Source organism: Nocardioides sp. GCM10028917 (assembly GCF_042666175.1).
GTDB lineage: Bacteria > Actinomycetota > Actinomycetes > Propionibacteriales > Nocardioidaceae > Nocardioides.
The window spans coordinates 115,344-171,204 of the sequence record NZ_JBHTFL010000003.1 but is presented as its reverse complement, the minus strand read 5'-3'; the positions used below and the strand labels follow the sequence as shown (position 1 = coordinate 171,204).

Genomic DNA, 55,861 nt, shown 5'->3' with positions numbered 1-55,861 from the left:
GGGTCGGGGGCCCGGGGTCAGCCGGTCTGCCGTGCGGCGCGGCGGGCGGCGAGCTCGTCGCTGGGCGACGGCGCGGCCTGCTCGGCGGTCCGCTCGGACGGCAGCTCGGCGAGGGTGCCCTCGATCTCGCGCCACACACCGCCGATGGCGATGCCGAAGACGCCCTGGCCGCCCTGGAGGAGGTCGATGACCTCGTCGTTGCTGGTGCACTCGTAGACCGAGGCGCCGTCGCTCATCAGCGTCACGCGCGTCAGGTCGTCGGTGCCGCGCTCGCGGAGGTGCGCGGTGGCGGTGCGGATCTGCTGCAGCGAGATGCCGGCGTCGAGCAGGCGCTTGACGACCTTGAGTATCAGGATGTCGCGGAAGGAGTAGAGCCGCTGCGACCCGGAGCCGGCGGCCCCGCGGACGCTCGGCTCCACCAGGCCGGTGCGGGCCCAGTAGTCGAGCTGGCGGTAGGTGATGCCGGCGGCGTTGCAGGCTGTCGGGCCGCGGTAGCCGGTGTCGCTCGGCAGCGGCGAGACATCGTCGGCGAAGAGCAGGCCCTGCTCCTCGGCGAGATCAGTGGCCTCGGCCTCGGCCTTGATGCGCGCGGCGTCGGCGCCCTTCTCGTTCTCGTTGCTCACCACAGCGACCCTCCAGGTCAGTTCCTCCGCTACGCGGTAACTCCTGGGGGAAGGGCCCGCCCGGCTGCCGGAGGACCGACAACCACAACGGTGGAGTTACAACAGAGACAGTTCAAACTAAGCCCGATCCCCCGGGTTGTCCATCCACGAGGCGGCGTGTCGCAACCCTCAACCTCAACTTGAGGGTGAGGCTTTGCGCCTGCTCAGTGGGCTTCGAAGTCGTCGGGTGAGACGTGGTCGAGGAACTCGCGGAACCGCTCGACCTCGTCCTCCTGCTCGGCGGGCACCGCCAGGCCGGCCTCGTCCAGCACCGCCTCGGCGCACACGATCCGCGAGCCGGTGCGCAGCGCCAGCGCGATGGAGTCCGAGGGACGGGCACCGACCTCGGCCCCGCCGTCGAATACCAGCTGTGCGAAGAACACGCCGTCCCTCATGTCGACGATGCGGACCTCGTCGAGGCGCTGCCCGGTGGCCTCGAGCACGTCGCGCATCAGGTCGTGGGTGAGCGGGCGCGGCGGCGTGACGCCCTGCTGCGCAAAGGCGATCGCCGTCGCCTCGACCGCGCCGATCCAGATCGGCAGGTAGCGCTCCCCGGTCACCTCTCGCAGGAGCACGATCGGCTGGTTGGAGGGCATCTCGACGCGGACTCCGACGACGTCCATTTCGCGCATGCGTCCACCCTACTCATGTGCCCTGATGGCACCACGGTGGCGGGTCGGGTGCGTCAGCCGCGGTCGAGACCGACCTTGACGAGGGTCGCGTGCAGGCGGACCGACAGTGCCGCGATCTCGGACGTGGCGTCCTCGGCGCGTCCCCGGGCGGCGGCGTCGCGGCCCCGCGCGAGGGGTGCGACCACCTGCTGGACGAGGCCCACCTCCCGGTCGGCGGCCGTCTTGAAGGCACGCAGGTGCCGGGGCTCGAAGCCGAAGTCGGCGAGCTCGCGCGCGGTCTGCGCGACGACGAGGGCGTCGCTGTCGAAGTGGCCGGTGCCGCTGCGCGCGCTGAGCAGGCCGTACTGCTCGAGCTCGACCAGCAGCTCCTCGGTGATGTCGGCGACCTTGAGCAGCTCGCGGCGCGAGAGGCGCAGGTCGCTGGTGCGCCGGAACGACTCGGGGCTCGGCAGCCCGTCCGCGCTCAGCGCCACCTTGGGAACTGTGGGCACGACGGAGTCGATCGCGGGCGGCTCGAGGCCTCGGTCGATGGCGTCGAGGTGGTCGCCGATCACCTTCAGCGGCAGGTAGTGGTCACGCTGCATCGTCAGGATGTAGCGCAGGCGCGAGACGTCGTCGGCGGAGAACTTGCGGTAGCCGGCTGCGGTCCGCTCGGGCTTGACGAGGCCCTGGTCCTCGAGGAAGCGGATCTTGGGGATGGTCACCCCGGGGAAGTCCGCGCGCAGCTGGTCGAGCACCTGCCCGATGTTGTAGCGGGCGCCGCGACTCGAGCCCGCGGCTGTCGAGGCACTCACGGATCAGCTGTTCGGGTGGGAGGAGAAGAACACCAGGCGATACTTGCCGATCTGGACCTCGTCGCCGTCGTTGAGCTCGACGGAGTCGATCCGGTCGCGGTTGACGTAGGTGCCGTTGAGGCTGCCCACGTCGCTGACGGTGTAGCCGACGCCCGACCGGCGGAACTCCGCGTGGCGGCGCGACACGGTGACGTCGTCGAGGAAGATCTCGCTGTCGGGGTGGCGCCCGGCGCCCACGACGTCGGTGTCGAGGAGGAAGCGGCTGCCCGCGCTCGGCCCGCGCTGCACGACGAGCAGGGCGTGGCCCTCGGGGAGGGCGTCCACCGCTGCGGCGTCGACGGGGCTGAGCTGGCGGTCCGAGGACTCGCGCTGGTCCGGGGCCCCGAAGGTGATGGTCGCAGTGGACTCGACCGGGCTCGCGCCCGTGTCCTCCCCAGCGAGCAGCTTGGTGCCGCACTGGGCACAGAAGCGCGCATCGTCTGGGTTCTGCTTGCCACAGGCGGTGCAGAACGGCATGGAAAGCTCCTCGACGGATCGACGCCCAACCCTCAGCCGAGGGTTGAGGTTGACGGTTTCCCCGAACCTACCAGCCCGCTGGAGGCGACGCCGGGCGGTCGGGGAACACCGAACGACAGGTGGTGCGGCTCAGCCGTCCAGGCCGGCCTGGTACGCCGAGGCGTCCATCAGGCCGTCGACCTGCGAGCTGTCGGCGACGGAGACCTCGAACAGCCAGCCGGCCTCGTAGGGGTCGCTGTTGACGAGCTCGGGGGTGGAGTCGAGGGCGGCGTTGGTGGCGACGATCTCGCCGGTCACCGGCGCGTAGATGTCGCTGACCGACTTGGTCGACTCCAGCTCGCCGCACGTGTCCCCCGCCGTCACCTGGTCGCCGACCTGCGGCAGGGAGACGTACACGATGTCGCCGAGCGCGTCCTGCGCGAAGTCGGTGATCCCGACCCGGACCGAGCCCTCGGTGTCACCGGGGCTGCGGACCCACTCGTGCTCGCTGGTGTACTTGAGGTTCTCCGGATACACGGGGACTCCTAGTGCGTGAGGCGTCGGTTGAGGTGGGGTACGGCGTGATGACGAGGTGACGTCGGGGAGGCTGCGGGGGTGTCCGGCAGGCTACTGGCCGCTGCCGGGCTCCGCATACTCAGGTCGCGCGGGTTCGCGGACGCTCGTGATGTCGACGGACTCGAGCTCCTCGACCTCGACCGAGGCTCCGTCGTAGGTCTCGAGCGTCTCGATGGGCCCGGTCGAGAAGGTGAGCGCCGTGTGCAGCACGTGCGGGTCGCCGATCACCTCGAGGACGTAGGGCGGCTCGAGGAGCTGGCCGTCGAGCTCGATGCCGCCGACGGCGTTGTCGAACGAGCTGTCCGCACCGACCCGGATCGAGTCGTTGAACTCCATCGCCTCGGCGCCGGCCGTGCGCAGCTCCTGCACGGTGTCGAGCAGCGAGCCGACGTTGACCCGGCTGGACGACTCGTTGATGGTCATCCGCAGGCCGGGGCCGGTGACGGGCACCAGGCCGGCGACGATGTTGAGGGTCCTGACCCGCTGCTCGGCCTCGTCCAGGGCCGCGGACCGGGCCCGGCTCTCGTTGGTCAGCTCGTCACGGCGCGCCTCCAGCCGGCCGACCTCGCGCCGGGCGCGCTCAGCCGTGCCGGTCAGGCCGTCGAGGACCTCGATCAGCTCGCTCTCGCGCAGCCCGGAGTAGGTGTCGTTGGCCTTCGTGTCGCGCACCTGCACGACGAACGCGAAGCCGAGGACGGCGAGCAGCACGGCAACGACCACCTGGCGCCGCGACGGCCGTACGACGGCGTGGCGCAGGCGCTCGCGACCGGGCTCGGGGTCGCGGTCGGTGCGGTGCGCAGGGTGCGCCTCGTGACCGGGCTCGGGTCCTTGGTCAGGCATGGGATCGGGCGTGGGATCAGGCATGGGCATCAGGCGTGGAAGACGTGCCTGCGGATGGCGGCGACGTTGGAGAAGATGCGGATGCCGAGCACGACGACGACGCCGGTGCTGAGCTGGGACCCGACGCCGAGCTGGTCGCCGAGGTAGACGATCGCCGCCGCGACGACGACGTTGCTCACGAAGGAGACGACGAAGACCTTGTCGTCGAAGATGCCGTCGAGGTAGGCACGCAGCCCCCCGAAGACCGCGTCGAGGGCGGCCACCACCGCGATCGGCAGGTAGTTCTGCAGGCTGAGCGGCACATCGGGCGCGAAGACCAGCCCGACGATGATGCCCAGGAGCAGGCCAAGGGCGGCGATCACGGCGAGCTCCCCTCCTGTGCTGGTCCGCCGTAGGGTTCGGCGTCGAGGCCGATCACATCACGAAGGACACGTTCGGGCGCAGCCGGCAAGCGGATGTCGTCGACATTCTCGGCCTCGTACACGAACCCGAAGTTGCTGACTCGGTTGAACCACTGCTGGCCCTGGTAGGTCTCGACGAGTCGGGCCTGCAGCGTGCGCGGATCGCCGATCGCCGAGACGACGTAGGGGGCGTTGACGGGGCGGCCGTTGACGTGGACGGCCCGGTTGGTGTTCCGGATGCCGCCGAGCGCGTTGATCCGCTGGTCGTTGATCGCGACGGCCTCGGCGCCCGCTGCGAACAACCCGTCGACCAGGGTGGCGAGGTCCTCGTCGAGCACCTCGCCGTCCACCTCGTCACCGGGACGGTCGTCGACCGTGATGCGCACGCCCGGACCGTGCACGGCCGAGAAGCCGGTGATGAGCTCGGCGCGGCGCACCCGCGTCTCCACCTCGCCCAGGTCCGTCTGGGTCCTCGTGCTGTTGCTGGCGACGGCGGCGTTGAAGCGGGTCAGCCTCGCGACGTCGGCCTGCAGGGCACGGACGTCGTCGCTGCGGGTGTCGATCTGCTCGACCAGCGCGGCTCGGCTGAGCTCGTTGGCCGGTGCCTCCCGGTCGGTCTGCACGGCGACGACCGCCGCCATCACGCCGAGCGCCGCGATGGCGAGGAAGCTCGACCAGTGCGGCCGCGCCGCGCGCGGACCTGCGTCGCCCGCCTCGGCCCGCTTCTGGGCGACGTGGGCGTAGTCCTCGTCCATGGACCGGGTGGTGATCAGCGTCAGCAGCGGAGTCGTGACGTGCTCGGGGAGCCGGCGGCCGGCATCGGGCTCGCCCGACGCCGCCGGGGTGCCCGCCGTCGTGTCAGCCATGGTCGGTCGCCGGTGACGTACGACGTGGGGTGTCGCGCAGCAGCGTGCGCACCTGCCAGGCGTAGAGGACACCCGCCCACCAGTAGAGCCCGATCCCCCACCACGCGAAGGCCCACCCGAAGTTGCGCGCGAGGGTGGCGACGATGCCGTCGCCCTCGCCGAGGAGCAGCAGCGGGAAGGCGTAGAGCAGGTTGAACGTGGCGGCCTTGCCGAGGAAGTGCACCGGCAGCGCCGAGTAGCCGCGGGTGCGCAGGATCGGCACGAGGCCCCACAGGAGGAGGTCGCGCAGCGGGAGGGCGATCGCGACCCACCACGGGATGATGTCGCGCAGGAAGAGGCCGAGGACCACGGCCAGGATGTAGAGCCGGTCGGCCACCGGGTCGAGGATCTCCCCCAGCGTGGAGTACTGGTCGAGCCGGCGCGCGAGCCACCCGTCGAGGAAGTCGGTGAAACCGGCGACCATCAGCACCACGAGGGCGATCGCGTCGGCCTCCGGCCCGAGCACCAACCACAGGAAGAGGGGCACGCCGGCAAGCCGCACCACACTGATGATGTTGGGCACGGTCCAGACGCGAGAGGCTTCCTCGGACACGGTCAGACCCTATCCAGCGCTCAGTACGCCTCGACGCCGGACACGTCGTGGTGCGCAGCGTCGCGGATCTCGCCGACGAGCTCCTCGAGCACGTCCTCGAGCGTGACCAGTCCGATCACGCTCCCGTCACGCTCCACGACCCGCGCCATGTGGGCGCCCTTGACCTGGAGGGTCTCCAGCGCGTCGTGGAGCAGGTCGCCGGGGTGCACCGAGGCGAAGGGACGGATCCACTTGTCCTCGATGACGCGCGAGCGCTTGTCGTCGTCGGACTCGAGGGCGTCCTTGATGTGGAGGTAGCCCAGCAGGGTGCCGTCGTCACCGGCGACCGGGAAGCGGCTGAAGCCGGTGGCCGCGCACACCGCCTCGACGTCGGCGACGGTGGAGCCGGGCGCCACGGTGGCCAGGGTGGCGGGGGCCATGACGATCGAGGCGACCGACTTCTCGGTGAAGCCGAGGGCGCCCGCGAGGCGGTCGTACTCGTCGGCCTCGATGAGTCCCTCGCCGCGCGACTCCTCGACGAGCGCTGCGACCTCCTCGCGGGTGAAGCTCGAGTGCACCTCGTCCTTGGGCTCGATGCGCAGGAGGCGGAGCACCCCGTTGGCGGCCAGGTTCATGACGGCGATCACCGGGCGCAGCACGGTGACGATCGCCATCATCGGCGGGCTGAGGACCAGGGCCGCACGGTCGGCGCCCGCGAGGGCGATGTTCTTGGGCACCATCTCCCCGAGGACGACGTGCAGGTAGACCACGACCGACATCGCGACCACGAACGACACCGGGTGCAGCAGGTTGTCGGGCATCCGGGCGGCATGGAACACCGGCTCCAGCAGGTGGGCGACCGCGGGCTCGCCGATGGCACCGAGCCCCAGCGAGCACACGGTGATCCCGAGCTGGGCGCCGGCCATCACGAGCGAGACGTTCTCCATGGCCCGCAGCGTGGTCCGGGCGGCGCGTGAGCCCTCCTGCGCCCGCGGCTCGATCTGGCTGCGCCGCGCGGCGAGCAGGGCGAACTCGGCGCCCACGAAGAAGGCGTTGAGGGCGAGCAGGACGACGGCCAGGCCGACGCCGAAGAGGTCACTGTTCATGGTCGGCCTCCCCCACCAGGACGAGGTCGATGCGGTCGATGCGCAGGCCGTCCATCCGCTGCACGGTCAGGGTCACGAGACGCTCACGCACCTCGTGGGGGTCGCTGCGGTCGGGCACCGGCAGCTCGACGCGGTCGCCCGGCTCCGGGATCTTGCCCAGCTCACGCATGACGAGGCCGGCCACGGTGTCGTAGTCGTCGTGGTCGGGCAGCTCGATGTCGGTGACGTCCTCGACCTCGTCGGGCCGCAGGAGCCCCGAGAGGGTCCAGCTCCCGTCGCGGCGCTGGCGGATGCGCGCGCCGAGCCGGTCGTGCTCGTCGGAGATGTCGCCGACGATCTCCTCGACGACGTCCTCGAGCGTCACGATGCCCGCGTGGCCGCCGTACTCGTCGAGCACGATGGCCATCTGGAAGCCGTCCTGGCGCAGCAGGGCCAGGAGTGGGTCGAGCCGCAGGCTGTCGGGCACCACGACCGGCTTGACCATGACGTGCTTGATGCGGGTCGTGGTCCGTTCGTGCACCGGCACGGCGACCGCGTGCTTGACGTGCACCGTGCCGACCACGGTGTCCTCGGAGTCGAGGACCGGGAAACGCGAGTGACCGGTCTGGCGCGCCAGGTCGATGACGGAGGAGACCCGGTCGCCGTCCTCGACCGTCGTGGTCCGCACGCGCGGGGTCATGATCTCGCCGGCCGTGCGGGTGCCGAACTCGACCGAGCGCTCGACGAGCTCGGCGGTGTCGGCGTCGAGGGTGCCCTGGTCGGCGGACCGCTGCACGAGCGAGGCGAGCTCCTGCGAGCTCCGGGCGGAGCGGAGCTCCTCCTGCGGCTCGATGCCGAGGCGGCGCACGATCGCGTTGGCCGACCCGTTGAGTGCCCGGATGGGCCCGCGGGTGAGGGCGGTGAAGCCGCGCATGAAGCCCTGGGTCGTGCGGGCGGTCTGCAGCGGCCGGGCGATGGCGATGTTCTTGGGCACCATCTCGCCGAAGATCATCGTCACCACGGTGCCGAGGACCAGGCCGAGTGCCAGCGCGAGGGGCGTGACCGCACCCTCGGGCACGCCGGCCGCCGCCAGGGGCTCGTCGATGAGGTCGGCGATCGCCGGTTCGGCGAGGAATCCGATCGCCAGGTTGGTGACGGTGATGCCGACCTGGGCGCCCGAGAGCTGTGTCGACAGCGAGCGGAGCGCCAGCTGGACGCCGCGGGCTCCCTCGTCACCGGAGGCCGCGGCACGCTCGACGCTGGGACGGTCGACCGTGACCAACGAGAACTCGGCGGCCACGAACAGGCCGCAGGCGGCCACGAGGGCCAACGAGACGAGCAGGAGCAGGAGGGGGGTCACGACGCGCACCGGGCGATCAGTGCGGTCGTGCGGGGACTTTGACTCTCGTCCATGGCGGCTGCTGCGGGTTCCTTCGTCTCGTGCTGTCGGGGCGTCGCCTGCCGCGGTTGCCGGGCCCGGGCGAGTCCACAGGGTATCGGTGGAGACCATTGTCGCCCCAGTCGTCGTGTCGCTTTGGGGAGGCGGGTGGCAGCGCCCTAGTCTTGCGCCGGTACAGGGGCGGGCGACAAGGACCCTCAGGGTCTCGGCGAGGGGCATGATGCGAGCGTGGGCACAGTCGATCACGGCTGCCCTCCTCGTCGTACTCGTCGCCACCCTCGCCACGGTCACCGCGACCAGCGACACCGGTGAGGCGCGCACCCCCGGCTCGGTGCGGATGGTCCAGGGCACCCAGTCCCCCACCGCGGAGGCAGACGGGCCGACCCGTCCCAACCTGGTCTTCGTGCTCACCGACGACATGCGCGACGACGACCTCGACCACATGCCGATCACCCGGCGGCTGCTGGCCGACCAGGGCATGGAGTTCACCGACGCGATCTCGCCGCACCCGCTCTGCTGCCCGGCGCGCGCCCAGCTCGCCACCGGCCAGTACGCCCAGAACAACGGCGTCCAGCACAACCGCGGCGTGCACGGCGGGTTCCAGGCGCTCGACCCGTCCCAGGAGGCGAGCACCTGGTTCCGCAGCAGCGGCTACCGCACCGGCTTCGTCGGCAAGTTCCTCAACGGCTACGGCCCCCGGGACGTACGCCCCGCCGGCTGGTCGCGTTGGGACGCGCTCACCCGGGGCGTCTACGACTACGTCGACTTCTCGATGACCGGCGACGGCGACCCCCGGCGCTACACCGACAGCTACATCACCTCGGTGATCGAGGACCACACCAACGAGGCGGTGCGCGACTTCGCCCGCAGCGGCGACCCGTTCGTCGTCTACGCGTGGCACCTCGCCCCGCACTACCGGATCAGCCCCGAGGGCGGTCGTGGCCTGCCGCCCGCGGAGCCGCAGGACGAGCACCTGTTCCTCGACGAGCGCCCGTCGGCCTTCGACGACCCGGCCTTCGACGAGGAGGACGTGTCCGACCAACCCGCCTACCTGCGTCGGGGCACCCCGGTCTCGCGCGAGGAGGTCGTCGCGGAGAACACCGCCCGGCTGCAGACGCTGCAGTCCGTGGACCGTGCGGTCGGATCCCTGGTCGAGACGCTGGAGGAGGAGGGAGTGCTCGACGACACCTACATCGTCTTCACCTCCGACAACGGCTACTCCCTCGGCGAGCACCGCTTCGTCGGCAAGGACGTGCTGACGGACGAGGCGCTGCAGGTCCCGCTCCTCGTACGGGGCCCGGACGTGGTCGCCGGCGCCACGTCGCAGCTGCCGGTGACGCTGGTCGACCTGCCCGTCACCTTCGCGGCCCTGACCGGGGTGACCCCGCAGTGGCAGGTGGACGGCACGTCCCTGGCCCCGGCGCTGCGCGGCGAGGACCAGCTGTTCCGCGACACGACACTCATCCAGACCGGCCGCACCCTCGGCGACGGCTGGTCGCACCGCGGGGTGCGCACCGAGCGCTACCTCTACGGCACTGACGGTGTCGACACGTTCCTCTACGACCGGCTCCTCGACCCCGACGAGATGGTCAACCTCGTCGATGACCCGGCCTACGCGGCGGTCCGGTCGACGCTGGAGCTGCGGCGTCGCGAGCTGGTCGACTGCGCGGGGTGGACCTGCAACCAGCAGTTCGGCCCCGTCCCCGAGCCGGTGACGACCGCGGCCCGCGCACCGTCCCCGTGACGCCGTGAGGGAGGCGCTGCACCCCGTCCTCTCCCAGTGCTGCCGGCGCGCCGAGCTCGGCGACTGACCGCCCGTCACTGAGCCGGCAGCGCCGGACCGTCGGACGACCACAACTCGAACCCTCCCGTCGGGCGCACGCGTGGTGAAGGCCGGCGACAACCACTTCTGGTCGTCCGACGCGCCGCGCGTCATGGCCGACGCGAACGCCGCCTCGTCGCGGTCCTGGGCTATCTGCGCCGTCGTCGCCGTCGGCGCCGCGACCCTCGCCATCCGCTGACGTCCAGCGAGACGCGGCCCAACGCAGCAGCGGCGTGGCCCCGGAGGGCCACGCCGCTGGTGTGCGCGTTTTCGAGCCGTCCCACTGCCTCTGGGGGGATCCGCGCCTCGGCGGGAGGTCGGGGCACGGGTGAGCAGTGATGGGCTCGGCGGAACGCGGCCGCCTACTTCCACAGCGCCAGTGCGTTCTCGGGTGTTACGGGTTCGTCCGAGAATTTCTGGGACGTGGCGTGGACCGGTCCGGCGGCCCTCAGTCGGCTTCCCAGTAGGGGCCCTTGCGGTAGGGGTCCCGCTCGATCGTCGTGACCGGCCGGCGCACGGTCCTCCAGACCGTGCGGGGCGTGCCGCTCTCGTCGACCACCGTCCGCGCGACGCGGAAGCTGACGTACGTGGTCGTGTAGGCATTGCGCGAGTTGCGCCTGTGCTTCCACTGGTGGTCGAAGTTCTTCACGTACTTCCGCGTGAGCTTCTTGCCGCGGATCGTCATCCAGAGCTCGTCGTTGCCCGGGCTCAGGCTCGCCCAGTTGGAGGAGCCGGTGACGGTCATGTGGGTGTCGGGGTTGCCGTTGTAGGTGCCCTGGATCGCGACGTACTTCTGGTGACTGTAGAAGCTCAGGATGAGGTCGTCCTTGCCGTCCTTGTTCAGGTCGTAGTCGTCGTCGGGGTTGAAGTCCAGGCCGGTGGAGCGCAGTGGGATCCGCCCGCGCGGCGTGGGTGCACCTACGACCCGCTTGGTGTGGAAGCCGATCAGGCCGTACATGACGCGCACCTTGCACCCCTCGATCCACTTCTGCCGGATGGCCGAGGCCAGGTAGTCACCGCGCTTGCCGCGCATGGTGTGCATGGACACCGCGATGCGGCTCCGTCTCTGGCCCCCGGAGCCGTCCGGGGTGAGGCACTGGACCTTTCCGAGCAGGTCGAGGACCAGGTCGTTCCTTGGTCCCGATGGCTTGGGCCAGGCCCAGACCGTGTGCTTGTCGACCGAGTCGTCGCACGCGACACCGTTGGCGGGGGTTCCGCAGAAGAGCTGGGGAGGCTGGCGGGTGGAGTGGTCCCTGCGCATGTCGTTGAACAGCCGGACGAACTCACGGAAGAGCTCGTGGTCGCCGGAGGTGAAGTAGAGGTCGTTCCACTGGTGGATGTCGGCGTTGAGCATCATGTTGGCCGACCCCACGGCGAGCACGTCCGTGGACCTGCCCGCCTGCGAGAACGAGTAGAACTTCGTGTGCATGTTGTTGTACTGGTTCTGCCTGCTCCGGCAACCGGCCGTGCACCGGTAGATGAAGCTCGAGCGGTAGCGCTTCCCCCCGATCTCCCTGCGGACCGCTCGCATCGCCTTGGTGTACTGGTGGTCGTTGAGGATCATCTGCACGTCGACGCCACGTCGGTGCGCGGCGATGAGCGCCTTGGCGACCGGCATCCGGTCGAACGAGTAGACCGCGATCCGGATGGTCGAGCCGCGGGGGGCGTGCTTGATCGTGTCGATGACCTTCCGCTCGATGCGGAACCAGCCCTTCCTGCGGCGCGGGTCGTTGAAGAACGGACCCTGCGGCGCCTTCCACCGCTGGCGATCGGCGGCTTCGACCTTCGCGGCCACAGCCCTCGGTTGCGCCGCCGCCGTCGCCCCTGCGGGGGCTGATGCGACGGGGACCGCCGCCAGTGGAGTGCCCACGACCAGGCACAGGGTGAGCAGGACCAACAACCTCGGCACGAACTCGCCTTCCCGACCGCCACCGTCGGTGGCGTCGTCACGCTCGGGCCCCGGCGCGCGACCCGCTGTCACAGGCGCGGCAGGGCATGTCGACCGGACCCGCGGCGTCCGCTGGTCCGGTCCCGTCCCTGGGGTGACGACGTCCGGTGCGACAAAGTTGTCGGTCCGGGGCGTCTCGTCGTCGAGACGAGGCTCACATCGCGGAGGCCAGTGGCCCGAGGGCCACCGAGTGGTCGGCCCAGACGCCGTCGAAGTGAGCGACATAGGCAGCGTGGATCCCGGCCCGCGGGATCATCACGACGAGCTCGTCGTTGAGGTGCGACACGTCGGACCAGTTCTCCGAGCCGGTCCACACCGCCCGGGTGGCCGAGCCGTCCCAGGTCCCGTCGACCGACATCCACTTCTCGTGGACGAAGTACTCCCACCCGGAGCTCTCGAACCCCGTCGCCACGTTGTCGTCGACGTCGAGCGAGGCACTGCGGACGCGGACGCCCCCCGCGAGGAGGATCTCGACGACCTCCGGTCCGGCGGCGCTGACCAGCGCCTGGACCCGGCACCCCTGCGCCCGCAGCCCGGCGACCCGCCGGGCGAGGTCGGCCCCGCGGGCGCCGCGCCAGCCGTACATGCTGATGCGGAGCACCGTCCGCCCGGCGACGCCGCTGCCGGGCAGCGCCCGGCAGTCGATCCGGGCCAGGCGCTGGGCGACCGCATCGTCGTCCGCGTCGGCGGGCCGCCCGGACGAGACGCTCGTCATCACGTCGCCGTGGGTGAGGTCGAGAGCCGGCGCGTCGACCAGGCGGTCTGCCGACAGCTCGGCGAAGACCCGGCCGTAGTCGTCGTACAGCTGCCGGTCGCCGGTGAAGGTCACCAGGTCGTTCCAGTGCACGCCCGCGGCGTAGCCGGTGAGGTTGGCGGACCCGAGCATCACGACGTCCGCCGTGCCCGCTCCCCCCGAGAACAGGTAGAACTTCATGTGCTGGTTCCCGCGGTCGCCGAGGCGGCAGCTGGCGCGGCACACCTTGACGAAGCTGGGCTCGGTGCTCGTCCGCCCAGACCCGTCGCACACGCCCACGCTCGAGTCCCGGTCTGCGCCCAGCAGCCGCCGCAGGCGCCGGACGGGGGGCGAGACGAAGTTGTCGTTCACGACGACCTGCACGGTGACCTGGCGCCGGGTGCACGCCCGCCGGAGTGCCTCGACGATGTCATGACGGTCGAAGCTGTACGCCGCCATCCGGATCGTGCCGTGGCGCGGAGTGGCGTCGATGGCCCGACGGACGTGGCCGGCGATCCGGTCCTGGTCGGCCACGTCGCCGGTCGGGTCGTTGAACAGCACGCTTGCCGCGGGCGCCGGGACGACGGCGGCCGCCGAGGCGGCCCGCAGACCTGCACCGTCGCCGCCCGCGTGCTGCGCCGAGCCGACTGACGCGCCGCCGAACGCGCGCGCGAACGCGCCCCCGAGCTCGGTGCCGAGCACCGGCGTCGCCACCGCTGCCGCCACGCCGAGGACCACCGTTCCCACCAGCAGGTTGGTTCGCATCTCGACCACCCGATCCGTTGACGGGGGCTTCCTGCCCCGTGGATCGACGGTCTCGCCGAGGATGTTCCCCCGGCACGGGTCTACGGCCTCGCTGGCTGCGGGAAGGTTCGGGCGCACCCGGGTGAGCAGTCTCGATCGACGACCTTGCTTGGCCGTGCCGGGTTCCCGGATCCTGGGGTCCCGGTGCGGACCGGGACTCCCGGCTCAGGGCACCGGGAACGACGGCCGGCCCGGACACGCGCCTCTCGTCGTGACCGCGTGCCGGTGAGCCCCGCGAGCGTTCAGTCGGCGTACGCGGGGTCGTGCGTCCCGACCTTGCGAGCAGCGGCGAGGTGCCCGCCGAGGTAGCCACCGACCGTCGCGACCGCCGCGCCCGTCAGCGAGCGTCGTACGCCGGCAGCGTGGTCGCCGCGGCGGCGAGCCAGCCAGGACGACGCGAAGATCCCGATGGCCACGGCGTTCGTCGCTGCGTGCACGACCCCGACCCGCTTGTCACGATCGGCCGCGCTCGCCCACTCGGCCCAGCCGGTCCAGGCCGTGGGACCGACGGCCAGCAGGCTCACGCCGAGCAGCCGCTGCGCTGCGGGCCGCGACTCCCGACCACCGACGAGGTCGAGGATGGTCGCCGAGGTCCAGGTGCCCAGGACGACGTCGGTCAGCACCGGGTGGACGGCGTGCCCCAGCCAGTCACCACGCAGGATCTCGCCCCGCCTCCCGGTCGCGAATGCGGCGTCGATGTGCGGCTCGAGCGCGCGCACGGCGCCGTCGAGCGCTGCGGTGTCCTCGAGGTGGCGCGTCCAGCGCACCAGCCGTGGCGTGTCCATGGCTCCACCCTCGCCCGGCGGGGACGAGCGGTCAATGCGGCCTGCGGACCTCGCGCCGGCCGTTGGTCAGACCGCGATGCTCACGGGGAAGGTGGCGATCCAGCCCAGCGTGCCGAGGAAGACCGCGCAGCCGGCGAGGGTCAGGACCCATCGGAGCCGAGGCGCGGAGACGCGCGTGCTCATGCCCGCGAAGAAGAGCGCGACGGCGTAGAGGACCACGGTGAGGACGTAGTTGCTGGCGCGCTGGATGTTGGCGCGGACCTCAGCGGCGGACGCCTCGGCTCGCGCGTCCAGCTCCTCCGCCTGCTGCTGGGACTCGAGCCGGTACTCGTCCATGGCGAAGGGAGTGGGCGGAGCGTCGGGGTTCGTCAGCGGCGCGGTGGCGGTCCAGGCGTCGAACGCGGGGCGGAACTCCTCGCGAAAGCGGTCCATCACGAAGTCCGCGAGCTCCCGGTCGCCGGTCACGTCGGCCTCGGCCCACGCGATGAACGTGGCGACATCGATCTGGGTCTGCGCCTCGGCGAGGCCGTCGGCGCGCGACGCCTCGATCCTGATGGCGTTGGTGCGTCCCGCCGCCGCGGCCTGCTCGCCGTTCCACCGCGTCGCCTGGTAGCTGCTCCACGACGTCGCCACGGCCGCGACGACCAGCAGCACCGTGGCCACACCCTCCTGCCAGTCGCGACGGCGGTCCGTCGGCGCCTCAGCGCGGGTTGCCATCACCGTCACACGGGAGCGAGATGTCGAGGTCGATGATCTCGAGCTCGGTGTCGATCACCCGGATGGTGCGCTCCATGGCAGTCGGCTGCAGTCGTCCGACGCCGCCACCGTGCGGATGGTCGAAGAACGCCAGCAGGAGCAGGAGCATGGCGATGACCGCCGTCGTGCTCCCCATCAGCATCGCCTGGGTGACCGGCCCCTCCGACGGGTCCGCGAAGAAGAGCAGGTAGCCGAAGATGACGGCGGTGATCAGGAACAGCGCCACCCACAGCGGCAGGGGGATGATGCCTTCAGCGCCGTGCACCCGGGTGATCCTCGCCTGCTCGCGCTGGATCGTCTGGTCCATCCAGCGGTCGTACGCCGACTGCTCCGTCGCCCTCTTCGGCACCACGTCCGAGATGGTCTGGAACATCTCGACGCCCCACGGGTTGATGCGATCGCCGAGCGTTCCGGACTCGAGCGCCTCCCACTCCGCGCCCGCGACCGACCGCGCGTAGCAGGCCAGCTCGGCGGTCAGCTCACCGGAGGACTCGCTCGGGAGGAACTGCGCGGTCTGCGTCTGCTGGAGGATCGTCGTCGCCTCCATCTCGGCGCCGGTGCGGGCGGAGTCGTAGGACTGGAACGAGAGGAAGATGATGAAGCCGAGCAGCACGGAGAAGCCCGTGGCGAGCACCCCGAAGACACCGGACGCGCGGTCACCGTCCTGGAAGTAACTGCCCTCCGGAGCGCGACGACGGACCGCCAGCATCGCGGTCACGGTCACCGCCACGGCAACGATGACCACGAGGATGCCGACCACCAGGTTCATCGCACTCCCCCATGGCGCCGCGAAGGTCGCAGGGGCTCGCGATCGGTCAGCATCTGGTGTCCTCGCTCGAGGGGGCGATCGCGTCCAGAGTCACCGCCAGCACCGCCGCGCACCTCACCCTCGGTGAGTGAGGCCGAACAGCGACGGCGTCCGGAGCGCGCTGTCGGTGCCGATCGCGCTGGGTTTGGACGAGGTCGGCCCACCTGTACCTGCACAGCCGCTGGAGTCCGCCTTCCTGGCGGTCGAGGTGCGCATCGCGGAGTGGCTGGTGCGGGTGGTCAGCCGGTCAGTGCGTCCCGTCGCCGGTAACCCCACAACCCGGCTCCGACGAGCGCGGATGCGACGAGGAGCAGCGTGAGGAACGGGAGAACGGCGAAGTCGTCGACCGGGACTGCGGCGAGGTGCGAGAACGGTGAGATCGCGTCGACGACGTCGGGGAGCCCGAGCAGCTCGCCGAGCATGACCTGGAATGCGACGAACGCGACCGCGGCCCATGCGAGACCGGTGCCGCGCGGCAGGAGGCCGTACAGGGCGACCGCGAACGCGCCGATGACGAGGGTCCCGGGCAGGTACGCGAGCTGGCCGCCGACCTGTGGCAGGACCTGGTCCCACTCGCCGGTCCCGACCGCGTAGCCGAGGGCGAGTCCCAGTCCCATGAGGACGGTGATCTTGGTGATGGCGAGGAACGCGACAGCGGTGGTCGCCGCCAGCCAGGTGGTCCTGCTGACGGGTGTGGCGAGGACTGCTTCCGCGCGGCCGGTCTCCTCCTCGGTACGGAGCCGCAGGACCGACGCGACGACTGCGCCGCACGAGATGACGGCCATGAACACGAAGATGTACGCCAGGAACGCATCCACGAGTGCGTCCTCAGCAGCTCCGGAGGCGCCGACGACGTCGGCCATCTCCGGGTTGGAGGCGATGAGGTCCGGGATGGTGGGGATGACGGCGCCGTACAGCAGGCCGAGCAGGGTGAGCCCTACGGCCCACCCGAGCAGCAGCCCCCGCTGCACCCGGGCGACGAGGCCGAACGGCGTGTGCAGCAGCCAGCTGGCACGCGGTCGCCCAGGGCGCGTGTCCACGAGCCCGCCACCGAAGTCGCGGCCGGCCGTCAGCCGGCCGGCCAACGCGAGCAGGAGCCCGGTGGCCGCCAGCAGCAGCAGCGCCGGCCACCAGCGTTCGTCCCCGAACGCGTCCATCCCCTGGGCCCACCCGAACGGTGAGGCCCACACCAGGGCGTTGTCCTCCATCGCCCCGAGTCCACGCACCAGGTACCCGACCGCGACCGCGGCGCCGGCCAGGCCGAGCGCCCCACGCGCGGAGGTGGAGATCTGCACGGCAACCAGCGTCACGGCCGTGTATGCGACTCCGAGGAGCGTGAGTCCGGTGCCGTACGTGATGCTGCCGTCGACGGCAAGGCCGGCCGCAAGCATGGAGGCGGTGGTGATGACTCCGATGAGCAGCGCCGAGGCGATCCCGTAGAGGAGGCCGGCCAGCGTGGCCGCGTGGCGGCCGACCACGGTCGAGCGCACCAGCTCGGCGCGACCTGACTCCTCTTCGGCCCGGGTGTGTCGCACGACGAGGAACATCACCATCAAGCAGATGCCCACCTGGGCGACCTGGGAGATCTCGTTCGCGACGATGCCGCCCAGCGTGTCCAGGCCGACCTGGCGGCCCGACATCAGGTAGTTCACCGGGCTGACGCCGACGGCGGCGGCGTAGCCGGCCACCTTCTCCGGGGTGTCGTACAACGGCGGGACCGCCAGCGCGCTGGCCACGATGGTGCCGCCGAGCCCGACCAGCCACAACGGCAGGCGCAGCCGGTCCAGTCGCACGATGAGTCGCAGCAGGTGTCCCACGCCGGTCACCGATGACGTCCCCGAACCCTCCGGCGCGGACGGCGACTGACGCGCACCCCCGGCGGCGGTGTCGTCGGTCGCGGACGCAGCTGAGGGGTGGACGCTCATGCCTGCACCTCCTCGCCGTACTGGCGCAGGAACAGCTCCTCCAGCGTCGGCGGGTGCGCTGCCAGCGAGCGGACGCCCAGGGCTGCGAGCGCGCTCACCGCCGCGTCCAGGTGGTCGGAGTCGACGTCGAACGTGACGCGGCCGCCGTGGAACTCCGGCTCGTGCACCCCGGCCACCTGCGCGATGCCGGTGGCGGGACGCTCGGTCTCGGCGATGACGGTCGTACGGGTCAGGTGACGCAGCTCGGCGAGCGTGCCGCTCTGCACCACTCGGCCCGCACGGATGATGCTGATCCTGTCCGACAGCGCCTCCGCCTCGGCGAGAATGTGGGAGCTCAACAGCACGGTCGCGCCCTCCCCCTTGAGCTCGAGGATCGCCCTCTGGAACTCCGCCTCCATCAACGGGTCCAACCCCGACGTCGGCTCGTCGAGCAGGTACAGGTCCGCACGGCTGGCCAGCGCGGCCACCAGTGCGACCTTCTGCCTGTTGCCCTTGGAGTAGGTGCGCGACTTCTTCGACGGGTCGAGCTCGAACCGCTCGATCATCGTCGCCCGACGGGTCTCGTTCAGGCCGCCCCGCATCCGCGCCAGCACGTCGATGACCTCCCCGCCGGTCAGGCTCGGCCACAACGACACGTCCCCAGGGACGTACGCGAGGCGGCGATGCAGGTTCGCGGCGTCGCGCCACGGGTCACCGCCGAGCATCGTGGCTGCCCCGGAGTCGGCCTTGAGCAGACCGAGCAGGACGCGGATCGTGGTCGACTTCCCAGCGCCGTTGGGTCCCAGGAAGCCATGCACCTCACCCTCGGCCACCGCCAGGTCGAGGTGGTCCAACGCGCGCGTGGCGCCGAACGTCTTGACGATGTCGCGAAGCTCGATGACAGCCATCCCTCGAGTGTGACGCGACTACGTCCGTTTCGTGCAGGAGGACGCGCACGGTCTGGACCGTCGGTGGCGCGCGCGGGTGACGTCGCTGGTCAGCGCAGCAGCGCACCCAGCGCGCGGGCAGGACGTCCCCGTGCCGAACGCGCGGACGAGAACGCCCCTCCTTGTCGTACGCTGCCGAGACACGCGTCGATCGGAGCACGATGACCAAGGTCTCCATGCACGAGGAGCTTCCGTTCGACGAGACAGCAACGCCACCGCGCGTGTCGACTGGCGATCTCCCCATCCACGCGGAGATCCGGCAGCTCGTAACCGAGGCCTACGAGCGCTACCGGGGCGACGACAGTGGGACAGTCGCGGACTACATCCCCGTACTGGCGCAGGCAGCGCCCGGTCTGTTCGGCATCGCCGTCGTCGGGCCATGGGGTCGATCGTTCGAGATCGGGGATGTCGCTGCGCGGTTCTCCCTGCAGAGCGTCTCGAAACCCTTCGTGTTCGCGTTGGTCTGCGACACCCTCGGGTACGAAGAGGCGCGGTTGCGCCTCGGCGTCAACAGCACCGGCTTCCCGTTCAACTCGTTGATGGCCGTCGAGCTCAACGCTGATCGGACCATGAATCCGCTGGTCAACGCCGGCGCGATCGCCACCACCAGTCTCGTGCCGGGCGCCACGCACGACGAGAAGTGGGAGTCGATCCGGGCGCGACTGTCGATGTTCGCCGGCCGCGAGCTCACCGTCAACGCGGAGGTCTACGCCTCTGAGTCATCCACCAACATGCGCAACCAGGGCATCGCGCACCTCCTCAGGAGCTACGAGCGTCTCTACTTCGACCCCGACGAAGCGACCGACATCTACACCCGTCAGTGCTCGCTGGACGTGACCGTCCACGACCTCGCGGTGATGGCGGCCACCCTGGCGAACGGCGGGGTGAACCCGGTCACCGGCGAGACGGTGATCAGACCCGGCGTGTGCCGACGCGTGCTGGCGGTGATGGCGAGCGCCGGACTGTACGAGCTGTCCGGCGACTGGCTGTACCAGATCGGGGTCCCGGGCAAGAGCGGTGTCAGCGGCGGCATCGTGACGGTCTCCCCCGGCAAGGGTGGGCTGGCCACCTACTCGCCGCCCCTGGATGCAGCCGGAAACAGCGTGCGCGGCCAGCTGGCGACCAAGTACCTCGCCGACCGGCTCGGGCTCAACCTCTTCGCGTCCGTTCCAGCCGAGGGCCCCCCGACCCCGTTCTGACTGGCAGGCCGATGTCCAGCGACGAGGGCACCGGCTGATCCGTGGAGGGGGCATGCGCCCTCCACCTTGGGGAAGCCGCGGCCGAGGTGATGTGCCAGCCCAGAGTTGTCGCTAGCGTCGATCATTCGGAAGCGCACCTCCCTGGAGAAGACGATGACGACCATGAACCGCCGGCCGGACCGGCGAGATGACTCCGGGCAGCTGAGCGGCGGATGACGTCGGCGGTGTGGCCCCCGGGCAGTCGCTCGCGCACGGTGGATCTCGACGGTGCCGTCCACCTCACCGAGTACGGCGCGCCGGATGCTCGCGAGCTCATGGTGTGCCTGCACGGTCTTGGCGGGTCGGCACTCAACTTCGGCCTGGTGGGCCCACTGCTGGCGGAGGACCGCCGGGTTCTGGTGCCCGACCTGCTGGGCCACGGCCGGTCCTTCGCCACGGCACCGGACGCGTCGGCCGTCGACGCACAGCTGCAGATGCTGGACCGGCTGCTGACCCTCGAGACCGAACGCCCCGTCACCCTCGTCGGGCACTCGATGGGTGCCATCGTGGCGATACTGCATGTCCTCAGGCGGCCGGAGACGGTCGAGAGCCTGGTGCTGCTCGACCCGCCGGTGCCGAACGTGACCCGCTGGTCCCGCGACCCACGGTTGACGGCGAAGCTCGCGTTCCTACGGCTGCCCGGGATCGCTGCACTCGTGGCCCGGCAGGTCGCCCGCATGTCTCCGCAGGAGCTGGTGGCCCGGCAGCTGGCCGACGCCACCCCGCATGCCGACCGGATCCCGGCGACAGTCCTCGACGCCACCGTGGAGGAGACCATGGCCACCAGGAGCGACGACGGAGGTCGGGCAGCCCAGCGTGCCCAGTTCCGCGCGATCCTCGAGGTGGTCGCGCTCCTCGCCCGTCCGGAGCAGTGGAGCCGCCAGCTGGCGGACGTCACCACGCCGACCTTGTGGCTGCACGGCGCGGACGACCCGCTGTCCGAGCTCGAGGCGGCGAGCGCACTCGCATCGGCACACCCGGGGTGGACCTTTCGGACCCGCCGCGGGGTCGGGCACCTGCCCCACCTCGAGGACCCCACGTGGACAGCACGATCCATCACGGAGTGGCTCGACGGACGGGCGCAGCCTCCTCGCGTCCGTGAGCCCAAGAGCCGGCCCTCACCCCAGGGCGGCGGCGAAGGATGAGTCCCGTGGGTGTCGCACTCGTGTCCGGCGCCTCGCGCGGCCTCGGTGCAGCCATCGCCGTTCGCATGGCGGACGAGGGGTGGCCGGTGGCGGTCAACTACCACCGCGGTCAGGCCGCGGCCGAGACCGTCGTCGGGGTGATCCGACAGGCAGGTGGCGTCGCGGACCTGTTCTCGGCAGACGTCACCGACGAGCAGGGCGTCGACCACCTGTTCGACGAGGTCGCGCGGCGTCTCGGACCGGTGATTGCTGTCGTCGCCAACGCCACCGGTCCGCAGCCCGAGGTCGCTCTGACGGATCTCGCCTGGCAGACCTACCTCGATCAGCTCGAGTTCTTCGTCAAGAGCCCGACCCTGCTGGTGCAGGCCGCCCTGCCCAGCATGCGCGAGAACGGTGGTGGTCGAGTCATCCTGATCGGCTCCGACCTGGCCGACCGGGCGGCGCCACTGACGTCGGCCTATGCAGCGGCGAAGAACGCCCAGGTGGGCCTCACCAAGGTCTGGGCCAAGGAGCTCGGCGCCCACGGCATCACCGTGAACCTCGTGCAGCCCGGGTGGATCCCGGTCGAGCGACACCACGGCATCGACACCGCGACGTACGTCGCCGAGGTCCCCCTGCGACGGATGGGAACGCCGGAGGACGTGGCGGCGACGGTGGCGCACCTGGCCTCGGAGGCGGGCGGTTTCATCACCGGCCAGCGGATCACCATCAACGGTGGCCACGTGATGTGAGGTGCCGAGCCAGCGCGACCACTGCCGAGGCTGATATCCGAGCTGCTGGCCGCTCGTCATCCCCTCCCCCATCGCCCCCCGACGCCTGCACCTCGTACGCTGCCGACGATGCCGCCGCGGCGGCAAGTGAGGAGAGGCACGTGCTGGAGCAGGACTACGACGGAAGCGTCCAAAACGAAGCGGGCGATGATCGAGACGACCCCACCGGGCGAGTCGAGGTGCCGGAGCCACGCTCGCCTTCGGCAGCGCGGCTCCTGGAGATGACTGCCCGCGACACCGACCAGTGGCGCTCCGACGCCCGGGCCGAGGCAGCTCAGATCGTCGCGGCAGCCCGGGAGGAGGCGGGCGCGCTGGTGGGTTCGGCGCAGCGCGAGGTCGAGCGCATGATCGATGCCGCGCGACGCGAGGCCGCGCGGACGGTCGGCGAGGCGCAAGCGACTGCGGAGGACGTACGCACCAAGACAGAGGAACAGCGCGCACACGGTGAGACCGAGGTCGCTCGCCTCCAGCAGCTCGCGGCAGACCACGCGCAGGACCTCCGTCGACACTTGAACGACATGCTCGACCGCCTCGACACCACGGCGCCGCGCTGACGTTCTGTGGCAAACGCGTGTACGCGCTGTGCCAGTGTCGAGGACAACGGTCACGTAGATTCTGATCAGAACCGCTCACGGACCCGAGACCGTGAGCGGTTCTTTCTTGCCTCAGGCATGGCTGCAACTGCCAAGGGCTGCTGGCCCTGGAGGTCAGCCTCCGCCACCTGAAGGTGTCACCGAGGACGTTCGCTCATGCTGCGACGCGTGAACACGCGGTCGTGCCTGACCGGTCGGCTGTTTTGTACTCTGGCGCAACCACGTGACTTGACGACACAGGTCACGGATCCATGCCTAGAAGAACACGGACTGCTCGTTGCACATCGACTCTTTCCCCGGCACCCGGTCCCCCGGCGTCGTCGCCGCCTTCAGGTACGACGTGGTGCACGACCAGTGGGAGTGGTCCGACGCTCTCTACGACCTGCACGGCTACGCGCCCGGTGAGATACCCGCGACGACCAGCGCGCTGATGCACCACAAGCATCCCGACGATCGCCAGCGGGCCGCTGGTGTCTTCGCAGCCGTGGTTCGCGACGGGGGGACGTACAGCTGCTACCACCGCATCGTGGACCGCAACCAGCGTGTCCTGTCCGTGGTCAGCGTGGGCAGCACCGTCCTCGATCCGGACGGCCGGGCGGCTGCGATCGATGGCTACTACATCGACCTGACGGACGCGCGACGGCACGAGACCGAGGCCGACGTCCAGGACGCTCTCACGCGGAAGGCACAGGCCGGCCCGCTCATCGACCAGGCCAAGGGCATGGTCATGCTCGCAGAGGGCTGCACCGCAGAAGAGGCGTTCGAACGACTGCGAACGTGCTCCCAGGACGCCAACCGCAAGGTCGCTGACATCGCCCGGACACTGCTCGAGTACGTGTCCGGGGGCGGGCCCCGGAGCGATGATGTGTCCGACATCCTGGATCGGCTCGCGAACGCCGCTCGGGGCCGACAGGTCGACAGGACCAGACAGGGCTCCTCCGCCTGAAGAGGACCTGACGGCACCGAAGGGACGTTGCAAGCGCGACACGTCCGTCTCTCCGCCGGTTGCGGCGACGGCAATTGCCGCCGGCCACTTACCTACCGGTAGGTAGGCTGACGTCATGAACGCCGACGACGTGCTGGACGCCATGCAGGAGCTCATCCTTCGAGAGGGGCAGCCACCGAGCATCCAGGCGATCGCCCAGACCTTGGGCCGCAGCAAGCAGGCCGTCCTGCACTACTTCCCCGATCGCAACACGCTGGAGGCAGCGCTCGCCGCCCGAGCCATCGCCCGGGTGGATGGGGCGATGACCGCCGCTGCCACGCGCGGCGATGCTGCAGCGACGTACCTCCGGCTCTCCTTGCCCACGACCGAGGACCGAGCGGTCGCCCTGCTCGTGCTGGCCTCGTTGCGCACCCGGGACTCGCTCCCGGGTGACATCGACGCGGCCATCGAGCGCTGGGAGGGACTCATCGCCGACGAGCTCGGGAGTGCGATCCGGGCCGAGGTGATCAGGCTTGTCGGCGACGGGCTCTTCGTCGAGTCCCTCTTCGGCGACCCACCGTCGGCGAAGCGCATCAACGACCTCATCGCCCACCTGGTGGAGTCCGACGGCGACCCCGGATCCCGCCTGTGACACCCGCACTCGTCGCCGGCCTCGTGGGGCTGGCGGCGCTTGACTCACTCAACCCGGCCACGCTCGTTGCGGTGACGCTCATCCTCCTCGGGTCCAGGGCGAACCCCGTCGCCGACACCTTGGGGTTCGTCGCTGGCGCCTTCCTCACCGTCCTCAGCGTGGGCGTGGCGGTCTACCTCGGCGCGGACGCGGCGACCGCCGGCGTCGCGAACGGGCTCGTGTTGGTACGGCGAGGCGCCTTCGGACTCGCTGCGGCGGTCGTGCTGGTGTCCGCGATCCGGGCGCTACGACCCAGAAGACGGCGAGAGCTCGTCCTCCCGAGCTGGTTCAACCCGGCCACCGCAGCCGGCCTGGGCGTGCTGATGACGGGTGCCGACCTGCCCAACGCCTTTCCCTACTTCATCGCGATCGAACGGCTGGTGGCAGCCGACATCGGCGTCCCCCTCGCCCTGGCCCTCCTCTCCGTCTACGCCTTCATCTACTGCTTGCCGTGCCTCCTCCTTCTCGCGATCGGCTTGCGAGGAGGGCCCGTCACCCGGCATCTGCGGCGGCTGCACGACCGATTCGGCACCGAGGCAGACATCCCCGCCAGCAAGGTGCGCGCCGCCGCACTCGCGCTCCTCGCCGCCGGCCTCGGCGCGATCGCGGCCACGGCATGAGGCGCGAACTCGTGCTGTGCGCCGCGTCGCGGTTCCGCGAAATCGTTGGTGGCTCAGCCGGTGCTCGTGTGAGGGTCTCGCATGGCTAACGACGAGGTGCTGAACCGAGCGGCAGAAGTGAACGAGCAGTTCCGTACCATCGAACTGGCGGCCGAAACGGTCACTCGACCCGCTGGCCCGCAAACCCTGACCGTGCACTCGTTCCTGCGGCACCTTCGGGCGAAATGTTTGGACTGCGTTCCTGAGCCTGTGTCTCTGGACGGTGAGACCGAGACGCTTCGCTTCATCGAGGGAGACAGCGGCGGTGACGGGTGGAAGCACCAGCACGACGAGCAGGGGCTGCGGTCGGCGGCACGCCTCCTGCGACGCATCCACGACGCCTCCGCTGACTGGGTCCCACCCGACGACACCGTCTTCGCCGCACCGACAGCCGAGGGCGGCGACGTCTTCGTCAACGGCGACCCCGGCCCCTGGAACTTCGTCTGGCGGGACGGACAGGCCGTCGCGCTCGTCGACTGGGACTTCCTCCACCGCGCGCCCAGGCTCAGCGACGTGGCGTACGCCCTCCAGTGGTTCGCCCCGATCCGGGATGACCAGGCAGCCATTGAGTGGCACCACTTCCCGGAGCTCCCCGATCGGCGAGCGCGCATCGAGGCCTTTCTCGACGCCTACGGGATCCCCGCCGACTTCGACGTCGCTGACGCCGTCGTCCAACGCATCCGCTACACCAGCGAGCACGTCCGGTTCCTCGCCGCCCAAGGACAGGAACCCCAGAAGACATGGGTCGCCGAGGGCAGCGTCGAGAAGGAGAAGCTTGCCGACATCGCGTGGATCGAGCAGAACAGGTCGCTGTTCTCCGACTGACGCCCAGCGCACGTCTACGTGGAATGCGGCACCCCATGAAGCATCCGGAGCTGCCGCGACCCGCACATCCGCTCATGTCGGTGAGCGGACAGGTTCAAGTGTGCTCGTCCGGCTCTCCGGTGTGCCGGGCTCAGGAAAGTCCAGGCTCACCAAGATCATCGCGGAGGCCACAGGCTTCGTGGTTGTCGACACAGACGTCTTGAAGAGCTCGATCGTCGGTTCTGGTGTACCCGCGTGCATCTGGGGTGATCCGGATGCTGCCCGTAGATCATCCCGGCCGAAGCTGGCTGCGCCGGTCAGTGATGATCTACGGCGCGTCGACGAGCTCCGACCTCTGTGCCACCTGGTTGCGCCGCGTGACCGGACGTCGGAAGACGAATCGGCGGAAGAGGTAGAACCGCGCACCGAGGCCGAGCACGAGACCGATGACGTTGGCCGAGATGTTGTCGGACAACGGGTCGTCGAGACCCAGCACGTCGCGGCTGATGATGAGGCACGCGATGGGAAGCGACATCGTGACCAGGTTGATCAGCACGTACGCCGACCGGCCGCCATCGGCTTGACGCGGCGGGCGGTCTCGGAACGCCCAGCTCCTGGCACCGCGGTAGCTGATCACCATGCCGACGGTGTTGGCCAGCACGTAGGCGAGGATCGGTCGATCGCTGAGGAGCGGGTGGTCGCCGGTGCTGAAGCCGTGGACCAGCCCGTTGAAGAGGATGAAGGCGACGATCGTGGCGACGCCCCCCACGGTGAGGAACCGGCCCAGCTCAGCGAGCATCCGCTGGTAGGGCGTGCCGAGGATGTTCCCCGCTCGGCTCGTGTCACGCGCCCCGGGCACCGACGCTCCCGTCACGGCGGCAGCAGAAGGGTCGATGGCGCGCACACCCAGTCTGAACACACGCGATCGGGGACTATTCCCCGTTCAGCGCGGACCAGAGCGGTTTGCGCCTGGCGCGCGCCTCAGTCGCAGAGCTGTTCTTGTCGCGTGAGCTCGAGCGCGGCCAGAGTCGCGCCCAGTGGTGCGATCGCCCGCACCGCCGTCCGTTCGTGGGCGCGGGTTTCCAGGTGATCCCAATCGCCGAGCCGGGCCTCGGTGTTCGGTCTCTGCTCCGGTGGCGTGGAGTCCGGAACGGGGGTGGCCAGCTGGTGCTGGTAGGTGTGCATGCGCACGCGGATGTCCTTTGCGAGGCCGTGCCTGGGGTGGGTCAGCGCAGCGGGTCGAACGCCACGAGCTCTGGCGGCGCGACTCCGGTGGCGATCTGGTGGGCGAGGAGCTTGCCGGTCAGCGGTCCGAGGGCGATGCCCCACATGCCGTGCCCGCCCGCGACGTACACGCCGGGTGCGCGAGTGCCCCCGATGAGCGGCAGGCCGTCTGCGGTGCAGGGGCGGGACCCGACCCACTCGTCACGACGGTCGTCGAGGTCGACGCCGTTCAGCAAGGGGCGCGCGGCGTTGACGATCGCGTCGATACGGCGTTGGTCGAGTGCGGCGTCGGGGGCGCGGAACTCCATCATCCCGGCGACGCGCAGTCGCGTTCCGTCGGGCCCGTGGAGCGGCGTGCAGGCGACTCGTTGGGCGGGGAAGTACACGGGCGTCGACGGAAGGTGCTCGCCGTCCACGCTGAAGGAGTAACCGCGGCCAGCCTGGACGCGCTGGCGTACGCCGAACCGGCGAGCGAGGCGCCCGATCCAAGCGCCGTTGGCGAGCACGACGGCGTCGTACCGGTTGGTGCCGTCGACGTCTTCGCGGGTGGTCAGGTAGGCGCCGCCGTTGTCCGGGCGGACGCCGGAGACGGACGCGCCTTCGACGATCCGGCCGCCGCGGCCCACGACCGCTCGAGCGAGCTCTCCCACGAAGGCCGGCGGGTTGATGTAGCGCTGGTCGTGCAGGCGGATGACTGCCCCTACCGCTGAGGACAGGGCCGGTTCGATGGCGCGGGCCTCGGGACCGGTGAGGAGGTCGTACTTCACGGCCTGGCCGGCGTCCTGGATGTGCTCGAGCTCGTCGACGAGTGCTGCGCGCTCATCAGGGGTGCGGAACGCTGCGAGGAACGGATCCGCGGGTCGGGTGGTGGCCGCGACACCGTTGTCGGTGAGCTCGTCGAAGGCGTCGAGGGCGCGGCGGTTCATGGGGGCGTAGGCGCGCATGCCGCGTCCCCAGTGCCGTTCCGTGCTGTGGCGGGCGAACCCGGTGAGGAAGCGAAGCAGCCGCGGGTCCGGCCGAAGCGGGACGTAGACCGGTGAGGACGGGCTGACGACGGCGCGGACGCCGTAGCGCAGGACGGCAGGTTCGGGCAGGGGTGCGGTGAGGGCGGGGGTGAGCCAGCCGGCGTTGCCCCACGAGGAGCCGGCGCCGACGTGATCGCGCTCGTAGACGGTGACGCGGATGTCGTGTTCCTGGAGGTGCCAGGCGGTCGCGAGTCCGACCATTCCGGCTCCGATGATGGCAACGGACTGGGTCATGGCTGAGGGGGCTTTCTGGAAGCGGAGGCGGGCGGGGTGAGGTGGGCGCAGCGGTCAGCCGACGACGAGGTGGGCGCAGGTGACCCATGTCGTCACGAGACGGTCTCGAGCGCGGCTGGATGGTCAGGAGCCGCGCGGCGGGTTATGTGTCCCGCGGGTGCCGTGCTGCACGCAGGTGCGAAACGTCCTGGCGGATGATCCGGCCGTCGACTGTGTCGTGGAACAGGTGCCGCGAGGCGGCGCACCCGGGAACGGTCAGCTCAGCGGCCGGGAGGCGCGCGGTCGACGCTGCGACGCAGCACGTCGAGACCACGGATGCCACGCGCCTCTTCGCTGAGCTCGATGGCGAGCAGCGCGGCACCGGACGGCACGTGGGAGGGCAGGTAGGTGCGGTCGGGCGCAGCCGCCGCGAGCACCATGTTCCCCTCCATGTTCTCGACCATAGCAACGTTCGCGCCGAATGCCAGTTGGCGCGTACAGCGCCGTGCCGACGTCATCGGAATAATAACGCTACGCGCTGCGTTTCGTAATTAACGATCACTTCCCGCCCCTCGGGCTGGGACTCACACGTAAGGACCTGTCATGACTTTCATCGCCGTCGCCATCATCTTCCTCGGCCTTCTTGCGTTGGTCCGGTTCGCCAGCCGCGACTCGTTCGCAGGCGCCTCGCTCCGCGACCAGCCGCACGACGAGCTCGGATACCGCCACTCCCCCGTGATCGGGCGGCGCGGCTGATCGTCGGGCCGGAACGTCATGGGTTCTGGTCGGCTCAACAGCCGCACACCATGACGTTGATAGCTTCACCCGTGAGATGGACCTCCAGGACTACCGAGCTGCGCGCCACCGGCGACTCGTCGAGATGGCGACCGAGCTCGGCGTGCCGGCGGACCGCGCCGCGGCGGTGGTCGATCGCGTGATCGAGGACCAGCGACGCCGCATCGTTCGATCCGTCGACCCCGACCAGGTCGTCGTTCCCGCGCTGCGTGAGGAGGTGCTCGGCGGGCGGTCTCGCTTCCCCTCGCTCGCCATCTTCGTGCTCATCGCCGTCGTCGCGGCGGCGTTCGCGGTCACGATCCTGGCCGGTCCGCCCGACCCCAAGAAGGTCGAGCGGAGGGCCGCGACGGTGCCTGCCCTCGTAGGCCTCACCTCCGCCGAGGCCGTCAGCGCGCTGGGGAGCGCCGGCATCTCGACGCGGGTCGACCTTGTGCCCCAGTGTGATCCGGCCGGGCAGGTGCTGGGGTCCGTGCCGCCCTCCGGCGACACGGTCCGGCCCGACAAGGTCGTGGTCGTCATCGCGACGGCGACCCCTTCGTGGAGCTGCCCTGCCGACGCCGCCGGCCGCGTCCAGGCGTGGGCGTTCCTGCGCTTCCTCGTCTCCGGCTCGGCCCGCCCGCACCTCGCGCCCGAGGTACGGCTCTACGTCGACGGGGCGGCGGCCGGGACGGCCGACGGTACCCACTCGGCCACCTCACCCGACTGGCGTTGGCGCGTGCGCGACCCCGTCGTCGCCCACGCGCTGCGGCCCGTGGCCAACGACCTCGGACAGCCGGTCGTCTCGATCACCAGTGGACCGCCACCGCCCACCACGTGCGGCCTCCCCACGCCGAGCCCGTCCGGTATCGCTGGGGCTCCCACCCGAGTAGTGCTCACAGCCAGCGGCGCAGGACCCGGCGACGGACCGGAGCTCGAGTGCCAGCTCACGATCGACCTCTTCAAGGACGACGACGGAGCCATCGCGGTCGTCTCCGTGACCCTTCCCGGGGGCAGCGGTCTCGGACCGCCGCCCTGGGTACGAACCCGCGACGACCGGGACGCACTCGACGACTGACCGCTGGCGTGCTCGGTGGGTGACCGAGTCTGGTCCTCAGGATCGGCGTGAGGCGGAGCTCCCGGAGTCGCGACCGTCGACGGAGGTCGCCAGCTCACGGTCGATCCAGCGCCCGATCACCTCAACCACGTAGGCCCGCTCGCCGCGGTCGAGCCGGTGCCCCTTCGCGATGCCGTGCCATGTCTCCAGGCAGCTGCGGCAGCAGGTCGCGGTGGCGTGCTGCGCCACGAAGACCGGGTGGTTGCGGTACGGCGTCTGCCGGCCGTCGTTGCGCGGCTCGGCCGGCGCCAGCCGCTCCGCGATGATCTCCGCGGCGTGAGCCCGCATCGTCTGCGGACCGCGGAGCTCGGCCGTGGCCCGCTCGCGCCCGCGCAGGTGGAACCGCCGCCCGAACGGTCGCGCGCCCGCACGGTCGATCCGGTCATCGATCTCGGCAGGGTCGGGCACGCCCCCAGACTAGGCACGGCGCCGTCGCCCACGACGAAGCCAAGACCCGCCGCATGTGGTCCGCCGTCCGGGGTACCGCTCTGGACGTCCAAGCCGGCGCGGAGGAGTCGTCTCCTGAAGCCATGACCTGACAGACCCATGACCGCGCGCTCGCGGACGTGGGTGACACTGGAAGATCACCATGCCGCAACCCCCTAGGAGAGATCGTGTCCCTCACCCAGATCCCGCTTCGAGTCGCCACGGGCGCCTTCATCCTCAACTCGGGAGTCAGCAAGCTGAGCGCGGACGAAGGCACGGCCCAGTTCCTCCATGGCGCTGCGGCAGCCACGTACCCTGCCTTCTTCAAGGACATGGAGCCGAGGAAGTTCGCGCGGCTGCTCGCGCTGACCGAGATCGGCGTGGGCACCGCTCTCCTGGCGCCCATGGTCCCGGCAACCGTGGCCGGCGCTGCGTTGACCGGTTTCGGTGCCAGCCTGATCGGCATGTACCTGAAGACCCCCTCCATGACCTTGGACGACGGCATCCGCCCGAGCCAGGAGGGCACCGTGGTTGCGAAGGACGTGTGGCTGGTCGGTGCAGGACTGACGCTGCTCAGCCAAGGGATCACTTCAGCGGCCAAGTCGGGCGTGAAGACCTCGAAGCGAGCCCTTCGCAAGGCCTCGCCGTTGCCTCGCTGATCGCGGCGCACCTCACCTGCGCTCGAGGCGTCTCACCTTCGCCGCAAGCGTGACAGTCAGCCTCGACGTGGATCGCTCCGCAGATGACAACTCCGGTACATCCCGAGCCGCAAGTGCGAGGGTAGGCCCGTGATCAGTGACGAACGGTTCGATGAGCTGATGGAGCTCGTGGTGCACGGCTTCGAGATCGCCGGGGTGGCCGTTCTTGTCGTCGGAGCTCTTGGCGCCTTCATCCACGCAGCGCTCGTGGCACGACGGCGTGGCCTGCCCGCTGCCTACGAGACTGCTCGCAGGAGCGTCGGCCGAGCGATTCTGCTCGGCCTGGAGCTGCTGATCGTCGCGGACATCGTCTTGACCATCACCATCGACGCCACCCTCGACAGCGCTCTCGCCCTCGGGCTCATCGTGATCGTCCGGACCTTCCTCAGCTTCTCCCTCGAGGTCGAGCTGGAAGGCACCCTGCCGTGGCGCCGGCGCCCGCAACCACGTGACCGAGCAGCAGCCGACGCCAGCACCACCTGAGGACGTAGGAACAGCCGCCGTCTGTCCCCCACACCTCACCTGATCCGGGTGTCGTGACCGGCGGCCGGACGATGGTGTCATCTCCTCTGGGCGGCGCCGGCGTCCCGCGTGACGGACCCGGCGCCGTGAACGGACAGGAGCCGAACGCATGGGTCGACGATCGCTCGAACCGGATCCGCCCGGTCCGATGCTGAGCAGACTGCGGCAGCGGTTGCCGTTGCCCAGTCAGCTCTTCGACCGGCGTACGGCTCGCAGGGACGCCGCGGCCGGGGTCGTGCTGGGCATCGAGTCCGTCCCGGACGGGCTGGCGAGCGGCCTCCTCGCCGGGGTCAACCCGGTCGCCGGCCTCTACGGCTACCTCTTCGGATTGGCCGGTGGCGCTCTGTTCACCGGCACCGCCGCCATGGCGGTGCAGGGGACGGGGGCGATGGCGATCATCGTCGCCGACGTCGGCCTGAACAGCTACGACGACCCCGCCCGGGCCCTCGCGACGCTGTCCGTGCTGACCGGCGTGATCATGATCGCCGCGGGGCTGCTGGGCCTCGGCCGGCTGCTGCGCTTCGTGTCCAACTCGGTGATGACGGGATTCATCACGGCGGTGGGGATCAACATCGTGCTCGGCCAGCTCGACGACTTCACCGGGTACGACGCCGAGGCCGACAACCGGGTCCTCGGGGCCGTGGAGCTCCTCGGGCACCTGCGCGAGGTCGACCGTGCGTCTCTGGCCGTCGGGCTGGCCACCGTCATCGGGATCGTGGCGTTGCAGCGCACCCGCCTGGGGGCGATGGGACTGGTGGTCGCGGTCGCCGCAGGTTCCCTCCTCGCAGCGGCGTTGAACGGCCTCGGCGACCTCTCCGTCGAGATGGTCGCGGACGTCGCGGACGTGCCGAGCTCGCTGCCCCTCCCCCTGCTCCCCGACCTGTCCACGACGATCGACCTGCTCCTTCCTGCTGCCTCCCTCGCCTTCGTCGGCCTGGTCCAGGGAGCCGGGGTGTCGGCCGGGTTCCCCAACCCGGACGGCGTCGCCAACCCGTCGCGCGACTTCGTCGGTCAAGGCGTCGGCAACGTCGTCTCGGGCGTCTTCCGCGGCACCCCGGTGGGCGGCTCCATGTCGGCCACGTCCCTGGTCGTCGGCGCCGGAGCACGCAACCGGTTCGCACTCCTCGTCGCCGCGGTCGTGATGGCGCTGGTGATCGTCCTCCTCGGTGGGGTCGTCGAGCACGTCGCGATGCCCGCGCTCGCCGGGCTGCTCATCGTCGTCGGCGTCGGCACGGTCAAGCCAGCGAAGATCCTCGCGATCGCGCGGACCGGTCCGGTGCCACTCACGGTGATGCTGACCACGCTCGTGCTCACGCTGCTGATGCCGCTGCAGTACGCCGTGCTGGTCGGGGTGGGGTTGTCGGTGCTGCTCTTCGTGATGGGCCAGTCCTCCCGCCTGGTGACCCGGCGGCTGGTGATCGGCGACGACGGCACGGTCATGGAGACCGAGCCGCCACCTCGGCTGGGCGCCGGCGAGATCGTCGTGCTGCAGCCGTACGGTCCGATCTTCTTCGCGACGGCGTCCGTGCTGCGCAACCAGATGCCCGAGCTCACCGACGAGTCCCGACGCTCGGTGGTGATCCTGCGGCTCCGAGGCGCCGACGACGCGGGCGCGACGCTGCTCGACGTCCTCACCGCGTACGCCGCCGCGCTGGCGGAGCTGGACAGCAGGCTCCTCATCGTCACCGACAACGACAGGCTGGTCCGTCAGCTCCACCGGACCGGCACCATCGGCGTCCTCGGCTCCGATGCGGTCTACCAGGGCACCGCCGTGATCCTGGAGGCGACGCGGCAGGCCTACGACGACGCCAAGGCATGGGTGGCGCAAGGGGTCGACCCGGACGAAGCGCCCGCCGCCATCGACCGGGCCGGGGACCGCGCCGCTGGCCGGGCCAAGGACCGCGACCCCCACCGCGGCGACTGGCCGCCCGACCAGATGGCGCTGTAGCCGGCCCCGTCAGCGCGGGCAACGGTCTGGTTGTCCTACGGCTGCGCCACCCGAGCGCATCTAGAACGACGATCGGCCGGGGTGGGCGACGGTGGTCGCGCTCCCCGGCCGATCGATGCTGCTGCGTGCTAGAGCTCAGCTGGGCTCAGCTGGCCACGTCCTCGTGGTCGTGGTCGTGCCCGTCGTCGCCACCGAGAGGCCCGGCGAACGTGTGCTCCGGACCGGCGGGGGCCGGGATGGCGAAGTTGCCGGGCACCTCGCGCCCTTCGACGCCGTTGACGCCTTCGGTCGAGTAGGCGTAGGTGAGCACGGCGAACGCGACGGCGTCGGAGTTGATGTCCAGCGCCTCCTGGTCGACGTTCTCGATGGTGTCGCAGGCAAGGTGGTAGCACTGGTCGAAGGACTCGCCGGCGACGCCACCCCAGATCGCCTGCTGCTGCGGGGTCTTGACGACCTCCGCGCCGGTGAAGAGGCCACCGGACGGGATGCCGTTGTTGATGAAGGCCTGGTAGTCGCTACGGCCGCTGAACGCCGAGTCGTCGTACGGCTCGCTGCGCACGGTGTAGAACGACTCCAGCGTGCCCTCGATGTGCTCCGACCCTGCCGGCACCGGCACGGGCGCCACGAAGCTCGACTCGTTGGCGTCGTAGATGCCGAAGTAGTAGTTCGGGGAGCCGATCATGTCGAAGTTGAGGTACAGCGCGATCTCGTCCTTCTCGGCCTGGGTGCGCTGCGCGACCCAGGCAGTAGACCCGAGCAGGCCGATCTCCTCGGCACCCCACCATGCGAAGCGCACGGTGTTGTGCGGCTTGGAGTTGCCCATGGCCTCGACCACGTCGAGCAGACCGGACGAGCCGCTGCCGTTGTCGTTGATGCCAGGACCAGCAGGGACCGAGTCGAGGTGGGCGCCGGCCATGACGACGTTGTCGTCGACCTCGCCCTCCAGCTCGCCGATGACGTTGTAGTCGGTCACCTCGCGGAAGTCGACGGCGACCCGTGCCGTCGAACCCGGCCGGGCCAGGGACTGGCCGGCGGCGAAGGTCGTACCGACCACCGGGATGTCGACGACGTCCGTGCCGCCCAGGGTCGGGTTGAACAGGCCGAACCGGTCGCCGGCGCCGATCGTGTCGCCCTGGTTGAAGATGATCACGCCGGCCGCACCTGCGGCTTCGGCGTTGATCGCCTTGAAGGAGAAGTTGCATCCCCCGCGCTGCAGGAGCGCGATGGAGCCGGCCGGGAAGGTGGCGAAGTCCGCCGCCTCGCAGCCGCTGGTGTTCTGGCGGTCTCCGGTCAGGTTGACGTCGACCGGCACGACCGCAGCGGTCACGTCGCCCTCGCCCGTCCCGGTCGCACCGGTGTTGGGGTGCATCGCCGCCGGCGCCGGCGTGATCTGCTGGAGCACCGTCTCGGTGGCGTTGTAGGTGAACGGCACGACGTCGGCCGACCAACCCGACTTCTCGAGCACGCCGACCACGTAGTCGACGCTGGCCTGGTAGCCGGGCGTGTCGGAGGCGCGGGTGCCACCGTTGGCGTCGGCGATGGCCTGGAGGGCCTCGAGATGCTTGGTGACCCCCTCGGCCGAGACGCACCCGAGAAGCTTGGAGTACGTGTTGTTGTTGCGGCTGTCACACGCCTTGTTGGCGGGTGCAGCGGCCGAGGACGAGGCCGTCACCGGTATCACCGCACCTGCAGAGGCAACCATCAAACCGGCTGTTACCACGCCTAGAGATCGTCCAGAACGCTTGCTGACCATCGAGGACTCCTTTGTCGCTCATTTTGATGCACGGGCACCTGGGTTGTCGGCCCGCGAGCGCTCAACCTATTCACATGGGCGCCCAGATGACTAGGGATCATGGCCCGAAGGGGCCATGTCGTACCCCCGATCGGATCACCAGCAGGTGAGCTCCGTCCGTTCTCTCGGCATGCCGATGCCTCCTGATGGCTACTGACGCAGCATGTTGAGGGACGTTCGCGAGTACATCGACCGCTTGCACATCGACGGGCACACAGTCGGCGAGGACGTCGACGACGACCCGATCCTCCTCGATCCCGACGGACGCGCCGTGGACACGTGGCGGGAGAACTACCCCTACGAGGAGCGGATGCCCCGGGAGGAGTACGAGGAGCTCAAGTACCTGCTGCAGGTGGAGCTGTTGAAGTTCCAGACCTGGGCCGTGGACACCGGCACCAAGCACGTCCTGGTGTTCGAGGGCCGCGACGCCGCAGGCAAGGGCGGCACCATCAAACGCTTCATGGAGCACCTGAATCCGCGATATGCCCGAACCGTGGCGCTGGGCAGGCCGAGCGACCGGGAGCAGAACCAGTGGTACTTCCAGCGTTACGTCCAGCACCTGCCGACCGCCGGCGAGATCGTGATGTTCGACCGGTCCTGGTACAACCGCGCGGGTGTCGAGCGGGTGATGGGATTCGTGTCCGAGTCCGACTACGAGCAGTTCATGGCTCAGGCGCCCCGGTTCGAGCAGATGCTCGTGGACAGCGGCATCTCCCTCACGAAGCTCTGGTTCTCGGTCACCCAGGCTGAGCAGCGGACCCGCTTCATCATCCGACAGGTCGACCCCGTGCGGCAGTGGAAGCTCTCTCCGATCGACCTGGAGTCGCTGGACAAGTGGGACGACTACACCACCGCCAAGGAGGACATGATCCTGCGCACCGACACGGACTGGGCGCCCTGGATGACGGTGAAGAGCAACGACAAGAAGCGGGCCCGGATCAACGCCATGCGGACGGTCCTGGCGCGCTTCGACTACGACGGCAAGGACGTCGACGTCGTCGCGCAGCCCGACCCCCAGATCGTCCAGCGCGGCCGGGACGCGGTCGGCGACTGAAGCCCCTCGCGATCGGCGACACACGTTGCCGCGGCTCTGCCTGATTCGTCCAGGTGGCGACCCGCCTCCACGGGTGAGCTAGGAGCCGCTCGCGCGGTCGGCGACGTCAGTCATCCGGACGACGACGTTGCCGACCTTGCGGCCGCTGTCGACGTACGCGTACGCCTCGCGCACGTCGTCGAAGGAGTACGTCCGGTCGATGACCGGTCGGTAGTCCCCGCGCTCCATCAGCCGGCGCAGGTGGGCGGCGAGCGTGGCATCGGCCCGTGGGAGAGGGAAGCGCACGTGACGACGGCCGCCGAGCCGGGCGAGCGGGCCGACCGCGGCCAGGAGCACGTTCTGCCCTCCGCGTCCGAGCTCGCAGGAGACGTACGCCCCTCCCGGTCGCAGGAGCCGGCACGCGTCGCCGAAGGACAGGTGCCCGGTGACATCGACGACGACGTCGAAGCCCGCCCCGGCGTCGTCAGGAACATCGTCGCCTTGCTGCACGACGACATGCGCGGCGCCGATCCGGGTGAGCAGGTCGGGGCGTCCGGGTGGGAGCCGGTCGCACACAGCGGTCACCTCCACGCGCGCGGCGCGCAGCAGCTGTACCAGGGCGGTGCCGATGCCGCCCGTGGCGCCGTGCACCAGCGCCCGGTCGCCAGTGCCGACGCCAGTCACCCGGAGGCAGGCGTGCGCGTAGTGCGCGGCCTCCATGCCAGGGGCGGCGTCCGCCAGGTCCCAACCGGGCGGCACGGTGGCGACGAGGCCGCCGGCCGGTACCGCAACCAGCTCGGCGTGGGCGCCAGGTCGGCCGTCGACGAAGCCGAACACCCGGTCACCCACGTCGAAGGACGTCACGCCCGGACCCGTCGCCGCCACGACGCCCGCGTACTCGGAGCCCAGGACGTGGACGCGCGGCCGTGGCCACCCGCAGGCGAGCCTGTTGACCCACGGGCGGCCGGAGCGGCAGGCGCTGTCGGTGCGGTTGACGGTCGTGGCGTGCACCCGCACCAGCAGCTCCCCCGGACCCGCGGCCGGCGCGGGGACGTCCTGGAGGGCGACGACCTCCGGGCCGCCGTAGCGGGTCCGGACCGCTGCTCGCACGCCGTCAGTATGGCGGCGGCGGCGCGCGAGCGGCAGTCCGCCGGTCAGCGCGGCCCCGGGACCAGCCGTGTGTCCGCCCGGAGGAAGTCGTGGTCGGTGCGGACGGCGGGCACGACGGTGCCGGTGGGCGTGGCGACGCGGTCGTTGCCGTAGACGTGCTGGATGCCGGGCGCCTGGGCGGCCGTAGCGTCGGTCAGCGTCCACCAGCCGTCAGGCGCGCAGGACTCCTGCCGGTTGACGTCGCCGCCGAAGAGCACCGCGCCCTCGTAGGAGGAGAGCAACGCGGCCAGCTCGGCGCACTGCGCGTCATTGGCGGCCTGTGCCTCGAGGCTCCCGCGGGTGCTGAGGTGGCTCGAGCAGGCCGTGACGCGGCGAGCGGTGGTCGCGCAGATCCAACGCCGCTCCTCGACTCCGGACTGCGCCGCGAAGGCGGCGTCCTGCGAGCTGACGATGCGCTCCTTGGTGAGCACGGCGTTGCCGAAGACGCCACGACCCTCCGGCTTGACGCAGGGGAGCTCGGCTCCGCGGTAGATCACGGCGGCGAAGCGGACGTGGTAGCCGGCCCGTCGCGCGATCTCGGCAGCGTCGCCGCTGCAGGCCTCGTTGAGCGAGACGGCCTCGGCGTCCTGGTCCAGGATCGTCGCGACGGCTTCGTCGACCACGGCCGGGTAGGCGGTGCGTCCGTAGCAGCCGGCGACGCCGGAGAGGCAGAGGTTCATCTGGAGCATCGTGTAGGGCGCGCCTGCGCCGGGGTGACCGGACGCTCCCTCGCGGGCGTGCAGGAAGGCCTGGAGACCGGCGAGGTCGTCGGTGTTGAGGTGGTCGACTCCGGCGTCGAGCAGCTCGGCCCACAACGCGTCGCGGGCGGCACCAGGGGTGTCCGGTGTGGCCCAGAAGCGGACGCGGTAGCCGGCGGCGTGCGCCCGGTCGACGACGTCGTGGAGCTGGGCCCGCTGGTCCGCTGGCATCGGGCCGATGCCGTGCCAGGAGAAGTACTTGGTCCAGTTGTCGCTGAGGAGCGGCAGAACGGAGGCCGGCAGACCCGACCCGAGGTCGCCCATGCGGCCGTCGTACCCGGCGTAGCGCACCCGCTGGGCCTGCATCGCCGGCAGGTCGCGGTTGCCGCTGATGACCGCCGTGACGGCGTCGTTCCGCACCCGACCGTCGCGGAAGGTGCTCATGATCCGTCGGTGCTCGGCGAGGGCCTCGTGCACCGCGGCGTACGTCGCAACGGCCTCGCTCTTGACGTCGATCAGCAGCTGGAAGACGCCGTCGTAGCCGCGGTAGACCCGGCCGCCCTCGCGCCGGGCGCGATCGGCGAGCGGCTGGAGGTAGAGCGACTCGAGCGTGCGGGACGGGTCGACGTCCTCGCGGTCGTGCGCGACGAGCAGCTTGCCGTCGACCAGCCAGACATCGGCCTCCACGCTGGTGAATCCGTGCGCCAGGGCATCCTGCAGCGGGCGGTCGTGCTCGTAGTCGTTGTGGGCGTGAGCCTGAGGCAGCGGGCGCACCCGTGCGTCCGGTCGGTCCGCGGTCGCGGCCGTGGCAGAGACGGCCGTGGCAGAGACGGTCGGGGCGGAGGCGGTCGCCGGAGGGGCGAGGCTCAGGAGGGGGACGGCGAGGAGGGTCGCGACCAGCGCGCGAGGGATCCGAGACATGACGTCGACCCCATCGGTCCCGGGCGAACGCCGGGTGACGGCACCAGTGCCTCCCGGCGAACGCACGAGAACTCTCGGCTTGCAGCCTCAGGATGTCTCGGGACTCGCCGGCACTGCGGTGTCAGGCCTCGCGGTCGTCCCTGGAGCTCGGTTGCAGCCGCGCTCGCCAGAGGTCCAGCTTGTCCGAGCGCAGCCGACGTAGACGACGCACGAGAAGCGGATCGTGCTCGAGGGCCGCATCCTTCTTGATGATGACGTCGAGGAATCGGAGGTAGCGAGCCGGCGAGACGGCGAAGGTGCGCCAGATGGCCTCGTCCTTGGCGCCTGCGTCCTTGCGCAGGACCCGCTCGAAGTCGAGCACGAATCTCTCGAAGTCGGTGAGCGGTGACACGGTGACGATCATACAAATCGATCCGCGAAGAGGAGCCGGGGCGAGGGTCGTGTCCAGGCGATGGGCGGTGTCAGGCCGCGGGCGGCTTTCGCACGTGCCGGCTACATCAACTTCGAGAGAGCCATCAACATGACCCGGTCATGACCGGCCCGCTCCCGGGGAGGGGTGTGCTCGAGCAGAGACTGACGTCCTTGGGCCGGACAGGGTCGCCAGTCGAAAGGACGCGGTTACAGCGGCGCGTGGATGAGCTCGACCATCCGGCCCGGTGATCGAACACGTGTTCTATTCTGAAGGGATGCCGCGCCAGCCCCCGTTCCACGTGTGGGTGGACATGACCGGCATCTGGTCGGCCCCGGCGCCAGGCGTCCTGCTGGCGTGGCGGCACTCGGACCGCCGCGGGTGGGAGGCCTGGGTCGTGCGCGTGGAGTCGTACTCGACAGGAGTCGGAGCTGAGGTGCTGATGTCGCAGTCATGGGTACCAGCGGCGTTGGTCAGGCCGGTGGACCGGCACCACCGGGCTACGACATCGGGCCACCGTCGAGCCCACCACGACGCCGATCTGGCCGAGTGACCCAGAACGGGTGCATGATCGAAGCAGTCCGCGGGAGCACGCCCGACCCGCATTGCGGAAAGAGGCACCGTGAACAAAGCCGTCCTGCACTCGATGACCGACGCCGAGCGTCTGCTCGTCGCAGACACTGAACGCGATGCCATCGCGGAGCTGGACGAGGATGACCTCCTCGAGCTTCACACCCGCATCCGACGGACGAGAAGCAAGTACGCCAAGAACTACCGCCGAGCCGCCAGCGCCAACGTCGAACAGGCCGGGGGACGAGGCAAGGGCTTCGGACAGAACTCCCGCGACCGCGACAAGGCCGAGGTCTTCGAGCTCGCGCTCGCACGCGTCAGCCGCCAGGTCGCGGTCCGCGCGAAGGAAGCAGCGGCAGAGCTCAAGGCCGAACGACTCGCGGCAGCACGCCAAGGCTCCACCGGACCCGACTCCTCAACCGACGCACATGGCGAGGCCGGTCCCGCTGGGCGGGGACGACAGACACGCAAGACCACTGGCGGCATCAAGAAGGACGCATCATCACGCTCCGCTGGCGCCCGTAGACAAGCCAAACGCGACAACCGGTAGAGGACGACGATCACCTTCCCGACGTGGTCGGGGACCATCTCGTTCAGCACATGAGGCCCCACCACGGGCACCCCTCTGTTCTGGACACTCGCTCCACCTCGTCATGCGTCCGCCGCCTCTGGGCAGACCGAAGACGCAGATGCTTCCCTCGCTCCAGGCAGCCAGAACGGCGGGCACCAAGAGGTCTCCGTCAGGCCAGTGCGACTTGTGAGCCGACACTCCCGCCTGATGACCTACCGCCTGGCGCCTCGGTGCCCGCGGTTCCACCACACGATCGGGGCACACTTCCAGTCATGCTGACCCGACTCTGCGCCGCCACGCTGGCCCTCGCTCTCCTGACGGCCTGCGGCGACGACGCCGGTTCCACATCAGACAGAACGGCCTCGCCATCGAGTCCAGCTGATCGCGGGACAGAGCCTTCAACCGCCACCGAGCCTGCACCATCGACCACGGCGGAGCCGACAAGGCGCGGCACCCGCATCGTCACTGACGACAGCGAGTTCGGCACGATGTTGTTCGACGGGACCGGGCAGGCGATCTACCTCTTCGACGTCGAGGCCACCTCGATACCCAAGTGCTACGACGCATGCGCCGACGCCTGGCCGCCGGTACTCACCACCGGCAACCCGGTTGCAGGTCCCGGCGTCGACACCTCGATGCTCGCCACCACCAGACGCACCGACGGCACCTGGCAAGTCACCTACAACGACCATCCGCTCTACTACTACGCGCACGAGGCCGAGCGCGAGGTGAAGTGCCACGACGTATTCCTCAATGGCGGCAACTGGTACGTCGTCCAACCCGACGGCGACCCGGCACCCGCATGACGAACTGGCTCTGACTCAGCGTTTCCGCTGTTCAGAAGCCGGTTCTCTCGGCCGGGCTGACAGGTTCGAACCTGGGACCCGGCCGACCCTGGGTTACCGGGGGCGCCACTCCCCCGCTGGAATTTGCTTCGACCCGCCCGACAGGACCTGCCCGGTAGGCGCTGCACAGCGCCGCGGATGACCAAGACCCTCAGCTTGCGTGCTGCTGGACGACGTTGAGCACGTTGCCATCGGGAGCGCGGACGAAGAAGCGAGTGACGCCCCATGTCTCGGTTGTCAGGGGATGCACGATCTCGTACCCGCGCTCCTGTGCTTGGCGGTAGGCGGCTTCGACGTCGTCGACCATGACCGAGACGACGGGATCCACGGGTGCGGTGGCATCGCTGGTCATCACCTGGAGCGTCGCCCTGGATGCCGGCGAGGTGTGGCGGGCCACCCAGCCCAGGTTGAACTCCTCTTCGGCCAACCCGAGGTAGTCGCTGTAGAAGCTCCGGGAGGCGGGGAGGTCGGCTACGTGAAGGTCGGCGATGATCTGCGTGACGCGGACGCGCGACGTGTCGGCACTCCCAGCTGGGCCGGTTTCGCCTGAGGTCTGCTCCGGCGCGGCTCCCAGGAGGTGGATCCAGCGCGGATCCTGCTGGCCCGGCCGGCGCTCGAGCTCGCGCACCAGCGGTTGCGGGCGGCTCGCCATCCGGCGCAGGCAATCCTCGACCTGGCCCGGGTCGGCGAACCCGTGCAACCGCTCGGTGCGGGTGCGCAGCTCACCCGGCGCCTGCGCGCCGCGGAGCAGCAGTACCGTGAGCAGCGCCCGCTCGTCGGGCTCGAGGGCGAGTTGCTCGTCGAGGATCTGGTGGTACTTCAGTGTCCGGCGCCCGGTGTCGGACCACACGATCCGCAGCAGCCCGCGCTCCTTGAGTGACTTCGCGGTCCGCTCGACGGTCTGCTGGTCGAGGTCGGTGACGGGGTCCCGGCTGCTCCTCTGGTTGCACGCCGACACCAGCGCGTTCGCGGAGAGAGGATAGGTGGCGGGCACGGTCGTCTGCTTCTCCAGCAGGCTGCCGAGGATGCGCTGGTCAGTCGCATCGAGGACGGGGAGTTCGCTCACGTCTCGACCTTAGGTCTGTCTTGGCGCGACTGCGGATCGAACCGCGTCCTTTTCGCCGCTTGCGCGCCACGGTGGCGAAGACGTCGCAGAGAAGCGTGGTGGCGTGCGAATCTGACGGAAGTTGTCCACGTCCATGAGCATGGTGAGGGTTCCTCGACTCTGCCGATCGGCAAGCTTGGCTTGTGTTACGAGTCCGCAGCGGTTTCGGAGAAGCGGCGCTGCAGCACAACCACTAGCGTCGGTGGAACACCATGGAAGGGGATCACCATGAGCTATCAGGCTTACCTCGACGCGATCGAGAGGAAGACCAGTAAGACGCCTGAGGAACTGCTGGGGGAGGCCGCCGCGCGTGGGTTCACTCCGCAGAGCAAGGCGGGTGATTTCGCGGTCTGGCTCAAGGACGACTACGACATCGGCCGGGGCCATGCGATGGCGCTGTTCGGGGTGCTCAAGAATGGGTCGACGATCAGCGACAAGCACCTCGACAGCGGCACCACCCACTCCGATGCCTCCACCGAGCTGCGGTTGGACGGCATCGACCGCCGCTGATGGGCGTCGTCGCCCTCGTGGAGCTACCTCGATGGTGGCGTTGACGTCCCCACGAGGCAAGGCCTACTGGGCTGCGGGCTTGCGTGCGATCCGGTAGTCCAGTGTCAGGAACGGGAAGCCGAAGATCCAGAAGCTGTGTTCGGCGCGCAGCGCGCCTTTGTCGACGTAGACGTCGAGCTGCTCCTCGAAGCCGTGCACGGCCAGCGCGGTCAGTTCGTCGGCCGATGTGTCGATGTAGGTGAGGTAGTGCCCGGCCTGGCCGTCGTGCGCGCGGCTGGTCAGTCTCAAGCCTCGATCGGGTCGTGACTGCGGCAACAGCGTTGCGGTGAAGCTCCCCTCCGGGACGGGGAATCCGACGCTGACGTAGCCAACGTTGTCGTGGGTGTAGGTGGTGTAGATCCCGAGCATGATCGGCTCGTCGTCGTCGGCGAACGACCGAACCCAGCCGCGTACGGACACCACGCCGTCGACCCCGGTGACGGTGTCGATCCGGCTGCGGATCCCGCGTTGGGCCTCTCGCTGGTTCATCGGAATGCTGGCCTGCCCGAGCGGGCGGGCAACGAGGGTGCGGTAGAGCAGGTAGCCGGGCCGGACCCACAGCCGCCACTGCGGCACGATGTCGAGGGCGAACCGGGTGGTGTGCTCGTAGAACTCCCGCACCAGGGGGTCGACCTGACCCGGGTCGAGCTCCGGACCGGCTAGGGCGTCGAGGGAAGTGACGATCCCGGCATCCGGGGCGTCGGCGATGTAGTGCGCGCCCAGTTCCGCGGCGAGGTCTCGGACATAGGTGGTGCCGACGTACCTCGACCGCGCGGGCCGGGGCACCACGAACGGCAGGTCGGCGGCTCGAACGCGTTCGGCGAGCAGGCTCAGCTGGGCGTCGCGGAAGACCACTGCCGACAGGCTTCGATAGGCGAGCACGGTGCTGCTTGCGATCACCGCGGCCGAGGCCTGCCGGCGCGCGAGTACCTCCCCCACGGCCAAGCCGACGACCGGGCCCATCGCCACCTTCTGCGGTCGCAGCCCCATCGCTCCGACCACGGCACCGGTCCCCGCCGCCACCGTTCGTGGACCTGCGCCGGTCACGTTCTCCGAGATCCAGCCCAGCGGTGCGGCGAGTGCGGCACTCACCGCGATCCGCTGCCACAGCGCCGGGATCTCGCCGTCCTGCTGGCGAACCCGGGCCACCGCCTCCGACGCCCCCAGTCCGATGGCCCCGACGAACGCGGCACGCGCTGCGGTCCTGACTCCGTAATGCGCGGCCAACGACGCCCCCGCGCTCCCTCCGATCAAGGCTGCGAAGGCGGCGGACGACGTGGAGGACACGTTCGCGACCCTAGCCCGATCCTGAACAGAGCACGGGCCCCGTGCGGTACGAGATGCGCCCACCACACACGGTCTCCGCTACTGCGTCATGGCGCCACGAGCCGGACGCGCAGCACGGACGGTGCGTCGGCCGGGACTCACGTTCGAGGCCTCAACGCAGCGCCCGGCCGCTCCGCGACCGAACGCTCGCATGGGTTGGGGTGCCGCAACCTCCCAACAGTCATTCCGACCACGTTCCTTCGCATCCCCGCGGCGAGATCCCTTCGTAGGAGGCCCGGTCAGCTGATCGCGGCTCGCATCTGCACCGCTTCCATGCCGATGCCCGCGGTCTCAGCGATCTCGAGCACGGGGTACAGGCTGAACTCGAAGAACGGCCCGAACGTCGCCATGTCCTTGGCGACGAGCGCAGGGTCACTGGTCTCGACGACGGCGAAGCCCCCTCGACCATCGACGCGACCGAGGAACTGCTGGAAATCGGTGCCCTCGGAGGGCGACCACTTGCTGAATACCTGGAGCCCGCGTGCCTGGGTCTCCTCGCTCGTCGACTGACGCGTCTCCCACATCACTACGTACTTCATCGCTCATCCCTCCACGGACCGCTGCCGCGTCGGGATGACGCGTGTGCGGCGTCACTTGTCAATCAACTCCTAAACGACGGCACGGTCAAGGAGTGTGCAGCCCGGTCTAGCAGGGGCGACCGACTCGTCATGCCACTCCACCCGCAGGCGCGACGCTTGTGGGCGTGATGCTGCTTTGCCGTCCAGGCGAAGTCCGTAAATGCGGCTTGTCCGGCTTCCAGGACTTGGTCCTGCTGGGTGGGGTGTCCCAGGCCGGGCCAATGTGGCCGAGCTTGCGGCGGTACACGTGCGTCATCAGGGGGAAAGCTGCCCGGTGGGCAGGACGACGTCACGGTCGTCCACGCGGGTGACGCGAGTGCACGTCGTGGAGTGCACGTCGCATGCGAGCAAGGCGCGCGAGGCTCCGTTGCGAGCGGAGTAGTTGAAGCTGAGGGCGGCCACGGTGTTCGCGTCGAGCCACTGGTACACGCTGAGGTAGACGTCGCGGTCGACGGTGGCGTCGTTGGTGCCGTTGTCAGGGGTGAGGACGCGTCGCTCTCCGGTGGCCAGCTCAAGCACCGTCGGAAGCGTTGTGCCGTCGATGATGAGGACGTGCTTCCCGTCGGGAGTGAGACGTCCCCATTCCCCTTCGATGGTGAGACCGTTGGTGAGGTCGTTGCCGACACGAAGCTGGGGAACGAGGGAGGTGGTAGTGGACCCGTCGTCTCCGTAGGGCGTGAGGACGCTGACGCTGTACACGAACAGCCCGGCCTGCGCGTCGAGCGTTCTGCTGGTGGCGGCGGAGGGGTCGGCGCTCAGGAGGACAGGCTGTTCGCCGTCGAGCGCGTCCCAAGCCATGACGCCGCCTGTGTCCGCGACGTAGACGGTGCGCTCGTCGACGGATACGATGAGGCGACCTTCGCCGCTGCCATCGGGTACGCCGGCATTGGCCGGGAGGCTGCCGGGCCAGCTTGCGAGCTCGAACTCGGCTACGTCGCCGGTGGCGATGTCGAGGACGGTGAGGGTGCCGCCATCGGCGGCGTCGACCCACGCGACGATGTCACCGTCGGAGACCAGCGCGGCGCCGCGGTCGGTGTCAGCGAGCTGTCCGACGCGGATGGTCTTGTCGTTGATGACGGTGTGGACGCGGCCTTGCGGGTCGGCGATGACGTACCCGCGCGGCGTCTGAGTCAGGGCGCGGATGCGGACGCCGGTGTCGGTCGTTCGGTCCCCGTCGTGAATCGTTGTGCCGCTCGCGTAGACCACGTCGTAGGTGTGCACGGTGGGGTTGGGGGCCGGTGTCGGCGTCGGAGCGGGACTGGCCGCGGGGTTGCTGGACTGCGACGGCGGGTCGGCGGGCGGGTCGGTGCGCGTCGTGTAGAAGGTGGCTCCGGCTGCGATGACGACTGCAGCCGTCAGGCCGCCGTACGCGCGACGGTCCCAGGGCCGTGGTTGGCGCGTGGACCCGCCCTCGAGGATGTCCGGTTGCGCGCCGTTGCGCGCGGCCGGGCGGTAGCCGGGGTCCGTCATGGGTGTCATGGTGCCGTATGCGGCGCCGCCTGCATCCGATGCACAGTGCGGCCAGTTCGTGTTGCCCATCGCAGGAGGGCGGTGAACCGCGAATCGCGGCCGAGGTGGCTCACGTGTTGGACTAGCTGGCCGCCGCCGATCCCGAGGCTGGCTCGAATACTTGGTGAGTAAGCGGTGAGTAGGGCTTCCAACGAGTTGGGCCCGATTGGCGCAAACAAGCCCTGGCCTGAGGAAACACCGCCCGGGCTGAGCAGTCCTTGTCCTGGCGTGCCCCAGGAGGAGGCCTTCTGACCGAGTACTTGGTAAGTACGTGCGGCAGACTTGCGAGGTTGAGGAACACCTCGAACGGCGTCACGCGTCGGCGAAAAGCTGAGGGCGCTCTTGGGTCCCCGGCTGGACACCACTCCCCCGGCTTTGAGCAGCGTCGACTCGCCCACTCTAGGCACCGAGTTCGCCCACTAAGACGACTCAACAGCGCGCGCGTCCGCCGCGCCAGCCGTGGTGCCCACGACGCCGCTCTTGGACCGGCGTGTCACCGGTTTCGACTCCAAGACGACAACTCACCAATGTCCGTCGTGAGACGACATGACACCCCCAAGGTCTACCCGTCCACGGCGTCAGGGGCTCGCGTTGAGTGATGGGTGCCTGGCAGCGCGGGTTCAGTCGAGCGCCACGGCCACGCAATCCGTCTGGTAAGCGGCAGCGCCGCTACCGTCCGTGACCTGCCAGCGCAGGTAGTAGGTAGTTCGAGGCAGATCCTCCACCGCGGCGGGAACGAATGTGGCGGCGCCGTGGGCATTGCCGGACGCATTGGCCGTCATCGTCGCCATCCCGGGCACGGCGACCACGATGTCACCGCAATCAAGGTCGCTGTAGGCGTACAGGTTCACCACATACGTCTGTCCCGGATCCACGTCCCGCAGTAGGTACCGCTCCTGCGCGTAGATCCTGGGGCCTTCCGTATGGACGTCAATCACCCACCCGTGGGTCGATTCGCCGGCCACGGACGACAGCGGGTACTGGGTGGTGTGGAACACCTGGTCGGCGTGCGCTGTTGGCGACCAGCCGAGAATCAGAGCCGCGGTCCCCAGCGCAACGACTGATCGACGAGCGTGCTTGCGGAGCATGTTGACCTCCACGTTGCATCTGATGAAGCAATTGCCCCGAATACCAACGACTCAACTCTTGGTCAGGTGTCCGATGCAAGCCCCACGTGGGGTAAAGGGAAGAGTGTGCCGCCCACGCGCCGCATGCCTCGCTACCCCAGCCGGGAGGAATCTGGCAGCGTCACGCTTGGACCCAAGGATGGGGTTCGGCCCTTTCGACCGGCCATGGCACGGCCACCCGCCTGCCCGCGATCGCTCGCTCCGAAGGCGAGTCAAGCGAGCACCGCGCCCACTGGGGCGCGGTGCCAGCCCCCGATGCCCTTGCACCGATTCCGGAGAAGTCGTCCTAACCTCACAGCGGTGAAACGCTTGGGACCGCCGGACGCCCGGTCAGCCGGGTCATCGCCGCGAGTACCGCATCTGGCGCCTCGAGCCAGATGAAGTGACCTGCTCCTGGTGCAGCCGACCACCACCCTCCTGGGATGCGGTCCGCAGTGTCGGTGCCGGCTGTCATGGGGATCGGACTCCGCTCGCCGACGAGCACACCGACCGGCACCTCGATGGTGGAAAGCGCCACCTCCAGTTTCGGCAGACGCGCATTGAGGTCGGCCACCAATCCTTCGTACGACGCCTGGGACACCTTCACCGGTGGCATCGCCGGTGCCGTCGACGGCTCCGCGAAGTAAGACGGCCAGACCAGACCTAGCTGCTCGGCGTCCTCCTCCGGAGACAGGCCCTCGGCCGACTCCTTGGCCTCGAGCTCCTCGAACCTGGGGCGATTTGCATCGGGCATTCGCACGACCAGCTGCGCGGTGAACTCCGCGGTCCCTCCGTCGCCCACCGCCCCCAGGGGATCGACGGCCAGCACGCCGGACAGCCTGTGGGGAATCGCGGTTGCGGCGTGGAGAGCAAGATGGCCGCCCCATGAGTGGCCCAACAGGTAGGCGCTGTCCCAGCCGAGTTCGTCAAGGACCACGACGAGATCGCCGACCGCCTCCGCAATGGTGAACTCGCCATCGGCGGTCGAGGGCGCCAGCCCGCGCTGCTGGAAGGTCGCGACGCGATAGCGCTCGGCAACCTCCTCAACCAGGGTGTCGAGGTAGTCGAAGTTGAGGCCGGGCCCGCCGTGCAGGGCCAGCACCGGCGGTCCCTGCCCGGCGACCCATCCAACGATCTCACCAAGGCCCGTAGTTGCCGTGAACGAGGTGCGCTCCATGCTCGGAGACTAGGCCAGAAGTCAGGCGGCGACCCGGCGCTAAGACCACCGCCACCCATGACCGGACCTGCACGTCCCCGAAGCTGCCGCGGCCAGGTCAACAGGAGATGCAAACGGTCGGCACAACCGCATCACTTCGCCGGGTGCCAGCGCGGCCGACGTTGGTTGAGGCGACGCCGCCAGGACCGCCATCCCGGTGGTTGCCGACCATGGTGACGCGGGTGGAGACTGGTCGGTGCGGTCGAGGGGTACCCGACCGCAGGGAGGACCGCCAGTGGTCGAACCTGCTCCGTTCCCAAAGTCGGGAGTTGTCAGCGCCGCGGAGCACGAGCGGCTCCGCCGGGACTACGACGCCTTGGCTGACCAGTTCGGCGCCACGTCCGAGGTGCTCGAGGCCATGGGCCGGTCGACAGCCGATCCGGGCGCGGTGCTCACCACAATCGTTGAGAGCGCGCGCCGGCTGTCCCGATCGGAGGCCGCGCATCTCTACCTGTTGGAGGGTGACACGTTCCGCCTCATGGGGACTGTCGGGCTCTCCGAGGCGTCCCGGCTGGTGCTGACCGAGCACCCGATCTCGATGGACCGGGAGACGCTCACCGGACGCGTCGGCCTCGAGCGGAGGACGCTCCAGATTCCCGACGTGCTGGCCGACCCGGACTTCGGCCGCCACGATCTGCAGAGATCCGCGGGCTTCCGCACAGTGATCGCCGCTCCCCTGATCGTCGACGACGCGGTCGTTGGCGCCCTCAATGTGTGGCGCAACGAGGTCCGCCCGTTCGACGACCGTGAGGTGAGCATCGTCAGCGCGTTCGCCGTCCAGGCGGCAATCGCCGTCAACGGCGTCAGGCTGATCCAGCAGCTCGAGACGCGGGGAGCGGAGCTGGCCCGCAAGGTCGACGAGCTGGAGGCGCTCCGCGCGGTCGGCGAGGCGGTCAGCTCCACCCTCGACCTCGAGGGCGTTCTCGACACGATCGCCGAGCATGCGGTCGCACTGTCCGGCACCGACGGCGGCTCGATCATGGAGTACGTCGAGCGAGACCGCCGGTTCGTGGTGCGCAGCGCTTATCGCACGGCTCCCGAGGTCGTGGAGCAGCTGCGCTCCGTGAGTATCGACCTCGACAAGACGCTCGTCGGGAGAGCCGCGCTGGAGCGGCGCCCGATCGTCGTCCCCGACCTCGCGGCCGTCGAGCTCGACCCGCACCTGGAGATCCTGCACGGCGCCGGATGGTCGTCTCTCGTCGCCGTCCCCCTGCTTCGCGAGGAAACGATCGTCGGCTCGCTGATCGTACGGCGCAGACGCACCGGCGACTTCTCTTCGGAGGTCGTCGACCTCTTGGAGACTTTCGCCAGCCAGTCGGCGCTCGCGCTGCTGAATGCCCAGCTCTTCCGGGAGCTGAAGGAGCAGAGCCTTGCCCTGGAACTGGCGAGCCGGCACAAGTCGGAGTTCTTGGCGAGCATGTCGCACGAGCTACGCACCCCGCTCAACGCGGTGCTTGGCTTCTCGGAGGTGCTGCTCGAGCGCATGTTCGGCGACATCAACGAGCGACAGGAGGAGTACCTGCGGGACATCCACGGCTCTGGGAAGCACCTGCTCGAGCTGCTCAACGAGATCCTCGACCTCTCGAAGGTCGAAGCCGGGCGGATGGAGATCGACTACTCCGCGTTCGACCTGCGCGTGCTCCTTGAGGCGGCGGTGGCCATGCTCCGCGAGCGGGCGACCGCGCACGGTATCGATCTCACTGTCGACGTCGAGCCGGGCCTGGCCCATGCGTACTCCGACCAGCTGCGGCTCAAGCAGGTCGTGCTCAACCTCGTGACGAACGCCGTGAAGTTCACTGGCGACGGCGGCTCGGTGGCGGTCCGGGCGCGGCGGACGCCGGTCGATTTCGAGGTCACGGTGACCGACACCGGGGTCGGGATCCCGGAGACGGACCGTGAGCGCATCTTCGAGTCCTTCCAGCAGGGCGGGCGGGGTGCCTCACGCGAGGAAGGCACCGGACTCGGGTTGACCCTGTCGCGCCGAATCGTCGAGCTGCTCGGTGGCCGGATGTGGCTGGAGAGCGAGGTGGGCGTCGGCAGCACCTTCGGCTTCACGCTCCCGTCGCGGACCAGCGACGACGCCGTCGACCCCATGTCGACCTCCGGGATGTGCGAGGTCGTGGTGATCGAGGACGACCGGCCTTCGCTCGATCTCTTCACGGCCTTCCTCGACGGCGCTTCGGTGCGGGTCACCACCGCGCGTGACGGGCCGACCGGACTCGAGGCCATACGCCAGAACCGGCCGAGCGCGGTGCTGCTCGACATCAGGTTGCCGGGCATGGACGGCTGGGCGGTTCTGACCACCCTCAAGCAGGACCCCGATACCCGCGACATCCCCGTGATCGTGGTGTCGATCGTGGACGAGCAGCAACGCGGCGCCGCATTGGGGGCCGCGGCCTACCTCGTGAAGCCCGTCGGACGCGGCGCTCTGCTCGACGCGATCGCTCGGGTGGTGCCCTCGGTCCAGACGGGTTCCCGCGCGGTAGGAGAGGGGTGAGGACGTGACAACCGGCCGACGGGTCCTTGTCGTCGAAGACAACCCCAGGAACCTCAAGCTCGTGCGGGACGTCCTGACCCACTACGGCTTCGAGGTAGTCGAGGCGACCACGGGCGAGGAGGGAGTGCGTCTCGCCGCACAGCTCGCCCCCGACCTCGTCCTGATGGACCTGCAGTTGCCCGGCATCGACGGCACGGAGGCGCTGCGGCTGCTCCGCGAGGCCGAGAGCACCCGTTCGGTACCGGTGGTGGCCGTCACCGCCTTCGCCATGGACGACGACCGCGAGCGGGCGCTCGCCTCCGGGTTCGACGGCTACGTCGAGAAGCCGATCAGCGTGCGCGCCCTGCCCCAACTGGTGGAGGACTTCCTCGGCCTGGGAGACGTGCGATGACCCCCGACACCGACGTACCCCCGTCGTGGACGACCAGCCCGCGCACTGCGCGGCGGCCCGGTCCCGGGTGGCGCCCGGGCTACCCCGGCTGCCGCGACCGCCAGCAGCGCTCAACACGGTGGGACTGCGCCTTCCGGCGGGCGCGTGTTCGGCGGGTGCGCAAAGGTGAGGGGGCGTCATCGCCTGCCACGCCCACGCCGCCTCCGCTCGGTTCGCGGCCCCCTCCGCTACCTGCTCGCTGCTGCTCAGCTCGCCGACGTCGTGGTGCAGGAGCCCTCGCCAACCTCTTCGCGCCGGAGGCCGGCGACCCGCCGGTGTGCTTCACTGACGCCGTGTGGCGGCTGCTCGAACCCCTGCGAGCCGAGGATCGGGAGGCCTTCCTCGCCCTCGCCCACCGCCGCACGTTCGCGCGCAACGAGGTCCTGTGCCACGAGGGCGACCCGGCGGACTCGCTGCATCTGGTCGAAGGCGGCCACCTCGCAGTGCGCGGCACATTGGCTTCGGGCGCCGCGGCGACCTTCACGGTCCTCTCACCTGGGGACTACTTCGGCGAGCTAGCGCTGCTGCGCACCGACAGACGCCGCACGGCGACGGTGACGGCGTTGGAAGAGAGCCGGACACTCGCGGTCGCGGGAACGGCATTCGACCGGCTCTGCCAGCACAACCCGGGCATCGAGCGGGTCGTGTCCACGCTCCTGGCCGACCGTATCGACCTCCTCAGCCGGCGACTCCTCGAGACCATGTACGAGACCTTGGACCGCCGGGTCTACAGCCGTCTGCTAGACCTCTCAGATGCCTACGGCACGGGCGAGGGCGCCGTCGCCATCCCCCTCAGCCAGGCCCAGCTCGCAGACCTGGTAGGGGCGACGCGGCCACCGGTCAACCAGGTCCTCCAGCGGCTCGCGGACGGCAACGTGATCCGGCTCAGCCGCTCGCGGATCGAGGTTCTGGACCCGGCGGAGCTGCGCCGACGCGGTCCTTGAGTGATCTGACGGAGTGTCTCGGGGCGAACAGAACTTTCCTTCGCAGCGGCTCAGGATCGGGTTCACAACACAGATCCCAGCGAAGGAACCCGACATGTCCCTCTACGAATCCGAAGCCATCTGCCGAGCCATCATCACCGACCGCATCCGCGAGGCAGACCACCGGCGCCTCGTCCGCGAGATCAAGCAGTCCGAGCTCCGCAGCAACATCGGCGCTGCGACCGCGCCCGCCAACCGACGCTCCCGCCTCTGGAAGCTTGTCCACCTCTCGCACGCCTACGGCTGACCGGACGGAGCCCACCATGTCCACCCAGTCCGCCACCCAGACCACGACCAGGGCCGACCTCCTCCACGACGCGCTGCGTCGGGAGCTGCTGCGTCTTGCCCGACACGAAGACGACGCCGCCAGCCGGGAGGCGGCACGCGTGCACTACTGGGAGCCCACTCCCGTCACCGTTGTTGTCCACCGACAATGTGCCGCAGCCCTGCGCAACGCCGCTGATGAACTCCTTCCGCGTTGATTGTCACCTGAGAACTACGGACAGGACCAGCAGTGGCGAGAGGCGTGAGTCAGCTCTTCACCCCGATCGCCCTTCACGACGTCACCATCCGCGACCGGGTGTGGGGTCGCCCCGACGTGCCGGTCCTCCGCAGGCGACGGCCTCCCGAACGAGTGGCGCCTCGTGCACATAGGCTCGTTCGCCCCCGGCGGCGCCCGGGCTGGTGTTCACCGAAGCGACCGCGGTCGTCCCCGAGGACCGGATCTCGCCTGAGGTCACCGAGTCCTGGAAGGACGAGCGGCAGGACGGTAGCGATCGTCTCGTTCGTGCGCGGCCAGGTGAGCGCGGCGCCGGCATCCACCGGCCCACGCGAGCCGTTCGTCCTAGACGGCGATGTCCTTGGGACTCGTGAGCGAGGACTCGCAGTAGACGTCGAGGTCAACCGCGAAAGCAGCTGGGATCCCGCGACACATCAGCGCACACTCGCTCCGCCACGCCGCCATCACCCACGCCCTCGACGCAGGCGTCCCGCTACGCGACGGCCAGATCCTCGCCAGACACGCCGCCCTGCGCACCACCGAGTACTACGGCCGCGCCCGCGGAGTCCTCGACCGCCACGGCGTCCACTTCCTCACCGCCTACGTCCCTGCCGTCTAGACGAGGGCGGAGCTGGACGACGCGAGGCACGCAGCACCCGAAATGACGACCGGTGATTGGCGAAACGGGGATCCTGAGTAGCGCGCGAGCGGGGTTCCGAACCAGGTCTTCCTTGTTCATTTCCGAGCGGTTCTGGAAACTGGCAGGGTGCCGAGTTTCGGCGCGGATGGGCGACTCGGCAGGCGGGGCGAGCATGAGCATCTCCGGCAAGAGCCTGGTCCGTCGGTGGGGTGGCCGTGCAGTCGGGTTGGCTGTCACGGGCGTCGGCCTGTACATCGTGGCGCCGAGCTTGTTGACCATGTTCGGGGCGTGGCCCCGATTGTCGGACGTTGACGAGCCCTGGTTCGTCATCCTCGCCGTACTCGAGATCTGCAGCCTTGCTTGTCTGTGGTGGCTGGCGCGCATCGCGCTCGCGAGTCCCGACGACCCGGACCCTGACGACCCGGACCCTGACGACCCGGTCCCTGACGGGGCGGCAGATCGACATGCTCAGCCGCCACCTCGATTGGGTTGGGGGACAGCCGCGGCTGCCCAGCTCGCTGGCAACGCCGCCAGCAAGGTCGTCCCCGGGGGTGCCGCCACCGGTGGAGTCGTGCAGGCCAAGGTCCTCATCCAGTCCGGGCAGCCAGCCGGCGCGGTGGCGTCGGGGCTCACGGCCACCAACCTGCTGGGGACAGCGGTGCTCTTGATCCTGCCCGTGCTCACCATCCCGGCCCTGATCATCGGGCCGCCGCCGGCGAAGCAGCTGCAGCTGGGGTTGGTTGTCTCGTTGATCCTGGCAGCAGTCATCGTTGCCATCGGCGTCACGGCGCTGACCTGGCCATCAGTCGTGGCCGCGACCGGCATGGTCACCGGACGTGTCGTCCATGTGTTCTGGAAGTCTGTGACGCCGCACGGTCTTGCGGACGGGCTCCTGGCGCAGCGTGCGCGGGTCGCCGCTGCGTTTCGCGGTCATTGGTGGAGGGCCGTGTTCGCTGCGGCCGCGAACCGCATGTTCGACTACGCGGCTCTGGTCGCCGCGTTGGTGGCATTCGGAGCGCACGTGCGTCCCGCCGAGGTGCTGCTCGCGTATGTGGTCGCGCAGGCGTTCGCGATCATCCCGATCACACCCGGTGGTGTGGGCTTCGTCGACGCGGGACTGACCGCGCTCCTCGTCCTGGTCGGCGTCCCGGCCGACACCGCGCTCATCGGCACGCTGCTCTACCGACTCTTCTCGTTCTGGCTGCCGATCCCGATTGGCGGGCTGGCCTGGGGGTGGTGGCGGATTCACCACCAGGTCGCGGATCGCCGGTTGACCGACATCGACTAGCACCCGTTCGAGCGGCTCGTCGACGACAGCGACCTGAAACGCGCGGCTGGTCTCAGACCAGTGGGGCTCCGCGCCTGAAGTCGACACGAGCTCACGCCGAGGTGACACGCGTCCTTCCGCCGCGCTTCGGCGCCAAAGAACAACCGGATCTGCCTGCGGGTTCAGGCGGTCATCGCAACACCTCGGCTAGTGCTTGTGATGGTGTCTTGAAGCCGAGGGTCTGTCGAGGGCGTTCGTTGAGCTCTTGAGCGATGGCGTCGAAGTCGGCTTGGGTCAGGGTGCGGAAGTCGAGGCGGCGGGGCAGGTACTGGCGCAGGAGTCCGTTGGTGTTCTCGTTGCTGCCGCGCTGCCAGGGCGACTTTGGGTCGCAGAAGTAGACCTGCACCCCGGTGGCGATGGTGAAGCGTTGGTGCTGGGCCATCTCGTGGCCAAGGTCCCAGGTCAACGACTTCGTCAGCTGCTGCGGCAGCGTCGTGACTGCGGCGGCGAGCGCATCGGCGACCGCGTCAGCCTTGTGATTGCCACCTGGTAGCGCGACCAGCATCAGGAA

The 55,861-nt window shown here is 69.8% G+C and carries 60 protein-coding genes and 1 pseudogene (1 of these 61 running past the window's edge); 27 read left to right on the top strand and 34 right to left on the bottom strand.

The window, feature by feature from the left end:
• Positions 1-17: 17 nt before the first annotated feature.
• The 11 genes from ACFQW6_RS04225 to ACFQW6_RS04175 form a co-directional block, all read right to left on the bottom strand.
• Positions 18-584 carry a MerR family transcriptional regulator gene (locus ACFQW6_RS04225; protein WP_378542593.1) on the bottom strand — a complete coding sequence of 189 codons (567 nt, stop codon included), beginning with the start codon at positions 582-584 and terminating at the stop codon, positions 18-20.
• A gap of 242 nt (positions 585-826) precedes the next feature.
• Complete coding sequence (locus tag ACFQW6_RS04220) at positions 827-1,294, bottom strand: bifunctional nuclease family protein (protein WP_268110800.1); 468 nt, start codon at positions 1,292-1,294, stop codon at positions 827-829.
• A 53-nt stretch (positions 1,295-1,347) separates the two neighbouring features.
• Positions 1,348-2,088, bottom strand: coding sequence for a MerR family transcriptional regulator (locus tag ACFQW6_RS04215; protein ID WP_378541612.1), 741 nt, complete (start codon positions 2,086-2,088; stop codon positions 1,348-1,350).
• 3 nt (positions 2,089-2,091) lie between these two features.
• Positions 2,092-2,604: an FHA domain-containing protein gene (locus ACFQW6_RS04210; protein WP_378541610.1), complete on the bottom strand. Its 513-nt coding sequence runs from the start codon at positions 2,602-2,604 to the stop codon at positions 2,092-2,094.
• 129 nt (positions 2,605-2,733) lie between these two features.
• On the bottom strand, positions 2,734-3,120 hold the full coding sequence (gcvH, locus tag ACFQW6_RS04205) for a glycine cleavage system protein GcvH (protein WP_378541608.1): 387 nt from the start codon (positions 3,118-3,120) through the stop codon (positions 2,734-2,736).
• 90 nt (positions 3,121-3,210) lie between these two features.
• Positions 3,211-3,999 carry a DUF881 domain-containing protein gene (locus ACFQW6_RS04200; protein WP_378541606.1) on the bottom strand — a complete coding sequence of 263 codons (789 nt, stop codon included), beginning with the start codon at positions 3,997-3,999 and terminating at the stop codon, positions 3,211-3,213.
• 29 nt (positions 4,000-4,028) lie between these two features.
• Entirely contained in the window at positions 4,029-4,361 is a 333-nt protein-coding gene (locus tag ACFQW6_RS04195) for a small basic family protein (protein WP_378541604.1), read from the bottom strand.
• On the bottom strand, positions 4,358-5,266 hold the full coding sequence (locus ACFQW6_RS04190; protein ID WP_378541602.1) for a DUF881 domain-containing protein: 909 nt from the start codon (positions 5,264-5,266) through the stop codon (positions 4,358-4,360). The genes ACFQW6_RS04195 and ACFQW6_RS04190 overlap by 4 nt, the downstream gene beginning before the upstream one ends.
• A complete protein-coding gene (locus ACFQW6_RS04185; protein WP_378541600.1) occupies positions 5,259-5,858 on the bottom strand; it encodes a CDP-alcohol phosphatidyltransferase family protein in 600 nt (199 codons plus the stop codon). Before ACFQW6_RS04185 ends, ACFQW6_RS04190 begins: the two co-directional genes overlap by 8 nt.
• Positions 5,859-5,878: 20 nt before the next feature.
• Entirely contained in the window at positions 5,879-6,943 is a 1,065-nt protein-coding gene (locus tag ACFQW6_RS04180) for a hemolysin family protein (protein ID WP_378541598.1), read from the bottom strand.
• Positions 6,933-8,282: a hemolysin family protein gene (locus ACFQW6_RS04175; protein ID WP_378541596.1), complete on the bottom strand. Its 1,350-nt coding sequence runs from the start codon at positions 8,280-8,282 to the stop codon at positions 6,933-6,935. Before ACFQW6_RS04175 ends, ACFQW6_RS04180 begins: the two co-directional genes overlap by 11 nt.
• 259 nt (positions 8,283-8,541) lie before the next feature.
• On the opposite strand from ACFQW6_RS04175, the gene ACFQW6_RS04170 reads away from it, so the two are divergent.
• Both ACFQW6_RS04170 and ACFQW6_RS04165 read left to right on the top strand, forming a co-directional pair.
• Positions 8,542-10,065: a sulfatase gene (locus ACFQW6_RS04170; RefSeq protein ID WP_378541594.1), complete on the top strand. Its 1,524-nt coding sequence runs from the start codon at positions 8,542-8,544 to the stop codon at positions 10,063-10,065.
• 139 nt (positions 10,066-10,204) lie between these two features.
• A complete protein-coding gene (locus ACFQW6_RS04165; RefSeq protein ID WP_378541592.1) occupies positions 10,205-10,342 on the top strand; it encodes a hypothetical protein in 138 nt (45 codons plus the stop codon).
• 249 nt (positions 10,343-10,591) lie between these two features.
• On the opposite strand, the gene ACFQW6_RS04160 is transcribed toward ACFQW6_RS04165, so the two are convergent.
• From ACFQW6_RS04160 to ACFQW6_RS04130, 7 genes are all read right to left on the bottom strand, one after another.
• The gene (locus ACFQW6_RS04160) at positions 10,592-11,938 is read right to left on the bottom strand and encodes a phospholipase D-like domain-containing protein (RefSeq protein ID WP_378541590.1); all 1,347 of its coding nucleotides are present in this window, start codon (positions 11,936-11,938) and stop codon (positions 10,592-10,594) included.
• A 307-nt stretch (positions 11,939-12,245) separates the two neighbouring features.
• Positions 12,246-13,589, bottom strand: coding sequence for a phospholipase D-like domain-containing protein (locus ACFQW6_RS04155; protein ID WP_378541588.1), 1,344 nt, complete (start codon positions 13,587-13,589; stop codon positions 12,246-12,248).
• A gap of 281 nt (positions 13,590-13,870) precedes the next feature.
• A complete protein-coding gene (locus ACFQW6_RS04150; protein ID WP_378541586.1) occupies positions 13,871-14,413 on the bottom strand; it encodes a DUF2231 domain-containing protein in 543 nt (180 codons plus the stop codon).
• 66 nt (positions 14,414-14,479) lie between these two features.
• A complete protein-coding gene (locus tag ACFQW6_RS04145) occupies positions 14,480-15,130 on the bottom strand; it encodes a hypothetical protein (protein ID WP_378541584.1) in 651 nt (216 codons plus the stop codon).
• A complete protein-coding gene (locus tag ACFQW6_RS04140; RefSeq protein ID WP_378541582.1) occupies positions 15,114-15,938 on the bottom strand; it encodes a hypothetical protein in 825 nt (274 codons plus the stop codon). Before ACFQW6_RS04140 ends, ACFQW6_RS04145 begins: the two co-directional genes overlap by 17 nt.
• A 278-nt stretch (positions 15,939-16,216) precedes the next feature.
• Positions 16,217-17,902, bottom strand: a complete 1,686-nt coding sequence (locus tag ACFQW6_RS04135) for an ABC transporter permease (protein WP_378541580.1) — start codon at positions 17,900-17,902, stop codon at positions 16,217-16,219.
• The gene (locus ACFQW6_RS04130) at positions 17,899-18,789 is read right to left on the bottom strand and encodes an ATP-binding cassette domain-containing protein (RefSeq protein WP_378541578.1); all 891 of its coding nucleotides are present in this window, start codon (positions 18,787-18,789) and stop codon (positions 17,899-17,901) included. Before ACFQW6_RS04130 ends, ACFQW6_RS04135 begins: the two co-directional genes overlap by 4 nt.
• Positions 18,790-18,989: 200 nt before the next feature.
• Here ACFQW6_RS04130 and glsA point away from each other — a divergent pair, with 200 nt between their 5' ends.
• From glsA to ACFQW6_RS04090, 8 genes are all read left to right on the top strand, one after another.
• Positions 18,990-20,027, top strand: a complete 1,038-nt coding sequence (gene glsA / locus ACFQW6_RS04125; RefSeq protein WP_378541576.1) for a glutaminase A — start codon at positions 18,990-18,992, stop codon at positions 20,025-20,027.
• A 254-nt stretch (positions 20,028-20,281) separates the two neighbouring features.
• Positions 20,282-21,211 (top strand): alpha/beta fold hydrolase, encoded by a 930-nt coding sequence (locus ACFQW6_RS04120; protein ID WP_378541574.1) that lies wholly within the window; start codon positions 20,282-20,284, stop codon positions 21,209-21,211.
• Positions 21,208-21,942: an SDR family oxidoreductase gene (locus tag ACFQW6_RS04115; protein ID WP_378541572.1), complete on the top strand. Its 735-nt coding sequence runs from the start codon at positions 21,208-21,210 to the stop codon at positions 21,940-21,942. The genes ACFQW6_RS04120 and ACFQW6_RS04115 overlap by 4 nt, the downstream gene beginning before the upstream one ends.
• Positions 21,943-22,082: 140 nt before the next feature.
• Complete coding sequence (locus ACFQW6_RS04110) at positions 22,083-22,535, top strand: hypothetical protein (protein WP_378541570.1); 453 nt, start codon at positions 22,083-22,085, stop codon at positions 22,533-22,535.
• 316 nt (positions 22,536-22,851) lie between these two features.
• On the top strand, positions 22,852-23,520 hold the full coding sequence (locus ACFQW6_RS04105; RefSeq protein ID WP_378541568.1) for a PAS and ANTAR domain-containing protein: 669 nt from the start codon (positions 22,852-22,854) through the stop codon (positions 23,518-23,520).
• 115 nt (positions 23,521-23,635) lie between these two features.
• Entirely contained in the window at positions 23,636-24,151 is a 516-nt protein-coding gene (locus ACFQW6_RS04100) for a hypothetical protein (RefSeq protein ID WP_378541566.1), read from the top strand.
• A complete protein-coding gene (locus tag ACFQW6_RS04095; RefSeq protein WP_378541564.1) occupies positions 24,148-24,810 on the top strand; it encodes a GAP family protein in 663 nt (220 codons plus the stop codon). Before ACFQW6_RS04100 ends, ACFQW6_RS04095 begins: the two co-directional genes overlap by 4 nt.
• An 81-nt stretch (positions 24,811-24,891) precedes the next feature.
• Positions 24,892-25,674: a phosphotransferase gene (locus ACFQW6_RS04090; protein WP_378541562.1), complete on the top strand. Its 783-nt coding sequence runs from the start codon at positions 24,892-24,894 to the stop codon at positions 25,672-25,674.
• Positions 25,675-25,981: 307 nt separating this feature from the next.
• Here ACFQW6_RS04090 and ACFQW6_RS04085 read toward each other — a convergent pair whose 3' ends face one another.
• The 4 genes from ACFQW6_RS04085 to ACFQW6_RS04070 form a co-directional block, all read right to left on the bottom strand.
• Entirely contained in the window at positions 25,982-26,527 is a 546-nt protein-coding gene (locus ACFQW6_RS04085; protein ID WP_378541560.1) for a GtrA family protein, read from the bottom strand.
• Positions 26,528-26,634: 107 nt separating this feature from the next.
• Positions 26,635-26,844, bottom strand: coding sequence for a hypothetical protein (locus ACFQW6_RS04080; RefSeq protein ID WP_378541558.1), 210 nt, complete (start codon positions 26,842-26,844; stop codon positions 26,635-26,637).
• Between the two features lie 35 nt (positions 26,845-26,879).
• A complete protein-coding gene (locus ACFQW6_RS04075) occupies positions 26,880-28,136 on the bottom strand; it encodes an NAD(P)/FAD-dependent oxidoreductase (RefSeq protein ID WP_378541556.1) in 1,257 nt (418 codons plus the stop codon).
• Positions 28,137-28,396: 260 nt separating this feature from the next.
• Positions 28,397-28,567, bottom strand: coding sequence for a hypothetical protein (locus ACFQW6_RS04070; protein WP_378541554.1), 171 nt, complete (start codon positions 28,565-28,567; stop codon positions 28,397-28,399).
• 151 nt (positions 28,568-28,718) lie between these two features.
• Between ACFQW6_RS04070 and ACFQW6_RS04065 the strand changes: the two genes are divergently transcribed.
• Both ACFQW6_RS04065 and ACFQW6_RS04060 read left to right on the top strand, forming a co-directional pair.
• Positions 28,719-28,871, top strand: a complete 153-nt coding sequence (locus tag ACFQW6_RS04065; protein WP_378541552.1) for a hypothetical protein — start codon at positions 28,719-28,721, stop codon at positions 28,869-28,871.
• Between the two features lie 76 nt (positions 28,872-28,947).
• A complete protein-coding gene (locus ACFQW6_RS04060; protein WP_378541550.1) occupies positions 28,948-29,964 on the top strand; it encodes a PASTA domain-containing protein in 1,017 nt (338 codons plus the stop codon).
• A 36-nt stretch (positions 29,965-30,000) separates the two neighbouring features.
• Here ACFQW6_RS04060 and ACFQW6_RS04055 read toward each other — a convergent pair whose 3' ends face one another.
• Entirely contained in the window at positions 30,001-30,411 is a 411-nt protein-coding gene (locus ACFQW6_RS04055) for a DUF4186 domain-containing protein (RefSeq protein WP_378541548.1), read from the bottom strand.
• 206 nt (positions 30,412-30,617) lie between these two features.
• Here ACFQW6_RS04055 and ACFQW6_RS04050 point away from each other — a divergent pair, with 206 nt between their 5' ends.
• The 3 genes from ACFQW6_RS04050 to ACFQW6_RS04040 all read left to right on the top strand — a co-directional run bounded on the left by ACFQW6_RS04050 (position 30,618) and on the right by ACFQW6_RS04040 (position 33,597).
• Positions 30,618-31,088 carry a hypothetical protein gene (locus ACFQW6_RS04050; protein ID WP_378541546.1) on the top strand — a complete coding sequence of 157 codons (471 nt, stop codon included), beginning with the start codon at positions 30,618-30,620 and terminating at the stop codon, positions 31,086-31,088.
• A 129-nt stretch (positions 31,089-31,217) separates the two neighbouring features.
• Positions 31,218-31,610, top strand: coding sequence for a DUF1622 domain-containing protein (locus tag ACFQW6_RS04045; protein WP_378541544.1), 393 nt, complete (start codon positions 31,218-31,220; stop codon positions 31,608-31,610).
• Positions 31,611-31,827: 217 nt separating this feature from the next.
• Positions 31,828-33,597: a SulP family inorganic anion transporter gene (locus ACFQW6_RS04040; protein ID WP_378541542.1), complete on the top strand. Its 1,770-nt coding sequence runs from the start codon at positions 31,828-31,830 to the stop codon at positions 33,595-33,597.
• A gap of 145 nt (positions 33,598-33,742) precedes the next feature.
• Here the strand turns inward: ACFQW6_RS04040 and ACFQW6_RS04035 are convergent, their stop codons facing one another.
• On the bottom strand, positions 33,743-35,269 hold the full coding sequence (locus tag ACFQW6_RS04035; protein ID WP_378541540.1) for a M20/M25/M40 family metallo-hydrolase: 1,527 nt from the start codon (positions 35,267-35,269) through the stop codon (positions 33,743-33,745).
• Between the two features lie 283 nt (positions 35,270-35,552).
• Here ACFQW6_RS04035 and ppk2 point away from each other — a divergent pair, with 283 nt between their 5' ends.
• Positions 35,553-36,443 (top strand): polyphosphate kinase 2, encoded by an 891-nt coding sequence (ppk2, locus tag ACFQW6_RS04030; RefSeq protein WP_378541538.1) that lies wholly within the window; start codon positions 35,553-35,555, stop codon positions 36,441-36,443.
• A 78-nt stretch (positions 36,444-36,521) separates the two neighbouring features.
• Here the strand turns inward: ppk2 and ACFQW6_RS04025 are convergent, their stop codons facing one another.
• The 3 genes from ACFQW6_RS04025 to ACFQW6_RS04015 form a co-directional block, all read right to left on the bottom strand.
• Complete coding sequence (locus tag ACFQW6_RS04025) at positions 36,522-37,532, bottom strand: zinc-binding alcohol dehydrogenase family protein (RefSeq protein WP_378541536.1); 1,011 nt, start codon at positions 37,530-37,532, stop codon at positions 36,522-36,524.
• 44 nt (positions 37,533-37,576) lie between these two features.
• A complete protein-coding gene (locus ACFQW6_RS04020; protein ID WP_378541534.1) occupies positions 37,577-39,190 on the bottom strand; it encodes a phosphatidylinositol-specific phospholipase C/glycerophosphodiester phosphodiesterase family protein in 1,614 nt (537 codons plus the stop codon).
• A 121-nt stretch (positions 39,191-39,311) separates the two neighbouring features.
• Entirely contained in the window at positions 39,312-39,581 is a 270-nt protein-coding gene (locus ACFQW6_RS04015; protein ID WP_378541532.1) for a DUF3263 domain-containing protein, read from the bottom strand.
• Positions 39,582-39,876: 295 nt separating this feature from the next.
• Here ACFQW6_RS04015 and ACFQW6_RS04010 point away from each other — a divergent pair, with 295 nt between their 5' ends.
• The 3 genes from ACFQW6_RS04010 to ACFQW6_RS04000 all read left to right on the top strand — a co-directional run bounded on the left by ACFQW6_RS04010 (position 39,877) and on the right by ACFQW6_RS04000 (position 41,546).
• Positions 39,877-40,152 carry a hypothetical protein gene (locus ACFQW6_RS04010; protein WP_378541530.1) on the top strand — a complete coding sequence of 92 codons (276 nt, stop codon included), beginning with the start codon at positions 39,877-39,879 and terminating at the stop codon, positions 40,150-40,152.
• A 69-nt stretch (positions 40,153-40,221) separates the two neighbouring features.
• The gene (locus tag ACFQW6_RS04005; protein WP_378541528.1) at positions 40,222-40,719 is read left to right on the top strand and encodes a hypothetical protein; all 498 of its coding nucleotides are present in this window, start codon (positions 40,222-40,224) and stop codon (positions 40,717-40,719) included.
• A 293-nt stretch (positions 40,720-41,012) separates the two neighbouring features.
• The gene (locus ACFQW6_RS04000) at positions 41,013-41,546 is read left to right on the top strand and encodes a hypothetical protein (RefSeq protein ID WP_378541526.1); all 534 of its coding nucleotides are present in this window, start codon (positions 41,013-41,015) and stop codon (positions 41,544-41,546) included.
• 190 nt (positions 41,547-41,736) lie between these two features.
• Here the strand turns inward: ACFQW6_RS04000 and ACFQW6_RS03995 are convergent, their stop codons facing one another.
• Entirely contained in the window at positions 41,737-42,651 is a 915-nt protein-coding gene (locus ACFQW6_RS03995; protein WP_378541524.1) for a DUF480 domain-containing protein, read from the bottom strand.
• 267 nt (positions 42,652-42,918) lie between these two features.
• Between ACFQW6_RS03995 and ACFQW6_RS03990 the strand changes: the two genes are divergently transcribed.
• Positions 42,919-43,200, top strand: a complete 282-nt coding sequence (locus ACFQW6_RS03990; protein WP_378541522.1) for a DUF4287 domain-containing protein — start codon at positions 42,919-42,921, stop codon at positions 43,198-43,200.
• A gap of 63 nt (positions 43,201-43,263) precedes the next feature.
• Here ACFQW6_RS03990 and ACFQW6_RS03985 read toward each other — a convergent pair whose 3' ends face one another.
• From ACFQW6_RS03985 to ACFQW6_RS03965, 5 genes are all read right to left on the bottom strand, one after another.
• Positions 43,264-44,589: a hypothetical protein gene (locus ACFQW6_RS03985; RefSeq protein ID WP_378541520.1), complete on the bottom strand. Its 1,326-nt coding sequence runs from the start codon at positions 44,587-44,589 to the stop codon at positions 43,264-43,266.
• A 215-nt stretch (positions 44,590-44,804) separates the two neighbouring features.
• Entirely contained in the window at positions 44,805-45,104 is a 300-nt protein-coding gene (locus tag ACFQW6_RS03980) for a DUF3303 domain-containing protein (RefSeq protein WP_378541518.1), read from the bottom strand.
• 294 nt (positions 45,105-45,398) lie between these two features.
• A complete protein-coding gene (locus ACFQW6_RS03975; protein ID WP_378541516.1) occupies positions 45,399-46,613 on the bottom strand; it encodes a hypothetical protein in 1,215 nt (404 codons plus the stop codon).
• 659 nt (positions 46,614-47,272) lie between these two features.
• The gene (locus tag ACFQW6_RS03970) at positions 47,273-47,740 is read right to left on the bottom strand and encodes a hypothetical protein (RefSeq protein ID WP_378541514.1); all 468 of its coding nucleotides are present in this window, start codon (positions 47,738-47,740) and stop codon (positions 47,273-47,275) included.
• Between the two features lie 331 nt (positions 47,741-48,071).
• Positions 48,072-48,935 carry an alpha/beta fold hydrolase gene (locus ACFQW6_RS03965; protein ID WP_378541512.1) on the bottom strand — a complete coding sequence of 288 codons (864 nt, stop codon included), beginning with the start codon at positions 48,933-48,935 and terminating at the stop codon, positions 48,072-48,074.
• A 274-nt stretch (positions 48,936-49,209) separates the two neighbouring features.
• Here ACFQW6_RS03965 and ACFQW6_RS03960 point away from each other — a divergent pair, with 274 nt between their 5' ends.
• From ACFQW6_RS03960 to ACFQW6_RS03930, 7 genes and pseudogenes are all read left to right on the top strand, one after another.
• Positions 49,210-51,471 (top strand): GAF domain-containing protein, encoded by a 2,262-nt coding sequence (locus ACFQW6_RS03960; RefSeq protein WP_378541510.1) that lies wholly within the window; start codon positions 49,210-49,212, stop codon positions 51,469-51,471.
• A 4-nt stretch (positions 51,472-51,475) separates the two neighbouring features.
• Positions 51,476-51,862 carry a response regulator gene (locus ACFQW6_RS03955; protein ID WP_378541508.1) on the top strand — a complete coding sequence of 129 codons (387 nt, stop codon included), beginning with the start codon at positions 51,476-51,478 and terminating at the stop codon, positions 51,860-51,862.
• A 332-nt stretch (positions 51,863-52,194) separates the two neighbouring features.
• Positions 52,195-52,845: a Crp/Fnr family transcriptional regulator gene (locus ACFQW6_RS03950; protein WP_378541506.1), complete on the top strand. Its 651-nt coding sequence runs from the start codon at positions 52,195-52,197 to the stop codon at positions 52,843-52,845.
• A 94-nt stretch (positions 52,846-52,939) separates the two neighbouring features.
• Positions 52,940-53,131, top strand: a complete 192-nt coding sequence (locus ACFQW6_RS03945; RefSeq protein ID WP_378541505.1) for a hypothetical protein — start codon at positions 52,940-52,942, stop codon at positions 53,129-53,131.
• Between the two features lie 16 nt (positions 53,132-53,147).
• Entirely contained in the window at positions 53,148-53,366 is a 219-nt protein-coding gene (locus ACFQW6_RS03940; protein WP_378541503.1) for a hypothetical protein, read from the top strand.
• A gap of 426 nt (positions 53,367-53,792) precedes the next feature.
• A pseudogene (locus ACFQW6_RS03935) lies at positions 53,793-54,002 on the top strand (tyrosine-type recombinase/integrase); the annotation flags it as partial.
• A 193-nt stretch (positions 54,003-54,195) separates the two neighbouring features.
• Entirely contained in the window at positions 54,196-55,311 is a 1,116-nt protein-coding gene (locus tag ACFQW6_RS03930; protein WP_378541501.1) for a YbhN family protein, read from the top strand.
• Positions 55,312-55,480: 169 nt separating this feature from the next.
• Here the strand turns inward: ACFQW6_RS03930 and ACFQW6_RS03925 are convergent, their stop codons facing one another.
• Positions 55,481-55,861, bottom strand: the 3' end of a protein-coding gene (locus ACFQW6_RS03925) for an IS30 family transposase (protein ID WP_378541499.1). It continues 738 nt past the right edge of the window; the window shows 381 of its 1,119 coding nt (coding positions 739-1,119); the start codon falls outside the window, past its right edge — the gene reads right to left on this strand; it ends in the stop codon at positions 55,481-55,483.

Coding starts and splice junctions, on each gene's coding strand:
- ACFQW6_RS04115 (WP_378541572.1), top strand. CDS start 21,208: ATGAGTCCCGTGGGTGTCGCACTCGTGTCCGGCGCCTCGCGCGGCCTC.
- ACFQW6_RS04020 (WP_378541534.1), bottom strand. CDS start 39,190: ATGTCTCGGATCCCTCGCGCGCTGGTCGCGACCCTCCTCGCCGTCCCC.
- ACFQW6_RS03980 (WP_378541518.1), bottom strand. CDS start 45,104: ATGAAGTACGTAGTGATGTGGGAGACGCGTCAGTCGACGAGCGAGGAG.
- ACFQW6_RS04140 (WP_378541582.1), bottom strand. CDS start 15,938: ATGAACCTGGTGGTCGGCATCCTCGTGGTCATCGTTGCCGTGGCGGTG.
- glsA (WP_378541576.1), top strand. CDS start 18,990: ATGACCAAGGTCTCCATGCACGAGGAGCTTCCGTTCGACGAGACAGCA.
- ACFQW6_RS03945 (WP_378541505.1), top strand. CDS start 52,940: ATGTCCCTCTACGAATCCGAAGCCATCTGCCGAGCCATCATCACCGAC.
- ACFQW6_RS04220 (WP_268110800.1), bottom strand. CDS start 1,294: ATGCGCGAAATGGACGTCGTCGGAGTCCGCGTCGAGATGCCCTCCAAC.
- ACFQW6_RS03965 (WP_378541512.1), bottom strand. CDS start 48,935: ATGGAGCGCACCTCGTTCACGGCAACTACGGGCCTTGGTGAGATCGTT.
- ACFQW6_RS04075 (WP_378541556.1), bottom strand. CDS start 28,136: ATGACCCAGTCCGTTGCCATCATCGGAGCCGGAATGGTCGGACTCGCG.
- ACFQW6_RS04150 (WP_378541586.1), bottom strand. CDS start 14,413: ATGGACACGCCACGGCTGGTGCGCTGGACGCGCCACCTCGAGGACACC.
- ACFQW6_RS03975 (WP_378541516.1), bottom strand. CDS start 46,613: ATGACGGACCCCGGCTACCGCCCGGCCGCGCGCAACGGCGCGCAACCG.
- ACFQW6_RS04090 (WP_378541562.1), top strand. CDS start 24,892: ATGGCTAACGACGAGGTGCTGAACCGAGCGGCAGAAGTGAACGAGCAG.
- ACFQW6_RS03930 (WP_378541501.1), top strand. CDS start 54,196: ATGAGCATCTCCGGCAAGAGCCTGGTCCGTCGGTGGGGTGGCCGTGCA.
- ACFQW6_RS04200 (WP_378541606.1), bottom strand. CDS start 3,999: ATGCCTGACCAAGGACCCGAGCCCGGTCACGAGGCGCACCCTGCGCAC.
- ACFQW6_RS04060 (WP_378541550.1), top strand. CDS start 28,948: ATGGACCTCCAGGACTACCGAGCTGCGCGCCACCGGCGACTCGTCGAG.
- ACFQW6_RS03990 (WP_378541522.1), top strand. CDS start 42,919: ATGAGCTATCAGGCTTACCTCGACGCGATCGAGAGGAAGACCAGTAAG.
- ACFQW6_RS04065 (WP_378541552.1), top strand. CDS start 28,719: ATGACTTTCATCGCCGTCGCCATCATCTTCCTCGGCCTTCTTGCGTTG.
- ACFQW6_RS04190 (WP_378541602.1), bottom strand. CDS start 5,266: ATGGCTGACACGACGGCGGGCACCCCGGCGGCGTCGGGCGAGCCCGAT.
- ACFQW6_RS04070 (WP_378541554.1), bottom strand. CDS start 28,567: ATGGAGGGGAACATGGTGCTCGCGGCGGCTGCGCCCGACCGCACCTAC.
- ACFQW6_RS04145 (WP_378541584.1), bottom strand. CDS start 15,130: ATGGCAACCCGCGCTGAGGCGCCGACGGACCGCCGTCGCGACTGGCAG.
- ACFQW6_RS04180 (WP_378541598.1), bottom strand. CDS start 6,943: ATGAACAGTGACCTCTTCGGCGTCGGCCTGGCCGTCGTCCTGCTCGCC.
- ACFQW6_RS04010 (WP_378541530.1), top strand. CDS start 39,877: ATGCCGCGCCAGCCCCCGTTCCACGTGTGGGTGGACATGACCGGCATC.
- ACFQW6_RS03970 (WP_378541514.1), bottom strand. CDS start 47,740: ATGCTCCGCAAGCACGCTCGTCGATCAGTCGTTGCGCTGGGGACCGCG.
- ACFQW6_RS04170 (WP_378541594.1), top strand. CDS start 8,542: ATGCGAGCGTGGGCACAGTCGATCACGGCTGCCCTCCTCGTCGTACTC.
- ACFQW6_RS04135 (WP_378541580.1), bottom strand. CDS start 17,902: ATGAGCGTCCACCCCTCAGCTGCGTCCGCGACCGACGACACCGCCGCC.
- ppk2 (WP_378541538.1), top strand. CDS start 35,553: ATGTTGAGGGACGTTCGCGAGTACATCGACCGCTTGCACATCGACGGG.
- ACFQW6_RS04155 (WP_378541588.1), bottom strand. CDS start 13,589: ATGCGAACCAACCTGCTGGTGGGAACGGTGGTCCTCGGCGTGGCGGCA.
- ACFQW6_RS04000 (WP_378541526.1), top strand. CDS start 41,013: ATGCTGACCCGACTCTGCGCCGCCACGCTGGCCCTCGCTCTCCTGACG.
- ACFQW6_RS03940 (WP_378541503.1), top strand. CDS start 53,148: ATGTCCACCCAGTCCGCCACCCAGACCACGACCAGGGCCGACCTCCTC.
- ACFQW6_RS04130 (WP_378541578.1), bottom strand. CDS start 18,789: ATGGCTGTCATCGAGCTTCGCGACATCGTCAAGACGTTCGGCGCCACG.
- ACFQW6_RS04100 (WP_378541566.1), top strand. CDS start 23,636: ATGAACGCCGACGACGTGCTGGACGCCATGCAGGAGCTCATCCTTCGA.
- ACFQW6_RS04210 (WP_378541610.1), bottom strand. CDS start 2,604: ATGCCGTTCTGCACCGCCTGTGGCAAGCAGAACCCAGACGATGCGCGC.